Annotated in this window: 50 protein-coding genes and 2 tRNA genes (1 of these 52 running past the window's edge); 9 read left to right on the plus strand and 43 right to left on the minus strand. The window is 51.1% G+C overall.

The window, feature by feature from the left end:
* From BZG14_RS05670 to BZG14_RS05680, 3 genes are all read right to left on the minus strand, one after another.
* Positions 1–1,186 (minus strand): Ig-like domain-containing protein (locus tag BZG14_RS05670; RefSeq protein ID WP_131825166.1); only part of this gene is annotated, 1,186 nt, incomplete at its 3' end.
* A 243-nt stretch (positions 1,187–1,429) separates the two neighbouring features.
* Positions 1,430–1,846, minus strand: a complete 417-nt coding sequence (locus tag BZG14_RS05675; RefSeq protein WP_158011729.1) for a LysR substrate-binding domain-containing protein — start codon at positions 1,844–1,846, stop codon at positions 1,430–1,432.
* Entirely contained in the window at positions 1,839–2,525 is a 687-nt protein-coding gene (locus BZG14_RS05680) for a LysR substrate-binding domain-containing protein (RefSeq protein WP_108743523.1), read from the minus strand. The genes BZG14_RS05675 and BZG14_RS05680 overlap by 8 nt, the downstream gene beginning before the upstream one ends.
* 101 nt (positions 2,526–2,626) lie before the next feature.
* Between BZG14_RS05680 and metE the strand changes: the two genes are divergently transcribed.
* Entirely contained in the window at positions 2,627–4,897 is a 2,271-nt protein-coding gene (gene metE, locus BZG14_RS05685; RefSeq protein WP_077608207.1) for a 5-methyltetrahydropteroyltriglutamate--homocysteine S-methyltransferase, read from the plus strand.
* 138 nt (positions 4,898–5,035) lie between these two features.
* On the opposite strand, the gene rpsO is transcribed toward metE, so the two are convergent.
* The 13 genes from rpsO to rlmE form a co-directional block, all read right to left on the minus strand.
* On the minus strand, positions 5,036–5,305 hold the full coding sequence (rpsO, locus tag BZG14_RS05690) for a 30S ribosomal protein S15 (protein ID WP_046075122.1): 270 nt from the start codon (positions 5,303–5,305) through the stop codon (positions 5,036–5,038).
* Between the two features lie 154 nt (positions 5,306–5,459).
* Positions 5,460–6,416, minus strand: coding sequence for a tRNA pseudouridine(55) synthase TruB (gene truB / locus BZG14_RS05695; protein ID WP_077486709.1), 957 nt, complete (start codon positions 6,414–6,416; stop codon positions 5,460–5,462).
* A gap of 3 nt (positions 6,417–6,419) precedes the next feature.
* On the minus strand, positions 6,420–6,812 hold the full coding sequence (rbfA, locus tag BZG14_RS05700) for a 30S ribosome-binding factor RbfA (RefSeq protein WP_046075120.1): 393 nt from the start codon (positions 6,810–6,812) through the stop codon (positions 6,420–6,422).
* A gap of 86 nt (positions 6,813–6,898) precedes the next feature.
* Positions 6,899–9,616 carry a translation initiation factor IF-2 gene (gene infB, locus BZG14_RS05705; protein WP_077458689.1) on the minus strand — a complete coding sequence of 906 codons (2,718 nt, stop codon included), beginning with the start codon at positions 9,614–9,616 and terminating at the stop codon, positions 6,899–6,901.
* 21 nt (positions 9,617–9,637) lie between these two features.
* A complete protein-coding gene (gene nusA, locus BZG14_RS05710) occupies positions 9,638–11,125 on the minus strand; it encodes a transcription termination factor NusA (protein WP_069362135.1) in 1,488 nt (495 codons plus the stop codon).
* A 21-nt stretch (positions 11,126–11,146) separates the two neighbouring features.
* Positions 11,147–11,602 carry a ribosome maturation factor RimP gene (rimP, locus tag BZG14_RS05715; RefSeq protein WP_069362134.1) on the minus strand — a complete coding sequence of 152 codons (456 nt, stop codon included), beginning with the start codon at positions 11,600–11,602 and terminating at the stop codon, positions 11,147–11,149.
* A 476-nt stretch (positions 11,603–12,078) separates the two neighbouring features.
* Positions 12,079–12,155: transfer RNA gene (locus BZG14_RS05720), tRNA-Met, on the minus strand.
* A gap of 63 nt (positions 12,156–12,218) precedes the next feature.
* Positions 12,219–12,304 (minus strand) — tRNA-Leu (locus BZG14_RS05725).
* A 7-nt stretch (positions 12,305–12,311) separates the two neighbouring features.
* A complete protein-coding gene (gene secG / locus BZG14_RS05730) occupies positions 12,312–12,650 on the minus strand; it encodes a preprotein translocase subunit SecG (protein WP_077608208.1) in 339 nt (112 codons plus the stop codon).
* Between the two features lie 177 nt (positions 12,651–12,827).
* Entirely contained in the window at positions 12,828–14,165 is a 1,338-nt protein-coding gene (glmM, locus tag BZG14_RS05735; protein ID WP_077458691.1) for a phosphoglucosamine mutase, read from the minus strand.
* Complete coding sequence (gene folP / locus BZG14_RS05740) at positions 14,165–15,016, minus strand: dihydropteroate synthase (RefSeq protein WP_158011730.1); 852 nt, start codon at positions 15,014–15,016, stop codon at positions 14,165–14,167. Before folP ends, glmM begins: the two co-directional genes overlap by 1 nt.
* 60 nt (positions 15,017–15,076) lie before the next feature.
* Positions 15,077–17,026, minus strand: a complete 1,950-nt coding sequence (ftsH, locus tag BZG14_RS05745; protein WP_077608209.1) for an ATP-dependent zinc metalloprotease FtsH — start codon at positions 17,024–17,026, stop codon at positions 15,077–15,079.
* Positions 17,027–17,077: 51 nt separating this feature from the next.
* Entirely contained in the window at positions 17,078–17,707 is a 630-nt protein-coding gene (rlmE, locus tag BZG14_RS05750) for a 23S rRNA (uridine(2552)-2'-O)-methyltransferase RlmE (RefSeq protein ID WP_069362130.1), read from the minus strand.
* Positions 17,708–17,912: 205 nt separating this feature from the next.
* Between rlmE and yhbY the strand changes: the two genes are divergently transcribed.
* Positions 17,913–18,209 (plus strand): ribosome assembly RNA-binding protein YhbY, encoded by a 297-nt coding sequence (gene yhbY, locus BZG14_RS05755; protein WP_069362129.1) that lies wholly within the window; start codon positions 17,913–17,915, stop codon positions 18,207–18,209.
* Positions 18,210–18,311: 102 nt separating this feature from the next.
* On the opposite strand, the gene greA is transcribed toward yhbY, so the two are convergent.
* Positions 18,312–18,785 carry a transcription elongation factor GreA gene (greA, locus tag BZG14_RS05760; protein ID WP_069362161.1) on the minus strand — a complete coding sequence of 158 codons (474 nt, stop codon included), beginning with the start codon at positions 18,783–18,785 and terminating at the stop codon, positions 18,312–18,314.
* Between the two features lie 291 nt (positions 18,786–19,076).
* Here greA and dacB point away from each other — a divergent pair, with 291 nt between their 5' ends.
* Positions 19,077–20,519: a D-alanyl-D-alanine carboxypeptidase/D-alanyl-D-alanine endopeptidase gene (gene dacB, locus BZG14_RS05765; RefSeq protein WP_077608210.1), complete on the plus strand. Its 1,443-nt coding sequence runs from the start codon at positions 19,077–19,079 to the stop codon at positions 20,517–20,519.
* Positions 20,520–20,571: 52 nt separating this feature from the next.
* Here dacB and carB read toward each other — a convergent pair whose 3' ends face one another.
* The 9 genes from carB to murJ form a co-directional block, all read right to left on the minus strand.
* A complete protein-coding gene (carB, locus tag BZG14_RS05770) occupies positions 20,572–23,799 on the minus strand; it encodes a carbamoyl-phosphate synthase large subunit (protein WP_077522884.1) in 3,228 nt (1,075 codons plus the stop codon).
* Between the two features lie 15 nt (positions 23,800–23,814).
* Complete coding sequence (gene carA / locus BZG14_RS05775) at positions 23,815–24,954, minus strand: glutamine-hydrolyzing carbamoyl-phosphate synthase small subunit (RefSeq protein ID WP_069362127.1); 1,140 nt, start codon at positions 24,952–24,954, stop codon at positions 23,815–23,817.
* A gap of 466 nt (positions 24,955–25,420) precedes the next feature.
* A complete protein-coding gene (dapB, locus tag BZG14_RS05780) occupies positions 25,421–26,224 on the minus strand; it encodes a 4-hydroxy-tetrahydrodipicolinate reductase (protein WP_069362126.1) in 804 nt (267 codons plus the stop codon).
* Between the two features lie 134 nt (positions 26,225–26,358).
* A complete protein-coding gene (gene ispH / locus BZG14_RS05785; protein WP_077458694.1) occupies positions 26,359–27,303 on the minus strand; it encodes a 4-hydroxy-3-methylbut-2-enyl diphosphate reductase in 945 nt (314 codons plus the stop codon).
* A 10-nt stretch (positions 27,304–27,313) separates the two neighbouring features.
* Entirely contained in the window at positions 27,314–27,745 is a 432-nt protein-coding gene (fkpB, locus tag BZG14_RS05790; RefSeq protein WP_077486717.1) for an FKBP-type peptidyl-prolyl cis-trans isomerase, read from the minus strand.
* Positions 27,746–27,789: 44 nt separating this feature from the next.
* Positions 27,790–28,299: a signal peptidase II gene (gene lspA / locus BZG14_RS05795; RefSeq protein WP_077608211.1), complete on the minus strand. Its 510-nt coding sequence runs from the start codon at positions 28,297–28,299 to the stop codon at positions 27,790–27,792.
* Positions 28,299–31,124, minus strand: coding sequence for an isoleucine--tRNA ligase (gene ileS / locus BZG14_RS05800; protein ID WP_077608212.1), 2,826 nt, complete (start codon positions 31,122–31,124; stop codon positions 28,299–28,301). The genes lspA and ileS overlap by 1 nt, the downstream gene beginning before the upstream one ends.
* A gap of 30 nt (positions 31,125–31,154) precedes the next feature.
* Entirely contained in the window at positions 31,155–32,090 is a 936-nt protein-coding gene (gene ribF, locus BZG14_RS05805) for a bifunctional riboflavin kinase/FAD synthetase (RefSeq protein ID WP_069362121.1), read from the minus strand.
* A gap of 91 nt (positions 32,091–32,181) precedes the next feature.
* Positions 32,182–33,753: a murein biosynthesis integral membrane protein MurJ gene (murJ, locus tag BZG14_RS05810; protein ID WP_077608213.1), complete on the minus strand. Its 1,572-nt coding sequence runs from the start codon at positions 33,751–33,753 to the stop codon at positions 32,182–32,184.
* Positions 33,754–34,039: 286 nt separating this feature from the next.
* Here murJ and rpsT point away from each other — a divergent pair, with 286 nt between their 5' ends.
* Positions 34,040–34,300: a 30S ribosomal protein S20 gene (rpsT, locus tag BZG14_RS05815; protein WP_046075100.1), complete on the plus strand. Its 261-nt coding sequence runs from the start codon at positions 34,040–34,042 to the stop codon at positions 34,298–34,300.
* Between the two features lie 55 nt (positions 34,301–34,355).
* On the opposite strand, the gene BZG14_RS05820 is transcribed toward rpsT, so the two are convergent.
* The 4 genes from BZG14_RS05820 to nhaA all read right to left on the minus strand — a co-directional run bounded on the left by BZG14_RS05820 (position 34,356) and on the right by nhaA (position 37,155).
* Positions 34,356–34,673 carry an ArsR/SmtB family transcription factor gene (locus BZG14_RS05820; protein ID WP_069362119.1) on the minus strand — a complete coding sequence of 106 codons (318 nt, stop codon included), beginning with the start codon at positions 34,671–34,673 and terminating at the stop codon, positions 34,356–34,358.
* A 66-nt stretch (positions 34,674–34,739) separates the two neighbouring features.
* On the minus strand, positions 34,740–35,633 hold the full coding sequence (gene nhaR, locus BZG14_RS05825) for a transcriptional activator NhaR (RefSeq protein ID WP_046075098.1): 894 nt from the start codon (positions 35,631–35,633) through the stop codon (positions 34,740–34,742).
* 72 nt (positions 35,634–35,705) lie between these two features.
* Positions 35,706–35,981: a hypothetical protein gene (locus BZG14_RS05830; protein WP_077486721.1), complete on the minus strand. Its 276-nt coding sequence runs from the start codon at positions 35,979–35,981 to the stop codon at positions 35,706–35,708.
* Positions 35,950–37,155, minus strand: coding sequence for a Na+/H+ antiporter NhaA (nhaA, locus tag BZG14_RS05835; RefSeq protein ID WP_077486722.1), 1,206 nt, complete (start codon positions 37,153–37,155; stop codon positions 35,950–35,952). Before nhaA ends, BZG14_RS05830 begins: the two co-directional genes overlap by 32 nt.
* 419 nt (positions 37,156–37,574) lie before the next feature.
* On the opposite strand from nhaA, the gene BZG14_RS05840 reads away from it, so the two are divergent.
* Positions 37,575–38,723: a Na/Pi symporter gene (locus BZG14_RS05840; RefSeq protein WP_077486723.1), complete on the plus strand. Its 1,149-nt coding sequence runs from the start codon at positions 37,575–37,577 to the stop codon at positions 38,721–38,723.
* 109 nt (positions 38,724–38,832) lie between these two features.
* Here BZG14_RS05840 and BZG14_RS05845 read toward each other — a convergent pair whose 3' ends face one another.
* The 5 genes from BZG14_RS05845 to rppH form a co-directional block, all read right to left on the minus strand.
* Entirely contained in the window at positions 38,833–39,672 is an 840-nt protein-coding gene (locus tag BZG14_RS05845; protein ID WP_077458699.1) for a thymidylate synthase, read from the minus strand.
* Positions 39,673–39,760: 88 nt separating this feature from the next.
* Complete coding sequence (gene lgt, locus BZG14_RS05850; RefSeq protein ID WP_077608214.1) at positions 39,761–40,558, minus strand: prolipoprotein diacylglyceryl transferase; 798 nt, start codon at positions 40,556–40,558, stop codon at positions 39,761–39,763.
* Positions 40,559–40,570: 12 nt separating this feature from the next.
* The gene (locus BZG14_RS05855; protein WP_108743526.1) at positions 40,571–41,377 is read right to left on the minus strand and encodes a sulfite exporter TauE/SafE family protein; all 807 of its coding nucleotides are present in this window, start codon (positions 41,375–41,377) and stop codon (positions 40,571–40,573) included.
* Positions 41,377–43,635 (minus strand): phosphoenolpyruvate--protein phosphotransferase, encoded by a 2,259-nt coding sequence (gene ptsP, locus BZG14_RS05860; RefSeq protein ID WP_077608216.1) that lies wholly within the window; start codon positions 43,633–43,635, stop codon positions 41,377–41,379. Before ptsP ends, BZG14_RS05855 begins: the two co-directional genes overlap by 1 nt.
* A gap of 18 nt (positions 43,636–43,653) precedes the next feature.
* Entirely contained in the window at positions 43,654–44,166 is a 513-nt protein-coding gene (rppH, locus tag BZG14_RS05865) for an RNA pyrophosphohydrolase (protein WP_046075090.1), read from the minus strand.
* A 619-nt stretch (positions 44,167–44,785) separates the two neighbouring features.
* Here rppH and mutH point away from each other — a divergent pair.
* Positions 44,786–45,460, plus strand: coding sequence for a DNA mismatch repair endonuclease MutH (gene mutH, locus BZG14_RS05875; protein ID WP_077608218.1), 675 nt, complete (start codon positions 44,786–44,788; stop codon positions 45,458–45,460).
* Positions 45,461–45,511: 51 nt separating this feature from the next.
* Here mutH and BZG14_RS05880 read toward each other — a convergent pair whose 3' ends face one another.
* On the minus strand, positions 45,512–45,814 hold the full coding sequence (locus BZG14_RS05880) for a hypothetical protein (protein ID WP_077608219.1): 303 nt from the start codon (positions 45,812–45,814) through the stop codon (positions 45,512–45,514).
* 199 nt (positions 45,815–46,013) lie between these two features.
* Here BZG14_RS05880 and BZG14_RS05885 point away from each other — a divergent pair, with 199 nt between their 5' ends.
* Positions 46,014–47,048: an NADP(H)-dependent aldo-keto reductase gene (locus BZG14_RS05885; RefSeq protein WP_077608220.1), complete on the plus strand. Its 1,035-nt coding sequence runs from the start codon at positions 46,014–46,016 to the stop codon at positions 47,046–47,048.
* 55 nt (positions 47,049–47,103) lie between these two features.
* Here the strand turns inward: BZG14_RS05885 and BZG14_RS05890 are convergent, their stop codons facing one another.
* The gene (locus tag BZG14_RS05890; RefSeq protein WP_077608221.1) at positions 47,104–48,660 is read right to left on the minus strand and encodes an alpha-glucoside-specific PTS transporter subunit IIBC; all 1,557 of its coding nucleotides are present in this window, start codon (positions 48,658–48,660) and stop codon (positions 47,104–47,106) included.
* Between the two features lie 51 nt (positions 48,661–48,711).
* Positions 48,712–50,040, minus strand: coding sequence for a 6-phospho-alpha-glucosidase (locus BZG14_RS05895; protein ID WP_241824622.1), 1,329 nt, complete (start codon positions 50,038–50,040; stop codon positions 48,712–48,714).
* Between the two features lie 228 nt (positions 50,041–50,268).
* Here BZG14_RS05895 and BZG14_RS05900 point away from each other — a divergent pair, with 228 nt between their 5' ends.
* Both BZG14_RS05900 and BZG14_RS05905 read left to right on the plus strand, forming a co-directional pair.
* Positions 50,269–50,988: a GntR family transcriptional regulator gene (locus tag BZG14_RS05900; RefSeq protein WP_077459011.1), complete on the plus strand. Its 720-nt coding sequence runs from the start codon at positions 50,269–50,271 to the stop codon at positions 50,986–50,988.
* An 83-nt stretch (positions 50,989–51,071) separates the two neighbouring features.
* Positions 51,072–51,503 (plus strand): PACE efflux transporter, encoded by a 432-nt coding sequence (locus BZG14_RS05905; protein ID WP_077608222.1) that lies wholly within the window; start codon positions 51,072–51,074, stop codon positions 51,501–51,503.
* A gap of 34 nt (positions 51,504–51,537) precedes the next feature.
* Here BZG14_RS05905 and BZG14_RS05910 read toward each other — a convergent pair whose 3' ends face one another.
* The 5 genes from BZG14_RS05910 to xerD form a co-directional block, all read right to left on the minus strand.
* Complete coding sequence (locus BZG14_RS05910) at positions 51,538–52,875, minus strand: sigma-54-dependent transcriptional regulator (RefSeq protein ID WP_077608223.1); 1,338 nt, start codon at positions 52,873–52,875, stop codon at positions 51,538–51,540.
* Positions 52,876–53,110: 235 nt separating this feature from the next.
* Positions 53,111–54,619 carry a lysine--tRNA ligase gene (lysS, locus tag BZG14_RS05915; RefSeq protein WP_077486864.1) on the minus strand — a complete coding sequence of 503 codons (1,509 nt, stop codon included), beginning with the start codon at positions 54,617–54,619 and terminating at the stop codon, positions 53,111–53,113.
* A gap of 26 nt (positions 54,620–54,645) precedes the next feature.
* Positions 54,646–55,744, minus strand: a protein-coding gene (gene prfB / locus BZG14_RS05920; protein ID WP_100298016.1) for a peptide chain release factor 2 whose coding sequence is annotated in 2 segments (ribosomal slippage) — positions 54,646–55,668 and positions 55,670–55,744 — 1,098 coding nt in all. Because the reading frame shifts where the segments join, the coding sequence is not laid out codon by codon here.
* A gap of 94 nt (positions 55,745–55,838) precedes the next feature.
* Positions 55,839–57,569, minus strand: coding sequence for a single-stranded-DNA-specific exonuclease RecJ (gene recJ / locus BZG14_RS05925; protein WP_077608224.1), 1,731 nt, complete (start codon positions 57,567–57,569; stop codon positions 55,839–55,841).
* 21 nt (positions 57,570–57,590) lie between these two features.
* Positions 57,591–57,671, minus strand: the final stretch of a protein-coding gene (gene xerD, locus BZG14_RS05930) for a site-specific tyrosine recombinase XerD (RefSeq protein ID WP_077608225.1). The gene runs 810 nt beyond the window's last position; the window shows 81 of its 891 coding nt (coding positions 811–891); its start codon lies off the right edge, out of view; the stop codon is at positions 57,591–57,593.

A 57,671-nucleotide genomic window follows, 5' to 3' on the forward strand; every position in this document is an offset into this window, starting at 1 on the left:
GTTGTTCCCCAGTGATATCGGCAATGCTGATGCTACCAGCTTGGGTATTCACCGTATGCTCTGATGAGCCAGTGCTCTCTACCGTATTGCCCGCGTCATCCGACGAGCTCACGACCACCTCGAACTCGGTGTCCGCCGCCAGGTCGCTGCCGGCCACGTCCACGCTCCACTCGCCGTTTTCATCCACGGTGGTGGTGTAGTCTTCGCCGTTGATGGTCATCGCAACGGTATCGCCTTCGGCGATGTCGCCGCCGCTCGCGCTGCCGGTGACCGTGATGGTCTCGCCCGCTTCTTGCGCGTTGATCTCGTCATCGCTGGTGATGTTGTTCACGCTGACCGTGCCGGCCTCGGCGCTAGTATCAACCTCAGCTTGATCACTCCCCGGCGCGGAGGTGTTGCCGGAGGTGTCGGTAATGGTGGCGTCTACGGTGAGGGTTTCTCCGTCTGCGGGAGTATCAGGGAGGGTCAGGACGACAGAGCCGTCGGTAATATTGTCGTCTGTCAGGATGAAGGTTTGTCCATTCACGGTTAACACATCACCTGGATTAGCGTTGGTACCCGTTAAATCGATAGAGACACGAATACCGTCGCCAATTTCTTGGCTGCTAATCACACCGTCATTGTTTGCGTCATTGAGGATGGTCACACCTGGCGCGTTGGGTGCCGTTGCATCAACGAAGCGTCCAAAGCCGTCTTCTTGGTTAGTGCCAATCGCGCCTGCGTTGTTAGCAATCGAGTCAGAATCAAATCCAGAGCTTGAGATGGTCTCGCTTCCATCACGCGCAATGTTGACATAGCTCCACGAGCCACTTCCGGTCGCATCTTGCCCCGCAGCCGACGCCTGATCTTCTTGAATGGTGATCTCGCCTTCACCGTCAAGGATTTGTTGCTGAATCTCGGCTTCACCGTCAAGGATTTGTTGCTGAGTCTCGGCTATTTCATCTTGAACATCTTGCGGCAATCCATCGAGCACGGCGCCGGGCTGCTCTCCCTGAGCCTCAACGGCGAGTAACGTTCCGTCGCTGAGTACAATAACAGCCTCACTGTTATCTGGCAGAACCAGCTCGGTTCCAGACGGAAAGGACGTGCCTTCGGTCACTGTCATTGGCGTGCCATTGACAAGCAGTACACCATCTCCCTGGATACTTTCGACGTTTACATTGCGAGAGAGCGAGATTGATTTCATAACCGGGACTCTTTATCCATAAAAAATGTGAGGYGCATTCAAAGTCTATCACTTGCGTTATCTAAGGAATTAGACGTCTTCGAAAGCATTTTTACTCCGAAATGTGCACTTTGTACGGCTCAACATTGAGACAATACGTAATTATAGATCGGTGTTTGAAACGGCGCCAAACTACACCCATAGACCATGCACTTGAAGTATGCGCTTAAATGTCACTATTAACGGGATTGAGTGTTTTATCTCTTAGTCACATCGCTGCATGACGGTTGAACTGGCTTTTTCGATGAAGTCTTGGATGTAATCATCTCTTTGTCCCTCACGTACACCCAAATGGATCGACTTATGAATACCTTGTTGGCCTATACGAAGGATATGAAGGTTTAGTCGTTGTTGGTACTCTTTTGCCAGCCATTTGGGGAGTGCCGCGATCCCGCGCTCAGCGGCAACCATTTGCAGCATGATATCGGTTGTTTCTATGGTTTTGTGTTTGCGCGGTGCACAGTGCGCCGGCGCCAAAAACTGGGTAAAGACATCTAAACGCGATTGATCAACAGGGTAGGTAATCAGCACTTCCTGTGTTACTTGCTCAGGATCAACATGGTCAAACGCCGCGAGTGCACTTCGTCCGCTCACCACCAGCACCTGTTCGTAATCAAACACGGATACGTATTCTATGGTTTTGTGTTTGCGCGGTTGCACAGTGCGCCGGCGCCAAAAACTGGGTAAAGACATCTAAACGCGATTGATCAACAGGGTAGGTAATCAGCACTTCCTGTGTTACTTGCTCAGGATCAACATGGTCAAACGCCGCGAGTGCACTTCGTCCGCTCACCACCAGCACCTGTTCGTAATCAAACACGGATACGTATTCGATGCCTGGTTTAAGTAAGGGATCGGGCGTGACGAGCACATCAATCTCATGGCCAAACAATGCGCCCAAACCACCGAATTGGAACTTTTGTTTGACGTCAACATCCACATCCGGCCATTGATGTAAGAAAGGCTCAACCACCTTAAGCAACCACTGATAACAAGGGTGACACTCCATACCAATGCGCAGTGTGCCACGCTGGCCTTGTGCAAATTGTTTAAGTTGCTGTTCAGCGTGTTCGAACTGAGGAAGCATGCGCTCAGACAGCGTAAGCAAGTACTCACCCGCTCGCGTGAAATGAAGCTGCCGTCCGGATTTTTGCCACAAGCTAATCCCGAGCTGGCTTTCTAGCTTTTTCATCGCATGGCTAATGGCAGATTGGGTGAGATGAAGCGTCTCTGCCGCCGCGGTCAGTGATCCCTGCTCTTTTATTGCACGCAAAATATGAAGGTGGTGACGTTCTAACATGTCCATTCCATGACTAAAATTCATTGATTGATGAAATAATGCCATTTTAGTTCATAACGAGAAACCCCTATGCTGAACTCAACTCAAAGGAGGACGTATAGATGGCTAAAACTCATAATCTCGGCTTTCCACGTATCGGCGCCCAGCGCGAACTTAAATTTGCACTCGAGCGTTACTGGCGTGGCGAATCATCCCAACAAGACTTAACCGATCTTGCGAAAGATCTGCGCCGCAGTCACTGGCAACAACAAAGTGAACTCGACATCGCTCCCGTTGGCGACTTTTCATTTTATGACCATGTGCTCGACACCAGCTTTTTAGTCGGCAATGTCCCTGACCGTGTGGCTGATCATCAAGATAACACCCTGGATAACTACTTCCGCGTCGCTCGTGGCCGCTCGGCAAACGATAGTGCTTGCCAGTGCGTGCATGCCGGTGAGATGACCAAATGGTTCGATACCAATTATCACTACATCGTGCCAGAATTTACCGCGCAAACAACGTTTAGTCTTCATGCTGAAAATCTATTGACGCAAATAGAAGAAGCCAAAATAACCGGTATAAACACCAAGCCAGTTTTAGTCGGCCCCGTGACTTACCTTTGGCTGGGCAAAGAAAAAGATGCATCGAACAAACTGGATCTGCTCGATAGGCTCTTACCCGTGTATCAAACCTTACTGAGCAAGCTGGCAGAAAAAGGCGTTGAGTGGGTCCAAATCGATGAACCGATCTTGGTCACGGAGCTCGCGCCTGAATGGCAGACGGCGCTAAAAACCGCGTATCGTGCATTAAGCCAAACCAAGGTCAAGTTATTGCTGGCGAGCTACTTCGGCGAGCAAGCTGAAAATCGTCCATTGGCGCAATCGTTGCCCGTTGACGGCTGGCACCTAGATGCTATTCGTGGCCGAGGGGATGTGGATGCATACCGTGAAGCGCTTAGCGATCAACACGTCCTATCTCTGGGTATAATCAACGGTCGTAATGTTTGGAAAACTAACCTTGATGCCACGTTAGAATGGCTCGAACCGATTCATCAATCTTTGGGGGATCGCCTCTGGCTCGCGCCGTCTTGCTCTTTGCTTCATGTGCCGGTCGATTTGGCGAGCGAACAAAAGCTCGACCCTGAGGTAAAAAACTGGCTCGCCTTTGCGTATCAAAAACTCGAGGAGCTGGATGTACTCGCGCGCGCCCTTAATCACGGCCGTCAAACCGTTCAGCCCGCGCTGGACAATAACCGTGAGGCAATCGAAAGCCGTCAGCAATCACCACGTGTACACAACCCTAAGGTGCAAGCCGCATTAGCAGCAATTACACCACAATTAGGGACACGGCAGCGTCCGTTTGCAGAGCGCATTCGCTTGCAACACGAGCAGCTCCAATTACCGCGTTTCCCAACCACCACTATAGGATCATTCCCGCAGACCAGCACCATTCGCCAAACACGCTTGCAATACAAAAAAGGCGAGATTGATGCGGTGACCTATCAGGACATTATGCGCAAAGAGATTGCCCATGCGGTGGAAAAGCAAGAAGCGTTAGGGCTCGATGTGTTAGTGCATGGCGAGGCTGAGCGTAATGATATGGTGGAGTACTTTGGCGAACAGCTGGATGGGTATGTGTTCAGTCAGTTTGGCTGGGTGCAATCGTATGGCTCTCGCTGCGTGAAGCCGCCGATTTTGTTTGGTGATATTGAACGTCCAAAAGCGATGACGGTGGAATGGACCCAGTACGCGCAATCTCTGACTGATAAGCCGCTGAAAGGCATGCTTACCGGACCGGTCACCATTCTTAATTGGTCATTTGTGCGTGACGATCAGCCACGATCACAGACCTGTAACCAACTGGCGCTGGCGATCCGCCAAGAAGTGCAGGATCTTGAGAAAGCTGGCACTCAAATCATTCAAATAGATGAAGCGGCGCTGCGTGAAGGTTTACCTTTGCGTCGCAGTGAGTGGCAAAATTACCTCGATTGGGCAATCAACGCGTTTAAAATTGCCGCCAACGGTGTGAGTGACGAGACGCAAATCCATACCCATATGTGTTATTCCGAGTTTAACGATATCATCGCATCCATCGCGGATATGGACGCCGACGTGATCACCATAGAGACCTCGCGCTCGGATATGGAACTGTTGGACGCATTTGATCACTTTGACTATCCCAATGACATTGGCCCAGGCGTTTACGATATTCATTCTCCCAATACGCCAAGCCAAGCGCAAATTGTTGGGTTAATGGAAAAAGCCGCCGCCCGTATTCCGGAAGAAAGGTTGTGGGTAAACCCAGATTGCGGCCTAAAAACGCGCCAATGGGATGAAGTGATCCCGGCATTAGARAACATGGTTGCAGCGGCGAAAGCACTTCGTCAGTGACACTGCGTCAGTGACACTGCGTTATCAAAGCGAGTAGTCGACATACCGCCAAATAAAAAATGCGCCACGGACTCGTCCTGTGGCGCATTTTTTTAGCGCAAAAGAAAAGGGAGCCTGAGCTCCCTTCTCTCCAGAATCTTAGCGACGGATGCCTAGACGCTTGATAACGTCCAAGTAACGGTCAACGTTGTTCTTTTTCAGGTAGTCCAGCAGCTTACGACGACGTGAAACCATGCGTAGCAGGCCACGACGGCTGTGGTGGTCACCTTTGTGCTCAGCGAAGTGCGATTGCAGATCGTTGATTGATGCGGTCAAAAGGGCGATTTGAACTTCTGGTGAACCCGTATCGTTCTCAGTTTTACCAAAATCAGCAACGATTTGTGCTTTTGCTTCTGCAGTCAGAGACATAATGCTCTCCTAATAAGAGTGTGTGATTATCATGCACCAGCCAATCTCTGATTCAGCCGGTGCCCGAAGGCGCGTATTCTACTGACTTTCGTCTAAGGTAGCAATCTATCCACGCCGCTTTTCCTGTAAAAACACGCGCCGAAGCGTCGGTTTTTTAGCGCGCTTCAGGCTGGCGACTGGCCACCAAACGACGCGGGGCGACCAAACCATCGGCGTCGATTTCTCCCACACCAATGAAGTGACGCTCATCGCCGGCMGTTAAGCGAACAAAACCACTCGTRGGWGCATTGGGCACTTGAACCGCTTGCCCTTGCAATGCATAGCTGGCCATCACCGGCAGCAAGTTAATTTCACGTAGATCTTGCACCGCGGTATCGAGGGGCAGCAACAAAGGATCGAGCAGCTGCTTGGGCTGGATCTCTTGCTCTCTGGCTTCATTCAACAAGCTTTCCAGTTGCTCAAGCGTCACCATCTGGCGCGTTGGGTAGGCTGATACGCCAGTACGACGTAAGGCCGTCACATGCGCGCCACAGCCCAACATTTCACCCAGATCATCGACGATAGTGCGAATATAAGTGCCCTTAGAGCAATGCACTTCCATTTCAATCTCATCACCTTCAAAGCGCAGCAATTCAATCTGATACACCTTGATGGTACGCGCTTCACGTGGCACCTCGATACCTTGACGCGCATATTCATACAAAGGCTTACCTTGGTATTTCAGCGCCGAGAACATAGAAGGAATTTGCTGGGTTTCACCACGAAACTTAGCAATACAACGCTCGAGTAAGCCTAGGTTAACTTTCACGTCTCGGGTTTCTACCACGTCGCCATCGGCGTCAGAGGTGTTCGTGCGCTCACCCAGCTTTGCGACCACGCGATAACGCTTATCAGAATCGAGCAAAAACTGGGAGAATTTGGTGGCTTCGCCCAGGCAAATAGGCAGCATACCGGTTGCGAGCGGATCAAGCGCACCTGTATGGCCTGCTTTTTCGGCAAAAAAGATACGTTTTACTTTTTGTAAGGCATCATTAGAGGTCATGCCCGTGGGCTTATCGAGCAGGATAATCCCATCAACGGGGCGACCTCGACGACGTTGACGACGCGCCATCTGTTACTCCTCACCTTTGTCATCTTCACCACGGCGCTCATCATCGCTGCGCACCGCTTTGCTTACCAAGTTGGAAATTCGAATTCCCTCAGTGAGTGACTCATCAAAAACAAACGTCAGCTCAGGGGTCACACGCAAACGAATCGCCTTGCCAACCAATGAACGAATGTAGCCACTGGCTTCGTTCAGCGCCTTTAGGCTCTCGGTAGGGGCTTGCTCGTCAACGGTTAAAAACGTGACGAAAACCTTCGCGTACGCCAGATCACGTGAAATCTGAACGTCAGAGACAGTGACCATGCCAATGCGCGGATCCTTGATTTCGCGCTGCAGTATCAGTGCAATTTCTTTTTGCAGCTGATGGGCGACGCGGTCTGTGCGGCTAAAATCTTTACCCATTTTCTTTTCTCTCAATAAAATGGGGGTAAGCGCATGCGCCTCCCCCCACGGTGTATCCAAACAACCTGGTTGATTTATACGCTTAATCAGTCGATTGAGCGCTGAATTTCAACCGTTTCATAGACTTCGATTTGGTCTCCCACGCGAACGTCATTGTAGTTCTTCACGCCGATACCACATTCGTAGCCTTTCTTCACTTCGTTGACATCATCTTTGAAACGACGCAGTGATTCTAGCTCACCCTCGTAGATAACCACGTTTTCACGTAGTACACGGATTGGGTTGTTACGCTTAATCACACCTTCAGAAACCTGACACCCGGCAATGGCGCCCAGTTTCGGTGATTTGAAGACATCGCGTACTTCTGCCAGACCGATGATTTCTTGTTTGAACTCAGGCGCAAGCATACCGCTCATCGCTTGTTTCACTTCATCAATCATGGTGTAGATGACAGAGTAGTAGCGCAGATCCAAGCTTTCATTTTCAATGGTCTTACGCGCCGCCGCATCCGCACGGACGTTAAAGCCACAAATGATCGCATTAGACGCAGCGGCCAAGACGGCGTCAGTTTCAGTGATACCACCGACACCTGAGCCGACGATCTTCACTTTCACTTCGTCTGTTGACAGTTTCACCAGTGAATCTGCAATTGCTTCGACAGAGCCTTGAACGTCCGCTTTCAGCACGATATTCAGCTCAGCCACTTCACCTTCAGCCATGTTCGAGAACATGTTCTCCAGTTTGGCTTTTTGCTGACGTGCCAGTTTCACGTCACGGAACTTGCCTTGACGATAAAGCGCCACTTCACGGGCTTTCTTCTCGTCACGCACAACCGTGGCTTCGTCACCGGCTGCTGGCACACCAGACAGACCGAGGATCTCAACCGGAATTGACGGCCCCGCATGCTCTACGTCTTGGCCATTCTCATCACGCATCGCACGAACACGGCCATATTCCAAGCCACACAGAACGATATCACCTTTGTTCAAGGTACCTTCTTGAACCAGTACTGTCGCGACAGGACCGCGGCCTTTATCAAGACGTGATTCAACTACCACACCGCGCGCCATGCCTTGCTCAACCGCTTTCAGTTCAAGCACTTCTGATTGCAGCAAGATAGACTCAAGCAAGCCATCAATGTTCTGGCCTTGTTTCGCCGACACATGCACGAAGATGTTTTCACCACCCCATTCTTCTGGGATAACGTCATACTGTGCGAGTTCGTTTTTCACGCTGTCAGGGTTAGCGCCTTCTTTATCCATCTTGTTGACGGCCACAATCAAAGGCACACCGGCCGCTTTCGCGTGTTGAATCGCTTCTTTGGTTTGTGGCATCACGCCATCATCAGCGGCAACCACCAAGACAACGATATCCGTTGCACCCGCACCACGTGCACGCATCGCGGTAAACGCGGCGTGTCCAGGGGTATCTAAGAAGGTGATCATGCCATTGTCGGTTTGTACGTGATACGCACCGATATGCTGGGTAATACCGCCCGCTTCGCCCGTCGCAACGTGCGCTTTACGGATGTAGTCAAGCAGCGAGGTTTTACCGTGGTCAACGTGACCCATGATAGTTACCACCGGCGCACGTGGTGCGACGGGTGCATCGCTATCACGATCCGAGAGTACAGCCTCTTCCAGCTCGTTCTCTTTACGTAGGATAACCTTGTGGCCCATTTCTTCCGCCACTAGTTGCGCGGTTTCTTGGTCGATCACTTGGTTAATCGTCGCCATCGCACCCATTTTCATCATGGTTTTGATGACTTCGGCGCCTTTGACAGCCATCTTGTTGGCCAGCTCCGCTACGGTGATGGTTTCGCCGATTTCAACTTCACGGTTTACTTTCTGCGCTGGCTTTTTAAAGCCATGCTGCATCGATGATGGCTTAGCCATGCGGCCTTTGCCTTTCCCACCTTTGCCACGACGGCCACGAGTGGTTTTATCTTCGGCTGCATTGGCCTTTTTCTTTTTCTTACGACGTGGCGCCGCGCTTTCTTCGCGACGATCCGCCTCGTCTTCTGCCTCACGGGCGTACTCGGAAGTGACTGTATGGTGATCAGCCGCCTCCATGGTATTAAGTGCTTTGTCTTGATCTGACCAGCGTTCTTGGTTTGCTTCTGCCATTTTGCGTGCCTCTTCTAACTGCCGCTGACTTTCTTCTTCAGCTTTACGCTTGGCTTCCTCTTCCTGGCGACGCTTAAGTTCATCAGCTTCTTTCTTCGCTTGCGCATCAGCAGTTTGAGCTGCAGCAGTATCCGCTGCGTTTTCTGTAGACTGCTCAGTTTTCGGTTGCGCTTGCGGCTTGGCTTCACGCTTAGCTTTTTCTTCGGCTTCGCGTTTGGCTTTCTCTTCTGCTTCACGTTTGGCTTTTTCTTCCGCCTCACGCTTGGCTTTCTCTTCTGCTTCGCGTTTCGCTTGCTCTTCCGCTTCTAGACGCGCTTTTTCTTCGGCTTCGCGTTTCGCTTGCTCTTCCGCTTCTTGCGCTGTCTTTTGCTCTTCAAGCTCGCTACGCTTCACATAGGTACGCTTCTTACGCACCTCAACTTGGACATCTTTGTTCTTTCCGCCAGCCCCTGACACGCTCAGTGTGCTACGTTTCTTGCGCTGAAGCGTCAGACGCGTCGGAGCATTGCCGTTATCACCGTGCTCACGCTTTAAATGCGCGAGCAAAGCTTGTTTCTCATCTTGGCTTACCTGATCGTCAGCCGACTTTTGCATACCAGCTTCTTTAAACTGCTTCAGCAGACGATCGACTGGCGTATCAATTTCCTTCGCCAGCGTATGTACTGTAACCTCTGACATTCTGCTCCTCCTTTGCCGTCTTTACGCTTCGTCGCTGAACCAGCAGATATTACGTGCGGCCATAATTAGCTCGCCCGCACTGGTTTCGTCTAATCCGTCAATATCTAACAGATCGTCAGTGCCTTGATCAGCCAGATCTTCCAAGGTCTTCACGCCTTTAGCGGCGAGTTTAAAGGCCATTTCACGAGAAAGACCATCGAGAGCCAGTAAATCTTCGGCAGGTTCAACGTCTCCCAGCGACTCTTCTTGTGCCAGCGCTATGGTGGTCAACGCTTCTTTGGCACGTGCGCGCAAAATCTCGACGGTGTCTTCGTCTAGACCATCGATTTCGAGCATTTCGCTGGTTGGCACATAGGCCACTTCTTCAAGGGTGGTAAACCCTTCTTCTACCAAGGTTTCGGCAAAGTCTTCGTCAATATCGAGGTATTTCACAAACAACTCGACGGAGGCTTGCGCTTCTTCTTGGTGCTTTTTCTGTAGATCTTCAACTGTCATCACGTTCAGTTCCCAACCGGTTAGTTGAGACGCCAAACGAACGTTTTGACCATTACGACCAATGGCTTGCGCCAAGTTATCCGCCGCGACAGCGATATCCATGGAGTGCGTGTCTTCATCGACGATGATAGAGGCTACGTCGGCCGGTGCCATGGCATTGATCACAAATTGTGCAGGGTTATCGTCCCAAAGCACGATGTCAATGCGCTCGCCACCTAGCTCGGTCGATACGGCTTGCACACGTGCACCACGCATACCGACACAGGCGCCAACAGGGTCAATACGCTTGTCGTTGGTTTTAACCGCAATTTTCGCCCGCGACGCTGGATCACGCGCCGCGCCCATCAGCTCAATCATTTCTTCGCCAATTTCTGGCACTTCAATGCGGAATAGCTCGCTGAGCATTTCCGGCTTTGAGCGGGTCATAAACAGCTGGAAACCGCGCGCCTCTGGACGGACGGCATACAGCAAGCCACGTACACGGTCGCCTGGACGGAAGTTTTCACGAGGCAGCTGATCGTCGCGCTGGATAGCCGCTTCCGCGTTGTTACCCAAATCAACGATGATCACATCGCGGTTCACCTTCTTAACCACACCGGTTACCAGCTCACCTTCGTTGTCCATGAACTGCTCAACCACTTGTGCACGCTCAGCTTCACGGACTTTTTGTACGATCACTTGTTTAGCGGTTTGGGTGGTAATACGGTCAAAGGCAACAGATTCAATCTGATCTTCAACGTAACCGCCCAACTCTAGGGTCTCGTCTTCGTATTGTGCCGCTTCTAACGTAATTTCACGCGTCGGCTGGGTGACTTCATCAACCACGAGCCAACGGCGGAATGTATCGAATTCACCGGACTTGCGATCAATGGCGATACGTACATCAATGTCGGCTTCGTACTTCTTTTTAGTTGCCGTTGCCAGTGCGGTTTCTAGTGCCTCAAAAATACGCTCACGGGGAACGGCTTTTTCGTTTGAGACCGCTTCGACAACAGCCAAGATTTCTTTATTCATCTACTAATGCCTCATTTACTCTTAAAATGAAGGAACCAGGTTTGCTTTGGCGATATTACTCAAGGCAAACGCCTCATCTTGGCCGTCAACGCGAACCGTGATGGTATCGCCATCGACAGAAAGAATTTCTCCTTTCCACTTACGGCGGTTTTGCATAGCCATTTTCAGCACGATGTTCACTTCATGCCCGATGAATTGCTGATAATGATCAGCGGTGAACAGTGGACGGTCAACCCCAGGTGATGACACCTCAAGGTTATAAGCCACTGTGATTGGGTCTTCTACATCCAACACGGCACTGACCTGACGGCTCACGTCGGCACAATCGTCGACGGTAATGCCATTTTCATGGTCAATAAAAATACGCAATGTTGAATGCTGGCCAGCTCGAACAAATTCAAGCCCAACCAACTCATAGTCCAACGCCTCAACCGGCGCGGCCAAAAGTTCAGTCAGTTGTTTCTCTAATCCTGTCATTCCAAACCCCAGAAATAAAAAAAGGGCTTAAAAGCCCAGTTACTATCCGAATGGTCTTCTTCAGATAACAAAAAACCCCGAAGATCGGGGTTTAATGTAACTGGACCCTGATGCCATGCTATCAACATAAGTCGCTAGCATAGCCGTTATCGCTGGTGTCGGAATCATCTCAGCAATAACGAGAGAGTAACTCTCTACACAAAGGCTTATTGGTCCGCTTTGTGCTGCCCCCGAGGGCAAAAAGGCTAGCACATGGCTAGCCCGGTCAGCGTGGCTTTGACAAGAAACGCTGACGCGTTATTCAGTTTAGCCGTTATTTAAACAACAAACTTAAATTCGGTTGCGGAAGCGGACTTTATCGCTTCACCAACCTAAAATTGGTTGCGAGAAGCGGATTTTATCGTGCCATGCAACGGCGCCGACCGGAGGTCGTGTTGATTAACTCAACCTGATATGTCGCTTCACCAACCTAAAATTGGTTGCGGGAGACGGATTTGAACCGCCGACCTTCGGGTTATGAGCCCGACGAGCTACCAAACTGCTCCATCCCGCGTCCGATTGCGATTATTATATCGCTTTTTGCAACAAAGGTGCAAGCTGATGCCCTTTTTGAACTTGGTGCCGAGAGCGGGACTTGAACCCGCACGCCTATAAGGCACTACCCCCTCAAGATAGCGTGTCTACCAATTCCACCACCTCGGCTCAATTTTTACTGAGGGATCTCACTGTTATCAACAGGGATTTCGTCCTCTTCTGGCGTCGCTTGCTGTTGTGTAGCAGGCTCGCTTAAATCTTCAAAACTGCCTTTTGCTTCAGGTTTGTGTGCAGTGAGGTTACCCAGCACCAAACTTAACGCAAAGAATGCAATTGCAAAACCGGTTGTCATTCGGGTTAAAAAGTTTCCAGAGCCGCCAGAGCCAAATACTGTATTTGATGCTCCAGCCCCGAACGAGGCTCCCATATCTGCGCCTTTACCTTGCTGAACCAGAACCAGGCCAATTACACCGATTGCGGCCAACAGATAAATCACAAGTAGAATTTCGTACATGGTTCCACCTATGCTCCAGGTTGTTGAGCCGGCAGTGTTACTTCTCAGCCAGCGCAGCCCCCTTCGTTGGGAGCGGGTGAATACTAGCGAAAGCGCGGTGACGAAACAAGAGGAAATTGCAAAAAACCTTGATTTCGACGCCGTTTGCGCAATCTATGACCACCCGCTCGACGGTTATCAACAATTCGCCTTCACAGCCTCTGCGATTTCAAGCGCATAAGCGTGAACCTTGTCGGTATCCGGTCCCTCAACCATCACTCGAATCAAAGGTTCTGTCCCGGATTTACGTAACAGTACACGCCCTTGCTCGCCCAGCTTTTGCTCGACATTGGCTTTCGCTGCCAGCACCGGCTCGCTTTGTAACGGGTCAACCGTGCCACTAAAACGGACGTTCTCTAATACCTGAGGCAACAAGGTCATCCCGTCACTCAACGCTTTTAGATCCATGCCCGTCGCGGCGATGCTCGCCAACACTTGTAGTGCAGCGACAATGCCATCGCCGGTCGTGACTTTATCCAGCACAATGACGTGACCGGAGTTTTCGGCACCGATCCGCCACCCTTTCTCTTGCAGCAGCTCCATCACATAACGGTCGCCCACTTTGGCGCGTGCAAACGGAATACCGAGAGACTGAAGTGCAAGCTCCATCCCCATGTTGGTCATCAATGTACCAACCACGCCGCCTTTTAATTCACCACGACGAAGGCTCTCGCGGGCGATAATATATGCAATCTGGTCGCCGTCGACTTTATTGCCAAGGTGATCCACCATGATGACGCGGTCTCCATCCCCGTCAAAAGCAATGCCTAAATCGGCTTTTTGCTCGAGGACGTGTTTTTGTAACGCACGGACGTCCGTGGCTCCCACCTCATCGTTAATATTGGTGCCGTTAGGGGCACAGCCAATGGTGGTCACCTCCGCACCCAGCTCACGAAATACCGAAGGCGCAATGTGATAGGTGGCACCATGGGCGCAATCGAGCACAATTTTTAACCCACTCAGGCTCAACGCGCTGGGGAAGGTGCCTTTACAGAATTCGATGTAACGCCCGGCCGCGTCGTTAATGCGGCTGGCTTTACCTAACTCCGCCGACTCGACACAAGTCAGTGTTTTTTCTAGCTCAGCTTCAATCGCTAACTCAACCTCATCAGCCAGTTTCGTGCCCTCGGAGGAGAAAAACTTAATCCCGTTATCGTAATGCGGGTTATGCGAGGCCGAAATCACAATCCCGGCTTCCGCGCGGAACGTTTGGGTTAAGTAAGCAATCGCAGGTGTCGGCATAGGGCCGGTAAAGGCCGCTTCCAATCCCGCCGCAGACAGCCCTGACTCGAGCGCCGACTCTAACATATAACCAGAAATACGCGTGTCTTTACCAATCAGCACCTTACGCGTGCCTTGTTGCGACAATACGCGACCTGCGGCCCAGCCAAGCTTTAGCATAAATTCCGGCGTAATGGGAAATTCGCCCACCTTGCCGCGCACACCATCGGTGCCAAAATACTTACGCTCTGTCATTATTTTTCTTCTCCTAATTCATTTTTTACGCACGCTGTCATGGCGACCACCTTGAGCGCATCAGCGGTTTCTTTCACATCATGGACGCGAATGATCTGTGCGCCTTTCGCCGCGGCTAAGGTGGCACAGGCAAGGCTACCGCCCAGAATATCCTGCGGCGTTTTATCTAACATTCTATAAATCATTGACTTGCGTGACATGCCTGCTAATACAGGTAATCCAAAGTCATGAAAAGCATCGAGGTCAGCAAGAAGCTGATAGTTATGCGCCAACGTCTTACCAAAACCAAAGCCAGGATCCAGAATGATATTCTGTCGATGGATCCCCGCCTCAGTGCAGGCGTCGATACGTGCCGCTAAAAACGTTTTCACCTCACCAACGACATCTTGGTAGTCAGGGGCCGCTTGCATTGTTCGTGGCTGTCCTTGCATGTGCATGATGCACACAGGCACTTGCAGATCCGCTGCCGCTTCCAACGCCCCAGGCGCTTGTAATGCGCGCACATCATTAATGAGATTGGCACCCGCATTGACTGCGGCACGCATGACGGCTGCTTTACTGGTATCAATTGAAATCCAACAATCAGATTGCTCACGAATCGCTTCAATGACGGGAACAACACGATCAATCTCGTCTTGCTCATCGACATCGGCCGCACCTGGGCGCGTCGACTCGCCACCAATATCGAGAATGGTGGCGCCGTCTGCGAGCATCTGCATCGCACGTTCGACCGCTTTATCACAGTGCTGAAATTGGCCGCCATCGGAAAAGGAATCTGGCGTGACGTTTAAGACCCCCATGATGACGGGGCGGGTCAGAGAGAGTGTGAGGTTATTGTGTGTTATTTGCATGCGTTTTTCCGAGCACGATCAAAAAAACCCCGACGTATCGGGGTTTGTATTCATGGGTATTTACGCTTCAGACTGGTTTTCTGAATCAAGCGGTTTTTGCTTTTTGTCGTCAGATGATTCGTCAGACGCGCTCGCTTTCGAGGCATCCGGCTYGCTTGGAGTATCATCAGAAGATGACCCCCCATCGCCACCTTCCCAGCCAGCAGGCTCTCGTACATCACGGCGAGCCATCAAGTCATCGATCTGCGCCGCATCAATGGTTTCGTACTTCATCAAGGCATCTTTCATCGCGTGCATGATATCCAGGTTTTCTTCCAAGATTTGCTTGGCGCGATCGTAGTTGCGATCGATGATGCCACGGATCTCCGCGTCAATGAGTCGAGCCGTTTCATCGGAGATATGCTTGGTCTGTGCCATAGAGCGGCCTAGGAAGACTTCACCTTCTTCTTCGGCATAAAGCAGTGGACCCAGCTTCTCTGAGAAGCCCCATTGCGTCACCATCTTGCGGGCAATATCGGTCGCGCGCTCGATGTCGTTCGATGCCCCTGTCGAGACTTTTTCTTTGCCGTAGATCAGCTCTTCTGCCAAACGGCCGCCGTACAGGCTCGAAATCATCGAGTCGAGATGCTGGCGCGACATGCTGATCCTGTCTTGCTCAGGCAAGTACATGGTCACACCCAATGCACGCCCTCGCGGGATAATGGAGACCTTGTAAACCGGGTCATGTTCTGGCACCAAGCGACCAACAATGGCGTGACCCGCTTCGTGATACGCCGTTGACTCTTTGGTTTCTTCCGACATCACCATTGAACGGCGCTCTGCACCCATCATGATTTTGTCTTTCGCCAGTTCAAACTCGACCATCGACACTACACGCTTGTTACCACGCGCAGAGAACAATGCCGCTTCGTTAACAAGGTTAGCCAAGTCAGCGCCTGAGAAGCCTGGCGTACCACGCGCAATCAGTGAGGCATCGACATCATTACCGAGTGGCACTTTGCGCATATGCACTTTGAGAATATGCTCACGGCCACGCACATCTGGCAAGCTCACCACCACTTGACGGTCAAAACGACCAGGACGCAATAGCGCAGGGTCCAATACGTCTGGACGGTTGGTCGCCGCAATGACGATAACGCCTTCATTGCCCTCAAAGCCATCCATTTCGACCAACATCTGGTTCAAGGTCTGCTCACGCTCGTCGTGACCACCACCAAGCCCAGCGCCACGCTGACGACCGACGGCGTCGATTTCATCGATAAAGATGATACACGGCGAGGCTTTCTTTGCCTGTTCGAACATGTCACGGACACGTGATGCGCCCACACCCACGAACATTTCCACAAAGTCAGAGCCAGAAATGGTAAAGAACGGCACTTTCGCTTCGCCTGCAATGGCCTTCGCCAGCAAGGTTTTACCGGTACCTGGAGGGCCGACCATCAATACGCCGGTTGGGATTTTGCCGCCTAGTTTTTGGAAACGGCTTGGATCGCGCAGGTAATCCACCAGCTCTTTCACGTCTTCTTTCGCTTCATCGCAGCCTGCGACGTCAGTGAAGGTGGTCTTAACCTGCTCTTCACTCATCATTTTGGCTTTCGATTTACCAAACGACATGGCACCTTTGCCGCCACCGCCTTGCATCTGGCGCATGAAGAAAATCCACACCCCGATAAGCAGTAGCATTGGGAACCAAGAAATGAAGATCGATGCCAACATGCTTGGCTCTTCAGGTGGCGTCCCTTTCACGCGAACGTTTTTATTAAGCAAATCATCCAACAACTTTGGATCATTCATCACAGGCATAAAGGTGACATAGCGTGAGCCGTCACGTCGGGTGACACTCAGCTCACGATCGTCAAATTTTACTTCCTGTATTTGATCGTTGCCGATTTCGCGTACGAAAGAGGTATAGTCGACTTGACGACCGGCGCTGTCTCCTGGTCCAAAGCTTTGGAACACAGACATTAAGACAACGGCGATAACCAGCCACAGAATCAAGTTTTTTGCCATGTCACTCAAGGTGTTAGCCTCGCATAACTGAGATAGATAAATGTAAGGGTACTACAGTTTATAACCTGTAGCCACAATGTAGACTTCTCGCGACCTTGCACGGGATGAGTCGGGTTTTCGAATTTTGACCGCTGTAAACATTTTACGCACCTCGGCCAAATACTGATCAAAGCCTTCGCCCTGAAAAACTTTTACCACGAAGCTGCCTTTCGGTCCCAGCACTTCACGGCACATTTCTAATGCCAATTCTACCAAATACATCGCTTTGGGTTGATCGGCCGCCTGATTACCGCTCATGTTTGGCGCCATGTCAGACATCACCACATCAACTTGGTTGGGTTGAATGCGCTCGAGCAAGGTATCGAGTACCGCTTGTTCGCGAAAGTCCCCTTGCAGAAAGCTAACACCTGGCATGGAATCCATCGGTAAGATATCGCAAGCAATCACTTGCCCGTCATCGCCGACTTGTGTTGCGGCATATTGTGACCAACCTCCGGGGGCAGCGCCCAGATCCACTACCGTCATTCCCGGTTTCAAGATGCGATCTTTGTGCTGAATCTCTTCTAGCTTAAAAATCGCCCGAGACCGATACCCTTTCTTCTGCGCTTCATGAACGTATTTGTCGTCGAAGTGTTCTTTCAACCAGCGTCCTGAGCTGGCAGAGTGTTTTTTATTCGCCATGTTGTTCCTACTACGCCCACCCATCGCACCACATTCATATAAAATTCAGACAATTGTGTGCGTTAGCTTATTCTCAAAGACAGACTTACTCTCACCCAGCAGACCAAGTGCTTGCCATCCGCCCACTTTCTAGTGTTTCAGTTTGTGGTGAGATGGCGTTAGAATGGCATGTTTTCAACCCCTAGCAAATAGAAATCGAGCCAACATGAAACTCAGCACCAAACAAAAACAGTATCTCAAAGGACTGGCTCACCCCCTTAAGCCTGTCGTCTTAATGGGCGCCAATGGTTTAACTGAAGCCGTGGTCGCTGAAATTGAGCTTGCACTTGACCACCACGAGCTGATTAAAGTGAAAGTCGCTTCAGAAGACCGTGAGACCAAAAACCTGATTGTCGACGCTATTCTTCGGGAAACCGGCGCCGAAAAAGTGCAGGTGATCGGTAAAACCTTGGTGATTTATCGCCAAAGCGAAGATCGCAAAATTGAATTACCACGCAAATAGTCACGTGCGTGATCAGTCTGTGCTATCGCATAACAAAAAGGCCGCATTGCGGCCTTTTTACTGTGTCAGCATCGGAGAAGGGTTACATTCAGTAACACTTTTCTATACGTAATCGACGCTATCGAGTTCGAACTCTTTGACGCCACCCGGGGTAGTGATGCTCACTTCTTCCCCTTCTTCTTTTCCAATCAGGCCACGGGCGATGGGAGAATTCACCGAAATTAAATTCGCTTTGATGTCGGCTTCATCATCACCCACGATCCGATAGGTCACTTCTTCGTCCGTATTCACGTCAATCAAGGTGACCGTCGCGCCAAAAATCACTTTGCCATTATTCGGCATTTTAGTGACATCAATCACCTGTGCCACCGACAGCTTGTACTCGATGTCACGGATTTGCGCCTCACAAATACCCTGCTCTTCACGAGCCGCATGATATTCTGCATTTTCTTTTAAGTCACCGAGTTCACGCGCCTCTGCAATGGCGTTGGAGATCTCAGGGCGACGCTTGATCAACTTGTCCAGCTCTTCTCGTAGCAGCTGCTCACCGCGTACGGTCATTGGCACTTTATCCATAAATGACATTACCTCTTTCAATCCACAGCAAAGGGATTTTGGCAAAACAAAGCCACGCCCAAATAAAATATCTGGGCGCGGCGGAATTCAACGCTTTTTTTAGATTGTAAACAAGAATTCGCGCAAAATCATCTCTTATCCGGCGATAGCGTGAGCCATCCATCTGCGATCCACTTTGCGGCGATCCACTTTATCATCAGCCCAACGAGTGGGTTGTCCGCCCCGAACCGCTTGTCTTCAAGGCTAGACAGGGTAGGATGGCATGCATGCGCAAATAAAAAGGCTTTTATCATGCTTTCCGCTCTTTTTCGCCATCTCGCTCTGATGACGATTTTCCTGGTGCCGTTTGCGTCGGCCTCGGCGGCGTCGTTAACGCTGGCACAACTGACACCGTTGCTGCCTAAAGGCAGCCAAGTCGCGCTATGGGTGAGTGATGCGGAGCAAAATCACTCCCAGATCAGTGAGCAAGCCGATGCGCTGCTACCCCCAGCCAGTACACAAAAGCTTCTCACCGGACTCGCCGCCCGGCTTTATTTACCCAGCACCTTCCGTTTTTCCACCCGATTGGTGCAAAGCGGTGATGACATCGCCCTTATTTTTAATGGTGATCCGTTACTGACTCGAAAAGATATTCGTCAACTGCTGAGTCAATTACCGCGTCGCGGTCTCGATACCATTAACAATCTCTATCTGGATGGACACGCGTTTGCTGGTCGCACCCGTGCGCCTGGCTGGCCATGGGATATTTTAGCGGTCTGCTACAGTGCGCCTTCCACGGCAATCACCCTCAATCACAACTGCGTGCAAGGGGCGATTTATAGCCAGCCTGATAGCAGGTTGACACGCGTACATGTCCCTGACCATCAGCCCGTTTCAATAGAGAACCAAGCGCGAGCGGTAAGCGAGGACGAACAAGCTACCCGCCATTGCGGGCTCGATCTCACCGCGACAGCAAAAAACACCTATTATTTTTCCGGTTGCCTCCCGCATCGATCGCGTCCGCTGCCACTCAACTTTGCCGTACAAACGCCTTCGATTTACGTCAAAGCCATTGTGGCCGATGAGCTCGCGCGCCTGAATGTGCGCGTGAAAGGCGATATTCGCGTGGCGCGGGCACCCAGTCAGTCACGCGAGCTGGCTCGTCACCAGTCAGCCCCCCTTACCTCCCTGCTCACCACGATGCTGCGCGACTCTGACAACCTCATTGCCGACAATCTTCTCAAAGCCTTGGGACGCCGCTACTTTCAGCAGCCTGGCTCGTATCGCAATGGCGTTGCAGCGGTGAAGGCGATATTACAGGAGGCTGGGATTGACCTATCACAGGCCGTGCTGGTCGATGGTTCCGGGCTGTCTCGTAATAACCGTCTCAGTGCCCGCCAACTGGCGCAGGTGATGCATTATATCACCACGCATCCGACACTGGGCATGACTCAAATGCTCCCCACTGCCGGTGTGGACGGTACCCTCAAGTATCGCCAGAGCATTCGTAATGCGCCCATAAAAGGACGTTTAAAGGCCAAAAGTGGCTCGCTGTATGGCAGCTTTAATTTAGCTGGGATGCTAGAAGATGATTCAGGAAAACAGCACATCGTAGTGCAACTTGTCAGTCATTATCATCCCGAGGAAAACGCGCAGCCGGAGAATGTTCCCTCGCCGATCACTCAGTTTGAGCGTGAGTTTTATATGGCGCTGATCCGCGGTCAGTTACGGCCGACACTGGCCCAATCTCACTGAATAAAAAAAGCCCGCCAAGGTGGCGGGCTGATACGCGTTGACAGTCGTACCGTTATGATTTGGTCTGCACCCGTGCATGCAAAGATTGCACAGGGTTGACCTTGCTCATGTCCGCCGCTGTTAACGCCATGCAAGTAGCGAAGGCGGCGTTCAGCGTAGTGGTGTAATTCACCTTGGCTGCGAGCGCGCCGCGACGCAAGACTTTTGAATCTTCAATCGCTTGGCGTCCTTCCGTGGTGTTGACAATGTAGCTGTACTCACCATTTTTGATGCGATCAAGAATGTGTGGTCGTCCTTCATGCACCTTATTGACCAAACGCGGATTGATACCCGCCTCACCAAGGATCACCGCGGTGCCATGGGTCGCGTCGAGCTCAAAGCCAAGCTTGAGTAACTTCGCTGCTAAATCCACCACGCGCTGTTTGTCATTATTGCGCACCGATAACAAGGCCCGTCCGCCCTCGCTGTACGCTTTACCGCAGGCGAGGTCTGCTTTTGCAAAGGCTTCGGCAAAGGTATCCCCCACGCCCATCACCTCACCGGTCGAACGCATTTCAGGGCCCAGCAATGGATCAACCCCTGGGAATTTGTTGAACGGTAGCACCACCTCTTTCACCGAGTAATAAGGCGGGATCACCTCTTTGACAAACCCTTGCTCAGCCAGGGAGCGGCCTGCCATGACGCGCGCGGCGATTTTCGCCAGAGGAACACCTGTCGCTTTAGAGACAAATGGCACCGTTCGAGCAGCGCGCGGGTTCACCTCGATGAGATAGATTTCATCATCCTTCACCGCAAATTGCGTATTGACCAATCCATTCACGCCTAACTCCAACGCCAGCTTGCGCACCTGTTCACGCATGCGATCTTGGATATCGTCACTTAACGTATACGCGGGCAGTGAGCATGCAGAGTCACCAGAGTGCACGCCAGCTTGCTCGATGTGCTCCATGATGCCGCCAATCACTGCCGTTTCACCATCGCACACCGCATCAATGTCCACTTCCGTCGCATCATCCAAGAAATGATCTAGCAACACGGGAGATTCGTGCGAGACACTCACCGCCTCATTAAAGTAGCGGCGCAGGTCGGTCTCATCATAGACAATTTCCATCGCCCGTCCGCCCAATACGTAAGACGGACGCACCACCAGCGGGTAGCCAATCTCTTTGGCTTTCTCCACCGCTTGTTCCAGTGCAGTGACTGTCGCGTTGGCAGGTTGTTTGAGGCCAAGGCGCTGTACGGCATCTTGGAAACGCTCACGGTCTTCGGCACGGTCAATCGCATCTGGGCTGGTACCGATAATCGGCACACCCGCCGCTTCTAAGTCACGGGCCAGTTTAAGTGGCGTTTGCCCACCGTACTGAACTATCACGCCCTCTGGCTTTTCAACGTTCACTATCGCCAGCACATCTTCTAGAGTGATGGGTTCAAAGTACAAACGGTCAGAGGTGTCATAGTCGGTAGAAACGGTTTCTGGGTTACAGTTAACCATGATGGTTTCAAAACCGTCTTCACGCAGGGCCAATGACGCGTGGACACAGCAGTAATCGAACTCGATCCCTTGCCCAATGCGGTTTGGCCCACCGCCAATAACCATGATTTTCTTCTTATCTGTCGGCTGTGACTCACACTCTTCATCGTAGGTGGAATACATATAGGCCGTATCCGACGAGAACTCAGCAGCACAGGTGTCGACACGCTTATAGACAGGATGAATCTGAAATTTGTCCCGCAGCTTGCGCACTTCGATTTCTGAAACGCCCAACAAGGCAGCCAAACGCGCATCGGAAAAGCCTTTACGCTTTAACTGACGCAATGCGGCTTTATTAAGCCCCGCGAAGCCCTGCTCACGCACTTGCTGCTCATGCTTGACGATGTCTTCGATTTGCACCAAGAACCAACGGTCGATATTGGTCAGGTTAAATACCCCATCGACCGACATCCCCGCACGGAAGGCATCGGCAATATACCAAATCCGCTCTGCGCCTGGCTCTTTGAGTTCATGGCGGATTTCGGTTAATGCCGTATCGTCATCCAGGTTTACCATTTCGTCAAAGCCCGCCGCACCGACTTCTAGGCCGCGCAGTGCTTTTTGCAATGATTCTTGCTGGTTACGTCCAATCGCCATCACCTCACCCACTGACTTCATCTGGGTGGTTAAGCGATCGTTGGCACCGGCAAATTTTTCAAAGTTAAAGCGTGGGATTTTAGTGACCACATAATCAATGGTCGGCTCAAACGACGCTGGCGTGGCGCCACCAGTAATATCGTTCATCAGCTCATCAAGGGTAAAACCCACCGCCAGTTTGGCCGCCACTTTGGCAATCGGGAAGCCGGTTGCTTTTGACGCGAGCGCCGAAGAGCGTGATACCCGCGGGTTCATCTCGATGATCACCATACGGCCATTTTTGGGGTTAATACCAAATTGTACGTTCGAGCCGCCGGTCTCAACGCCTATTTCGCGCAGCACTGCCAAGGATGCGTTACGCATTAATTGGTATTCTTTATCCGTCAGGGTTTGTGCTGGCGCAACCGTGATAGAGTCGCCCGTGTGGACCCCCATGGCGTCGAAGTTTTCAATCGAGCAGACAATGATGCAGTTGTCGTTTTTATCCCGCACCACTTCCATTTCGTACTCTTTCCAGCCAATGAGGGACTCATCGATAAGCAGCTCATTGGTGGGAGATAAATCGAGACCGCGCTCGCAAATATCTTTAAACTCTTCTTGGTTGTAGGCGATGCCCCCGCCAGTGCCGCCCATGGTAAAGGAGGGGCGGATAATACAAGGAAAGCCCACTTCGTCGAGCACCTTGTGCGCCTCATCCATGCTGTGGGCGATACCCGCGCGTGGACACTCCAAACCAATGCTTTGCATCGCCTCATCGAAGCGATGACGGTCTTCGGCTTTATCAATCGCATCAGCAGTAGCGCCAATCATTTCCACGCCAAATTCGGCCAACACGCCATGGCGTTCAAGATCCAGGGCGCAGTTCAAACCTGTCTGACCACCCATGGTTGGCAGTACGGCGTCAGGGCGTTCTTTTTCGATGATGTGTTTCACCACCTGCCACTGGATAGGTTCAATGTAAGTGGCATCGGCCATCTCTGGGTCGGTCATGATAGTGGCTGGGTTGGAGTTCACCAGAATGACACGATACCCCTCTTCGCGCAGGGCTTTACACGCTTGCGCCCCGGAGTAGTCAAATTCGCAGGCTTGGCCAATGATGATAGGGCCTGCGCCCAGGATAAGAATGCTTTTTATGTCTGTGCGTTTTGGCATGCTCAACGACTCCAATTAGGCGCGATGTTGTTTGATAAGATCGATAAAATGATCAAAAAGTGGCGCGGCATCATGCGGCCCCGGACTTGCCTCGGGGTGCCCTTGGAAGCTAAATGCGGGCTTATCAGTGCGATGAATACCTTGCAAACTTCCATCAAATAGAGACACATGGGTGGCTCTTAATGTGTCTGGCAGACTGTCTTTATCGGCGGCAAAGCCATGGTTCTGGCTGGTGATCATCACCACGCCACGGTCTAGGTCTTTCACCGGATGGTTAGCGCCATGGTGGCCAAATTTCATTTTCACTGTCTTCGCGCCGCTCGCCAGCGCCAATATCTGATGGCCCAAGCAAATACCAAAGACAGGCACGCCTGCTTCTAAAAACGCTTGTGTAGCCTCAATCGCGTAATCACATGGCGCGGGATCGCCGGGGCCATTGGATAAGAAGACACCATCGGGGTTCATCGCCAACACCTCATCAGCCGGTGTCGTCGCCGGCACTACAGTCAAGCGACAGCCTCGGTCAACCAACATACGCAAGATATTGCGTTTGGCTCCAAAGTCATAGGCGACCACGTGATAGGGCAGCTCACCTTCTACGGCAGCCTCGGGCAAGCCTTGATGAAGCTGCCAAGAGCCTTGCGTCCAGCGGTAACTTTCTTTGGTGGTCACTTCTTTGGCGAGATCCATTCCCTTTAAGCCAGGAAAGTCCTGCGCCTTCGCCAGCGCCAATGCCTCATCTACACTATCGCCGGCCACAATACAGCCGTTCTGCGCGCCCTTTTCTCGCAATAATCGCGTGAGTTTGCGCGTATCAATATCGGCAATGCCGAGAATGTTGTGATGTTTGAGGTAATCAGAAAGGGACTGTTGATTGCGGAAGTTGCTGGCTAACAGGGGGAGATCACGAATGACGAGGCCTTGGGCGTGGACTTGGCTAGATTCTTCGTCTTCGGTGTTGGTGCCGGTGTTGCCAATGTGGGGATAGGTGAGTGTCACGATCTGACGGGAATAAGAGGGGTCGGTGAGTATTTCTTGATATCCCGTCATCGAGGTATTGAAAACCACTTCTCCCACCGCGGTGCCATCAGCGCCGATCGGGGTACCGTGGAACACTGTCCCATCTTCTAGGACTAAGAGCGCAGACTTGCTCAAGACAACCTCCAGTTATATAGAAATGCACTTTTTACGACTAACGTTGCATTCACGTATTCCATCTAAGATCAAAACCCGCGTCAAGCTGAATTTTGACAAATTGCGCGCATTCTAGGGACGAGGCGGCTAGCTGTCAATCAAAGCACAGTATTTTTCTTTATTTTATTAGTCACTCACTAACAAAGCGCCATCAAAGCACYATAAAAACAAACCTAAACCGCGATTTACGGACAAAAAACACCCAAATCGAGCACTGAGATTCTTTTATTGCTCGTGTTTTCTCTCTTTAAAATGAAATCAAACTCGCAAACGTTTACCTTGCATGACTAAATGCTGATGAAGGCGACTTTGTCACTTAAAGTTCACGGAAGGCGCATAAAGAATAAGAAATAAGGAAATGGAAAGAAAACAGGGCAAAGCAAACAAGAGGGGATAAAAAAACATCGCGCCGAAGCGCGATGAATAATTATTTAAGATTGAGGACATCTTGCATTGTGTATAAACCGCGTTGATGCTGATTGAGCCATACCGCGGCACGTACCGCCCCTTTAGCAAAGGTATTACGATTAGAGGCCTTGTGTGTGATTTCGACACGCTCGCCAATATCGGCAAACATCGCTGTGTGTTCGCCGACAATGTCCCCAGCTCGAATGGTCGCGAAGCCAATTTCGTCTTTACTCCGCTCGCCAGTGATCCCCTCACGGGCATAAACCGCCACGTCACTAAGCTGGTTCCCCATCGCCCCCGCGATCGCTTCACCCATACCGAGTGCGGTACCTGATGGTGCGTCCACTTTATGGCGATGGTGCGCTTCAACAATTTCAATGTCGCACTCGTCTCCCATCACTTTCGCCGCCTGCTCAAGCAACTTGAAGACAAGGTTCACACCCACACTGTAGTTGGGCGCCATCACCATCGCTGTCGAGGATGCCGCCTCTTCAATGGTTTGTTTTTGCGCCTCATCAAAGCCGGTGGTACCGATAACCAGTTGCTTACCGACCTCTTGGCACAGCGTTAAATTGGCCAAGGTTGCAGCGGGAGCGGTAAAATCAATCACCACGTCAAAGTCGTCACTGACTTTGCGCAAATCGTCCACCACATTGACGCCCAAGCGGCCGATCCCTGCCAGCTCGCCTGCATCGGTGCCGACTAAGCTAGATTCCGGCCTTTCGCTCGCCGCCCCTAACACGGCACCTGGATACTGTGAAACCGCTTGGATAAGGTTGCGCCCCATGCGCCCAGCCGCACCGGCTATGGCAATACGTACCATGATTTTCCCCTTTGTCACTTTGCCAGTTCACTGGCTCCTTCTCGGTAACCCACCACTCTAGCGCGTTCCTTGGCACTTGTATATTGGCGAAAAAAAGGGAAGCACTTGCTCCCCTCATCGTCTTGCTCATCACCCTAAGTGACTTCACGAATTTGTAGCTCTTTAGGCACTTCAAAAAACATGTTTTCTTCACGCCCAGCAAGGTTATCAACATGGGTCGCACCCAGCTGCTTGATACGCTCGATAATTTGATCCACTAGCTCTTCTGGTGCCGACGCACCGGCCGTGATCCCCACCGTATGCTTGCCTTCAAACCAAGCCGGATCAATATCTTCTGCCGTGTCAGTTAAATAACCTGGCGTTCCCAGTTTTTCGGATAACTCACGCAGACGGTTTGAGTTAGAGCTATTTTTTGAGCCGACAACCACCATCACGTCACAGCTTTGCGCTAAATCGCGCACCGCATCTTGGCGGTTCTGGGTGGCGTAACAAATGTCGTCTTTGCGTGGTCCTTGGATGTTAGGAAACACCTTACGCAGAGTATCAATCACATCCGCGGTTTCGTCGACCGACAGGGTGGTTTGACTGACATAATGCAGGTTATCCGGATCGCTCACCTCCAAGGTATACACATCCTCTGGGGTTTCGACCAAATACATCCCACCGGTTTCACTGGCGTATTGTCCCATGGTGCCTTCCACTTCAGGGTGGCCGGCATGGCCTATCAGTACCACTTCCATGTTCTTACGGCTGGCACGCGCGACTTCCATATGCACCTTGGTCACTAGCGGGCAGGTCGCATCAAACACGGTTAACTGACGCGACTTGGCCTCATTGCGTACGGCCTGAGACACGCCGTGGGCGGAGAAAATCACAATACTGTCATCAGGCACTTCGCTGATCTGCTCAACAAAAATCGCCCCACGCTGCTTTAAGCCTTCCACCACAAAACGGTTATGCACCACTTCATGACGGACATAAATGGGAGGCTGATAGATTTCTAGCGCGCGCTCAACAATACTGATGGCACGGTCAACCCCTGCGCAAAAACCACGGGGATTGGCAAGTAAGATCTTCATGTGTCCGCCTTTATTGCACACTTATAATTTCAACATAAAAAATGACGGTTTTCCCAGCCAGCGGGTGGTTAAAATCAACCGTGACGGAATCGCCCGTCACTGCCGTCACAATCCCCGGGATCTCCTGTCCTTGCGGCCCACTAAAGGCAATGATCGCCCCTTCTTCTGCGGGCGTTTCTCCACCAAAGTGACGGCGATCCATGTGATGGATGTTATCCGGGTTAGGTTGGCCGAATGCATCCTCTGGTGCCAAGGTGAAGCTGCTCGACTCCCCTTCTTTTAAGCCAAGAAGGCAAGTTTCAAAGTTTTCCGTCAAACTCCCGTCGCCCATTACCAGCTTCGCCGGTTTACCCGCATTGTGGGTGGTATCGGCGACCGAGCCATCTTCAAGCTTGATGGTAAAGTGCATAATGACTTCGCTAGACGCTGTGATTGCTGTCATGATTCATCCTTTTAGAACGTCGCGGTAACGGGGATAGATACGCATCACTCATGTTTGGTCGATGACTGGCCTTGACGAAAACTATCCAAAATAATCAACGCCGCGCCCACGCAAATCGCCGAATCGGCGAGATTAAACGCTGGCCAGTGCGACTGACCGAGATAGAAATCTAGAAAGTCAATCACATAGCCATGCACAAGACGATCAAACAGATTACCCAGGGCCCCGCCAATGATCATTGCATAAGCAATATTGACCATGCGTTTATCGGCCGGGGTATGCCGCATCCAATACGCCAATAACCCGCTCACCCCCAGTGCAATAACACTGAAAAGCCAACGTTGCCAGCCACCCGCATCACTTAAAAAACTGAACGCCGCGCCATGATTGTGCACGTACGTCAGGTTAAAGAAAGGCAATACTTCAATCCGATTCGCAAACCCGTATTCCATGGTTTGCATCACCAGCCACTTGCTGCCGATATCAAGTGCAAAGACCAGTGGCGCCAGCCAAAGCCAGCGCCATCCTGATTGTGAGAGGGAAAGAGTCTGCATCACACAAATTGGCGAGTTTCGCCTTCTCCTGCAATATTGGTCACGCATCGGCCACAGATCTCTTCATGACCTGCAATGGTGCCGACATCAGCAACGTGGTGCCAACAGCGCTCACACTTGGCCGCGCTTGATGCCGCCACTTCTACGGCCAATCCGTCGAGTTCCGTCTGCGTGGCAGACGCTGGCGCGTCACCGGCGACCACAGTTGCTTTCGAGGTCAGCAATACAAAGCGAAGCTCATCACCCATCAAGCGCAGCTTCTCGGCAAAATCAGCGGGGGCATAGAGGGTGACTTCCGCTTCTAATGAGCCACCAATGACTTTTTCATTCCGCGCTTGCTCAAGGGTTTTGTTCACTGCATCACGCACATCGAGCAATTTCGCCCAGAAAGCCTGATTCAGCACAGCCTGCTGCTCTAGGTCAAACAAGCCGTCATACCAGACTTCGGTGAACACAAACGGGTTACGCTCACCCGGCATTTCATTCCAGATCTCATCGGCGGTAAATGACATAATCGGTGCCATCCAGCGTACCAGTGCTTCTACGATGTGGAAAAGCGCCGTTTGACAACTGCGGTGCGCGTGGCTGCCTGCTTTGGCGGTGTACTGACGATCCTTGATGATATCGAGGTAGAACGAGCCCATCTCAATCGAGCAGAACTGCATTAAGCGCTGGGTTACTTGGTGGAAGTTACACGCATCATACGCGGCAGTGATCTCTTGTTGCGCCTCGAGGGCGCGGCTCACTGCCCAGCGATCGACCGCCACCAAATCGTCTGGTGCAACCAAGTCAGTTTTAGGATCAAAACCGTGTAGGTTAGCGAGCAAGAAGCGCGAGGTATTACGGATACGACGATAAGCATCAGCACTGCGCTTGAGAATTTCATCCGACACACTGATCTCACCCGTGTAATCGGTTGATGCCACCCACAAACGAAGAATGTCAGCGCCCAGCTTATTCATCACATCTTGCGGCATGATGGTGTTACCCAGCGACTTCGACATTTTGCGACCGTTACCATCAACGGTGAAGCCATGCGTCAGTACGCGGCGGTAAGGCGCTTGGCCTTTAATTGCCACTGACGTCATCAGCGATGACTGGAACCAGCCACGATGTTGATCCGAGCCTTCCARGTACATATCGGCTTCTTGACCGTTAAACTCATCACGCTGATTGACCACGGCATAGTGCGTCGCACCAGAATCAAACCACACATCTAGGGTATCCAAAACTTTCTCATACTGGTCAGCGTCATCGCCTAGCAGTTCGTTTAGATCGAGATCCCACCACGCTTGAATACCGGCTTTTTCTACACGCTGAGCCACCTGCTCAATCAGGTTGAGCGTATCCGGGTGTAGCTCGGAGGTTTCTTTATGCACGAACAGGGCAATGGGTACGCCCCAAGTACGCTGGCGCGAAATACACCAGTCTGGACGCCCTTCTACCATCGACTCAATGCGGCTTTGTCCCCAGTCCGGGATCCACTCAACGTTCTTGATCTCTTGCAACGCGTTGTCACGCAGGCCTGCTTTGTCCATGGCAATAAACCATTGCGGCGTCGCGCGGAAAATAATCGGTGTTTTGTGGCGCCAGCAATGCGGGTAGCTGTGCTCATACGCGTGATGATGCAGCAACGCCCCGTGCGTTTTCAGCGCTTCAATCACATTATCGTTGGCTTTGAACACGTGTTGACCAGCAAACAGTGGCGTATCCGGCAGATAAACACCATTGCTGCCAACCGGGTTAGCGACTTCGAGATCGTATTTTTGTCCTACCACAAAGTCTTCTTGACCATGACCCGGCGCCGTGTGAACCACACCCGTACCAGACTCGGTGGTAACATGATCACCCAGGATCACTGGCACATCAAAATCGTAAAAAGGATGCTGCACACGTTGCAGCTCTAGCGCTTCACCTTTACAAAAACCAAGGTTGTGATAGTGCTCAATGCCCGCGCGATCCATCACATCTTTTGCCAGCTCTGCGGCAAGGATCAAGCGCTGTGGCTGGTCACCTTCGACTTGGACTAAGACATATTCCAAGTCCGCCGCGACCGCGACCGCACGGTTAGCCGGCAAGGTCCAAGGGGTGGTGGTCCAGATCACCGCTGACACTGGGCCTTCACCTTGGTGATCGCCTGCTAGGGTAAATACGTTAACCAATGCTTGCTCATCCACCGCGCGGAAAGTCACGTCAATCGACGGTGATGTCTTATCTTGGTACTCAACTTCGGCTTCCGCGAGCGCTGAGCCACAGTCTGTACACCAGTGCACAGGCTTGAAGCCTTTGTGTAGATGGCCATTACCGGCAATTTTACCCAATGCACGGATAATATTGGCTTCGGTATTAAAATCCATGGTCAGGTAAGGCTTATCCCACTCACCTAACACGCCAAGGCGTTTAAAGTCCGCTTTTTGGCCTTCCACTTGTTTGGCGGCATATTCACGGCACTTTTCGCGGAACTCGGCGGTAGAAACTTTCTGACCTGGCTTGCCAACTTTTTTCTCTACCATCAACTCGATAGGCAGACCGTGGCAGTCCCAGCCAGGGACGTACGGTGCGTCATAGTCCGCCAGCGTTTTCGATTTAATAATAATGTCTTTGAGAATTTTATTAACAGAGTGACCAATATGAATGTTGCCGTTCGCGTACGGAGGACCGTCGTGCAAAATAAATGTTTTTTTGCCTTTCTTCGCTTGACGGATTGCACCGTAAAGATCTTCATCGTACCAACGCTTGAGCATATCAGGCTCACGCTTAGCAAGATTACCTCGCATCGGAAACGCGGTTTCCGGCAGGTTTAAGGTATCTTTGTAGTCACTCATTGATTATTGATTCCGTATGGAGGTTACACTCTAGACATTATTGGCATCAGCCAGCCACGCACGCGCGGCTGATGCATCTCGTTGAATTTGCATTTTTAACGCGTCTACTGACGCAAATTTGGTCTCGTCACGCAACTTATGTAACAAGCTCACTTCAAGCTGTTTGCCATATAAGTCGAGCGTGTGATCAAAAAGGTGTACTTCGAGTTGCTGGTGCGTGCCGTTGACCGTCGGGCGATGTCCTACATTTGCCACTCCAGGTAATGATTGCCCGTCGATGGCCACCGTTACCGCATAAACACCAGACACAGGTGAAACGCGACGTTTAAGCAACACATTCGCCGTAGGAAAACCAATCGTTCGCCCCAGCTTGCGCCCGTGGGCAACCCGGCCACAAATACTATAAGGACGCCCCAGCATATCGGCCGCGGCTTTCATTTCACCCGCGGAAAGCGCATCACGAATCGCGGTGCTACTCACGCGACGATCACTGACACAAAAGCTTTCAGTGCTGACAACCGCAAAGTCATGCTCTTGTCCGGCTTGCGCTAAACGGGAAAAATCGCCCGCTCGCTTCAGGCCAAAGCGAAAGTCGTCACCCACAACCAGAAACTTAACACCCAATTGATTGACCAACAAGCGGTCCACAAAGGCATCTGGACTCATGGCGGCGAAGGCCGGGGTAAAACTGACGCACAACAACCTATCGACGCCCAGTTTGGCAAGCTGGGTGTATTTATCCCGCAATCGCGATAATCGCGCAGGCGCTTGCTCACCAAGGAATAACTCGAGCGGTTGCGGCTCGAACAGCATCACAGTCGCAGGCAAGTCAAGGGCTCTGGCCTTCTCAACCACTTGACGCAAAACAGCCTGGTGACCTAGGTGGACACCATCAAAATTCCCGATGGTCAGTACACAGCCTCGGTGTTGCGCCCGGATGTTGTGGATGCCTCGAATTAATTCCATCGCCTGCTGACTATTTGAACTATTAAAACTGGCGGATTATATACTAGTCAGCGCCGGCAATCAGCCCTGGATTGATAATCCGCGCTTTCTATCATCCACGGTGTCGAATATCACTCAACCGCACACCGACCAACAAGGCGGTGATAAGATAAAGCGCACCGCCCCCCACAATAAGCCCGCCTAACGTTACGCTTCGCGATAGCAAGGACATAGACACCCATTGAGACAACGCAGGCATCACCAGGTACAACCCGCCGATCATCACGCTCACCGCCAACACGAGTTTGCTAATAAAGCCGAGGGTCGCCCGCGATAACTGATAAATACCTTGTCGGTGCAACCCGTGATAGAGCAGGCCGGCGTTAATCAACGCAGAAAGTGCGGTCGCCATGGCCAGCCCGACATAACTAAACAAGTAAGCAAAAATGGCGTTAAAAACCATGTTACTCACCATGGCAATGACCCCGTACTTAACAGGCGTTTTAGTATCTTGGCGGGCGTAGTAGCCAGGCGCAAGGACCTTAATCACCATAAAGTTGACCAAACCACACGCATAGGCCATCAAGGATAAACTCGCCGCCTCTACGTCGGGGACACCAAATTCACCCCGCATAAAGAGCACCATCAACATCGGTTTGGCCAGCACGATCAACCCTGCCATCGCTGGGATCCCAAGGAGCAACACCATACGCACCCCCCAGTCCATGGTGGCGGAAAATTGCTGAGGCGATTGATCCACATGCTTTTTCGATAACGCAGGGAGAATAACGGTGGCGATGGCGATGCCAAACAAACCGAGCGGAAACTCAAGCAAGCGATCAGAGTAATACAGCCAACTGATCGATCCTGTCATCAAGAAACTGGCGATAAAGGTATCGAATAATAGGTTAATTTGGCTCACCGAGACCCCGAAAAGCGCCGGAATCATTAGCTGACGTATTTTCACTACCCCAGGATGACGCCATCCCCATTTAGGTTTGACCAACATGCCTTCTTGAGCGAGAAAAGGCAGTTGAAATAAAAGCTGAACCGCCCCCCCAACAAAGACACCAATCGCCAGTCCAATTTCAGGTTGGGCAAGATGCGGGGAGAGCCCTATCGCCGCCGCGATAATCGCGATATTCAAAAAAACAGGGGTAAAGCTCGACACAGCAAACTTGTTTAGCGTGTTGAGTATTGCCCCGGATAAAGCCACAAAGGTAATAAACCACAAATAAGGGAAGGTAATTTTGAGCATCAAGCTGGCAAGCTCGAATTTAGCCCCATCAGGTCGCCCTTCTAACCAATCAACAAACCAACCGGTCCCAAATAACGCCGCTAACACTGGCGAGCCAACCACCCCGAGCAAGGTGACAAGGGTGACCAAGCCACCCAAGGTGCCCACCACATTCGCCACCAGCTCACGCGATTGTGCGCGCGTGTCATCTTCTTTGTCGAGCGCTTGATATTCGGTTAATACGGGCACAAACGCTTGTGAGAAGGCCCCTTCCGCGAACAAACGGCGCAGAAAATTCGGAATTTTGTTGGCGAAAAAGAACACATCGGCGGCCGCTCCTGCCCCCATCAAATTCGCGATCACCACATCACGAACCAACCCTAAAACACGGGACACCAAAGTCATGGTGCTCACGATGAGCCCAGAGCGTAAAAGTCGCTTACTCACGGTTACCTCTTGAAAACACGTGCCCAATGCGCGTCACTGTCGCGCCTTTATTGTTTCTTTCCGCTGTCGCGCCATCGCTGACATCGATAAGAAATGGAAATATAGGTGACGTCGGGGCTGAAATGCTGATAGAATCAGCCGCCATATTAACTGTGATAACCCCGCAGCGCCAACACATCGTTGGAGCGGCGGATCTTTGCACAAATGAATTGACAATAGAGGTAAAAAGAGGCATAGTCCTCCGCCTTGAAATGTCACCGAACAAAAAGATTTGGGAGTTAGACCCTTGGCGAATATCAAATCTGCTAAGAAGCGTGCGATCCAGTCTGAGAAGCGTCGCCAGCACAACGCAAGCCGTCGCTCTATGATGCGCACCTATATGAAGAAAACTGCTTCAGCTATCGCTGCAGGCGACAAAGAAGCAGCAACCGCTGCTTTTGCACAAGTTCAGCCTATTCTTGATCGTTCAGCCACCAAAGGCCTGATCCACAAGAACAAAGCCGCTCGTTACAAAGCAGCATTTGCAGCACAAATTAAAGCGCTGTAATCTTGCTCTTTGCAAAGAGATAAAAAAAACCGGCCTCGGCCGGTTTTTTTATGGCTTAAGGATTGGGTGAATCCACGGTTTCCTTACAATACAGATCATGTAGTAACTGGATAACCGCCTCGACTTCATCACTTTTTAGCGAGTAATACACGGTTTGCGCTTCTTTACGCGTGGCCACCAGGCCATCTTTACGAAGCCAAGCAAGGTGTTGAGACAGCGCCGACTGGCTTAGAGGCACGCGATCTACGAGCTGCCCCACCGACAACTCTCCTTGCAATAAATAACACAGAATGAATAGGCGTTTCTCGTTAGCCATGGCCTTGAGCAAGTTTACCGCCTTCGGCCCATTCTGCTGCATACGGGCTAAATCCATTCAACTTCCATCATTGATTAATACTCATTGCCGTGAGTCTAGCACGATCTTTATGTCAGCTTGTAACTAAACAAATAAGCGACTGTAATCTGCCTCACAAATCCGCTTGACCGCTGGGTGCTGGATCATCCGCTCAGCGAATATCACATAGTATTCTTCTTTAACCGCGCTCAGCTCAACAATTTGCACCGCCTGTCCCAACCGGGTCACTTCTTCAGCATACGTGGTGGGCGCAATGAATAGTGCCTGATGACTAATGCCAAAAGCTTTCATCAGTGCAGAGTCATCAAACTCACCCAGTATATTGGGTACTATCCCTTGTTGATCAAACCATTGGGTGAGTTTTCGCCCCATGGCGGTAGCTTTACTCGGCATCAATATCTTTTGCGTAGCCAGACGGATAGGTAACGGCACATCGGGGGGCTCAGCAGGATTAGAGGAATACAAACTCATGCTACTCTCACCAAGCTTGACGCTAAATAACCCGGCCTGTTGCGTGGAATCGACTGGGCAGTCGGACAGGATCATATCCAATTTATGCTGAGAGAGCTGTTCGAGTAGCATCTCGTGCGTCGATTCAAAACAACGTAGGTGGATGGCATTATCGTTCGGGATAGCATGAAGCAAGATTTGACTGATCAAACGCTTAGATAAGGCATCAGCCACCCCTACATCAAATAAGATGTTTTCTTGTTGGCTATAGTTAACAATATCCAGCATCTCATAACTCAAGCCAAACATACGGTCCGCATATTGAAAAACGAGCTGACCCAGTTCGGTGGGCTCAACATAACGGCCATTGCGTTTAGTCAGCTTGCCATTTAAGCGCTGTTCCAGCGCTCGGATTTGCCCTGTCACGGTTTGTGGTGTTAAACAAAGTTTGTCCGCCCCTTGGGTGATAGAACCTTGCTTGCAGACCATCCAAAAATAGTAAAGGTGGTTGTAGTTTAGGTGAGCCATGCTGATTGATAAAAAAACGCCAGACGAGCAGCTTACGCTGCCCCTCTGGCGCCTTCAAGTTCCATGCACGTTTTAGTCTTTCACATCATCTTTATCGAGCGGCTTTCTCACCCGCTCTCCGGCTCGATGCTCTAACGCTCGCTCTGAAAAGCTCGACCCATTGTCGACATTGTCTTTGTCGTTTAATGAGGCTGTCATTGCTTTTCCATCTGCCACGCCCGCTAGGTAGGCTTGGCACACGTCGCTGTTATCCTTTTCTCCGTGGCAGTACATCTCTTGGTTCGCCGCCATGGCAGCGCCAGAGACGGCAACCAGGCTAGTAATCAATGCTAGTGTCGCCTTCTTCATACTCGTCTCCTCGTTCATCAGCAAGCGCGCTGGCTGGCGGCAATGCAAAGTGCAAGACCGCATAACCAATCACCGCGGCCAAGGTTGATCCTATCAAGATCCCCAGACGAGAGAGTGTGACGAACTCGCCATTCACACCGACAAAGGCCAGTGACGAGATAAAAATCGACATGGTAAAACCAATACCACAAAGCACTGACACCGCGAAGATGTGGGTGAAATTCACACGTGCTGGTAATTTGGCAATGCCTAGTTTCACCGCTGCCCAGCTAAAGCTAAAGATACCCAAAGGCTTACCAATCAGCAGACCTAGAGCGATACCTAGCGGCAACATTTCAGTTAAGTTGGCCAAAGAGACGCCATCCAAAGACACCCCGGCATTGGCAAAGGCGAAGATAGGCAGGATCAAATACGACACATAAGGATGGAGGGCGTGCTCCATTTTTTTCAACGGTGATGGGTCATCATCCGTTTTCCCCTTAAGTGGGATAGCAAAACCAAGCACCACACCGGCAAGGGTCGCGTGAACACCTGACTGCAGAACACTGAACCACAGCAGCAAGCCGACCACCACATAGGCAGTGATACTGGTGACTTTGCGCATATTCATCGCCACCAAGACCAAGGTAGCCGCAAATGCGCCCGCTAAAGCAACCACAGACAAATCACTGCTGTAGAACAGTGCAATGATCACTATTACGCCAAGATCGTCAATAATCGCTAACGCGAGCAAGAAGACCTTTAACGCCAAAGGGACACGATTACCCAGCAATGCCAACACACCCAACGCAAAGGCAATATCGGTCGCGGCCGGGATCGCCCACCCCGATACCGCGAGTGGATCGCCCCAGTTAAAGGCGAGGTAGACCAATGCGGGTGCAAGCATCCCCCCAATGGCGGCGACCGCCGGGAAGGTCGCTTTATCTTTCGAGTTTAAGGCACCTTGCACCAACTCACGCTTCACTTCCAAACCAATCAGCAGGAAAAAAATCACCATTAAGCCATCGTTGATCCAATGACCAACCGATAAACCGGCTATATAGGTATGAAGGGTGCCGTCATATAAGGGCTGTAGATCCGAGTTCGCTACGAACATCGCCAATACCGCCGCAATAATCAGCACAATACCTCCTGCGGATTCCATTTTCAGAAACTGACGAATGACATCAGTCATTTAAGCACTCCATACAAAAAAAGTGGATTTCCGTAGTCTAGTCAGCCAGACCACTTTTAGAAAAATCGTTTGTTCTGATAGTAAACATCGGGAAAACCGATATGAAAACTAACTTACCATTGATTTATTCGCAGTCTAATCTTTTTTTACCTTGTTACCCGCCCTGCTTCTAGCATAGTGCCATCGAGCGCGCGCCTGTTACATTTTTTACGCGGATTTTTTTACGGCACCGAACGGGCACAAATAATACTTAAAATCAGCAAGCTAACTGACGCGAATTCCACTGATAACCTCGTCCAGATCGGATTTTCAAACCACTGCAGTATTTGTGTCATATTTCTGAAATATTACCTTCTTACTATCGCCGCAGATTTTTGCTTTGACACTAAACTGACATCGAACTGTCACGGAGATATCTTATGACTCCCCATGCTACAGCGGTAGAGGCAACCCAGAGCTCCTCAAATTGGTTCCGTTGGACCAAGCTTGCCGTCATGCTTTACCTCCTACTTGTGGCCGTTGCCATGGTAGGAAGCGGCTTTAAATGGGCCGTCGGCGACGAAGCTAAGACGCTCTTTGCGTTTGCCTCTCATCCCGTAGCTAGCTTAATGATTGGTATTGTTGCTACCGCAYTGATCCAATCGTCAAGTACAGTCACCTCAATTATAGTGGGCTTAGTCGCGGGTGGCCTCCCCGTTGAAGCGGCCATTCCGATGGTCATGGGGGCGAACGTAGGCACCTCGGTGACCAACACTATCGTCAGCCTTGGTCATGCCCGCTGTAAGGTGGAGTTCAGTCGCGCATTTAGCTGCGCCACCGTTCATGATTTCTTCAACCTGTTCGCCGTTGCTATCTTCCTGCCATTAGAGATGGCGTTCGGTTTGCTGAACAAGATTTCCGAGTGGTTGGTTTCACCGCTGACGCAAGCCAGTGACATGAGCATTAAAGGGTTGAACTTTGTTAAGCCGCTGACAAAACCCGTGGTTAACGCGGTGCAATCACCGCTTGAAGCCGCCCTGCCTGGTAACATTGGTGGCGCTATCATGATTGTCATGGGGATTGCTGCCATCGTGATTGCGATTACCATCATGGGCAAAGTGATGAAAAAGCTGATGGTCGGTCGTGCCAAAGACATGCTGAAAAACGCGATTGGTCGTGGTCCACTGCACGGTATTTTCTCAGGCTCTGTGGTCACTGTTTTGGTGCAGTCTTCATCGACAACCACCAGTTTAATGGTGCCGCTGGTCGGCTCAGGGGTGCTGAAAGTCCGTGACATCTACCCCTTCACCTTAGGGGCCAACATTGGGACTTGTATTACTGCCCTACTCGCCGCCACGGCGGTTACCGGTGAGTTCGCGGTCTTTGCCCTCCAAATCGCGTTAGTGCACTTAAGCTTCAACATCTTGGCGACGGCACTTATCTTCGGTATTCCGTTCTTGCGTGAATTGCCGCTCAAAGGGGCCGACTGGTTAGGCCAATTAGCAGCCAAATCAAAAGCGGCGGTACTGGCTTACATCGGCCTCGTCTTTGTGATTGTGCCAGGAAGCATTGTGCTGTTGTCACAGTGATGGGTTGACCTCCCGCCCAAGCACAAACAAACCACCGCCCGTGCGGTGGTTTTTTATTGGAGATAAAACGTTAGGTCGCGATATAGCGCGTGAATCCGATACGACGTGGCTAAATGGCGATCGGTGCTTTAATCGTTGGGTGCGGCTCGTACCCTTCAATCTCAAAATCATCAATTTGATAATCGAAAATAGACGCCGGTTTACGCTTGATCACCAAGCGAGGCAGCGCACGTGGTTCACGTTTAAGTTGCTCGTAAACAATCTCGTCGGTTAAATGGTTGTGATAAAGATGCACGTCACCAAAGGTATGGACAAAATCACCCACCGCTAAATCGCATTGTTGCGCAATCATGTGAGTGAAAAGCGCATAGCTGGCAATGTTAAACGGCACTCCCAAGAAGTAATCGGCGCTGCGCTGATATAACTGGCAGGAAAGCTTGCCATCGGCCACATAGAACTGGAACAAACAATGACAAGGCGCTAAGGCCATCTTGCCTTGTTCGGCGTTCTCTGTTGGGCTTATCGACTCATCAGGCAAGTCAGCAGGGTTCCAAGCGGTAATGATATGACGACGTGAATTAGGTTTCGTTTTAATTTGCTCGATCAGTTGTTCGATTTGATCCACGGTCGAGCCATCAGGACACGCCCAAGACCGCCACTGCGCACCATACACAGGCCCCAGATCACCGCTTTCGGTTGCCCACTCATCCCAGATACGCACTTTATTATCTTGCAAATACTGCACGTTAGTATCGCCGTTAAGAAACCATAAAAGCTCGTGGATAATGGCGCGCGTGTAGAGTTTCTTGGTAGTCAGTAGCGGAAAACCAGCAGCAAGATCAAAGCGCAACTGTCGACCAAACACAGATCGTGTTCCCACGCCGGTGCGGTCCCCTCTATCCGTCCCGTTATCGAGAATATCCTGCATCAAAGCCTGATACTGCTTCATAGTGTTTCCTATCATTGGCCAAACGAACAAAAGGCACCGCTGAGGTGCCTTGGTGGTTTACTTACTATAACCGATTCGCGCTATTCGGTCACTTGGCGGGTTGGCGACGGTACGCCCATCCCACCATCACAGCCCCCGCAATGATCATCGGTAATGACAACAGTTGCCCCATGCTGAAAATGCCGGCAAACAAGCCTAGGTGCGCATCAGGCTCACGGAAATACTCCACAATAAAGCGGAACGTCCCGTAGCCTGTCAAGAAAAGCCCTGATACTGCGCCCATCGGGCGCGGCTTTTTGATATAGAGGTTGAGAATGATAAACAGGACGACACCTTCTAGCGCAAACTCATAAAGCTGTGAGGGGTGCCGCGGCCAAGGGCCACCACTTGGGAATACCATCGCCCATGGGACATCGGTCACCCGTCCCCAAAGTTCACCATTGATAAAATTCCCTAGGCGACCTGCGCCCAGTCCAAACGGCACCAAGGGAGCGATAAAATCGGCGAMGGTAAAAAAGTGACGCTGCGTTTTACGCGCGTACCACGCCATAGCGGTGATTACACCCAGCAAGCCCCCGTGGAAGGACATGCCACCTGTCCACACTTTGAATAAAAACAGCGGATCAGCAACAAATGCATCAAATTGATAAAATAGGACGTAGCCAATGCGTCCCCCGAGCACGACCCCCAAAAAGCCAGCAAAAAGCAGATCACTGACCTCTTCTTTACTCCAACCGCTATTCGGTTTGGCCGCCCGATGATTCGCAAGCCATAAGGCGAACACAAAGCCAAGCAAATACATTAAGCCGTACCAGCGCACGGCTAACGGACCCAGTTCAACTAAGATGGGGTCGATTGATGGAAAGATGATGTAGCCTTCGGCCATGAATGGGATCCTTTATTTCAACAACATGCTGACGCCGACGATAACAAGAAAGACGGCAAAAATACGTTTTATTTGTGCTGTGGGTAGCCTCACCGCCAGTTGAGCACCGACCCGTGTCATCAACACCGACGTTGACACGACGCCAAGTAACGCAGGCAAATACAAATATCCGACACTGAGCGCGGGCAAGGGTTCCGTTTGACGCCAGCCCAACCACACAAAACTCATCATGCCACCCAGCGCCAACACCGCGCCCCCCGCCGAGGCACTGCCGATGGCTTGGTGCATACTGACGCCGCGCCAATGCAGGTATGGGACAGTAAAAGAGCCGCCCCCAATGCCCGCTAAGCTGGAGAGTGTCCCGATCAGTGTGCCCGCAAAGGACAACCGCCACCAATGCGGTAAAGGGCGCGCGCGATAGGGACGCCGATTGAGCAACATTTGTAGCGCCATGGCAAGCACTATCACGCCAAACAGGCGAGGCAACCAGTCGTGTGGTAGCCGATCCGCCAGCCCAGCCCCCAGGATGCCGCCCAGCATCATACCAGGGACGAGCGCTTTAACCGCTTCAAGGTGAACATTCCCCAGACGAAAATGGCGCCACGCAGAGGCGCTTGAGGTCAGTACAATGGTGGCAAGTGAGGTGGCGAGCGCGATAGGCATCACCACAGTAGGGGCAATACCGAACACGGGAAGCAAGAAGGTCAGGGCGGGCACCACGACTAAGCCCCCACCAATACCCAGCAGGCCAGATAAGGTCCCCACACAGGCCCCTAGCAACATACACACCACAAACAGCAGCACGGTTAGGCTGGTGATCATCGCATTTGTCCGATTTTGACCAACGCCTCTAACCCTTGCGCAGCGAGAAAGGCCTCAGTAGCGGCGCGGATTTCGCTTGGGTGATCCAGCGTCAACATCTGATTGGCCTGCATGACCAAGCGCTCATGGGGTAAGCGGCTTAGCAAGTATTTAATTTTGGCCACATTGCGGGTGTTCATACTCAGTTGGTGGTACCCCAAGCCCACCAATAGTGAGGCCCCCACTGGATCGCCGGCTAGCTCACCACACACACTGACAGGTAATTGATGACGCGTTCCCACCGCGGCAATCGACGCTAATGCGTGTAATACCGAGGGATGCAAAGCATCAAAAATATCAGCCACGCGCGCATTGTTGCGATCAACCGCTAATAGATATTGAGTGAGATCATTGGTGCCGACCGAGAGAAAATCCACATCTCGGGCAATGCTATCAAGCAGATATAAAATAGAAGGCACCTCAACCATGATCCCCAATAAAGGAATGTTGAGACTCTGCCCGGCGTGCTGGGCCTCTTGGCTGACCTCTTGATAAGCTCGGCTAATGAGCGCTTTTGCCTCCAGTAGCTCGTTACGTCCCGAGATCATGGGTAACAATAGCTTTAAATTATTGAGGCCGATACTGGCACGTAACATCGCACGTACCTGAATTAAAAAGATATCTGGATGATCGAGGGTAAAGCGGATCCCCCGCCAGCCTAAAAACGGATTGTCCTCTTCAACACTTAAATACGGTAATGGTTTATCGCCGCCAATATCCAAGGTGCGCATCACCACAGGTTTATCGGGATAACTGGCAAGAATCGCACGGTATTGTTTGACCTGCTCGTCTTCAGAGGGAAAACGGCGCTGCATTAGAAACGGGACTTCCGTACGAAAGAGCCCAACCCCATCAACCCCTTGATTGATCGCAATTTGGCTATCCGCGCTTAAGCCGGCATTCAAATGCACTTCAACACGTGTGCCATCCTGAGTTTGTCCCGGGGCCGCCAGTGCGGTCTCAAAGGTAGATTGCAGGCTCGCTTCTTCTTGCACCAGGTGCTGATATTCGTTGATCAATGCCTCAGCGGGCTCGATCATCAACATCCCTTTGTGGCCATCGAGGATCACGGTTTTTTGATGAAGCTTGGCGGGAGAAAAGCTGACGCCCATTACCGCCGGGATCCCCAACGCACGTGCCAAGATAGCCGCGTGTGAGTTCGCCGCCCCTTCTTCGGCGACCACACCCGTCAGTAATGCGCGGGGAATTGACGCTAACATGCCCGCCGTTAACTCTCGCGCCAACAGCACAATGGGCGTCGAAACCGGTGGTGGACTCCCCGCCGGTGCGATTAAAAAGTAAAGCAGCCGCTGTCCTAACTCTTTCACATCGCCGGCACGGGCTTTTAGGTAAGGATCATCCATCGCGGCGAAACGGGCAGAAAAGGCTTCAACCGTTTGTCTTACCGCCCATGTGGCGGCATCCCCCTGCTGGATCCGCACCGTCATATCTTCACGCAGCATAGGATCGTTAAGCAGATGAACAAACAAATCAAAAATCGCCAGCGCGTCTTTTTGTAGCTCTTTATCAAAGCGTTTACGCAGACGACGAAACTCGGTACTGGCATCGTCAATCGCCGCATCCAGTCTATCGAGTTCAACTTGTGTATCTAGGTGGCAAGCGGGCGCCACCTCTTCAAGCCGCGGTTGAGAGTCATCACACCAAGCTTGTGCGATGCCAATGCCCGGCGACGCAGGCATTCCCTCCAGTAACACCGGTGACGGGGCTCCCTGCCAGCCACCTTGCGCATCRGCATGGGCAAACACCACCGCCAGCTGTGCGGCTAAGGTCACGAGAAAGGACTCTTCGCTCTCATCAAACTGGCGGGGTTGGTGTTGCTGCACCACCAGCACACCCAACACCTTTTTGCGATAAATGATGGGCGTGCCAAGAAAGGATTGAAACGCATCCTCGCCGGTAGAGGGGAAAGGTTTGAACGCAGGATGCTCACGCGCATACGCCAAATTTAAAGGCTCAGCGCGCTCACCTACCACACCGACCAACCCCTCGCCAAATGCCATCGACACTTGTGCACAAGGGTCGAGGCCTTGTGTTGCCATCAGCTCGAACTGTTGGTGTTCGGCATTGGCAAGATAAACGGAGCAGCACTCGGTACGCATCGCCACGCAAGTTTGTTGCACTAAAGTGTGTAACGCCTGCTCAAGATCTGAAGACGCCGCTACACTTTGCACAATATGTCGTAACTGCGTGAGCACCCGATTTCTCCTCTACACTTATCCTCGCTTATGTCGACGTCGAGGTTTGCGTTCTTTAAACGGCATCGCAAGTGGCGCAAACTCTTTCATCGCGCGCCGATACACCTCGCGCTTAAACGCCACCACTTGCCGCACTGGATACCAATAACTCACCCAGCGCCAACCATCAAATTCAGGCGTGCCTCCGCGCGAGACATTGACGCGTGACTCGTCACATTCAAGTTTTAGCAAAAACCACTTCTGCTTTTGCCCAATACACACGGGCTTAGAATCCCAGCGCACCAAGCGTTTGGGTAACTTATAGCGCAGCCAATGTCGACTGGTCCCTAAGATGCGTACATCTTTCTTGGTCAGACCTACCTCTTCGTACAACTCCCGGTACATCGCTTGTTCAGGGCTTTCCCCTTCATCGATGCCACCTTGTGGAAACTGCCACGAATGCTGACCATATCGACGAGCCCAGAGAACTTGACCGTGGCCGTTACAAATTACTATCCCCACATTGGGACGATAGCCATCGCCATCAATCACTGGACGACCTCAATGGTAAATCTCTACTGAACCTGATTTTTTCACAAAAAGCGGTAAAGGGTAAACAAACATTGTGGATTGAGCGTTGTTTTTGCGCACTCGTCGTCATCTGAGGATAACTTAACCCCTAACAGGAAGTTATAAACATAGCAATGAGAGTTTGCGCACATTTATTCACGCTTTCTGTGGATAGATTTGTGAAGAAGCCAAGAAAAAGTGTACTTATCGAACGATTCAGGATCTTGCAATGGTGTTTAAAATAACCAAATCAAGATAAAAAATATTAAAAATCATTAATTTAAAACAAAACCGAAACAACAAGATCCTTTTCGGGATCGAATGATCATCAAATAAACACAGATCGCTCAAAGATCCACCAACAAGAAAATTATCCACACCGATAGCGCAAAAAAGCGCCAAGTTCGCCATTTTTCCCATTTTTACCGCGATTTATGTACTGTATATTTGATCATGAGAGTGAGCTATCCCATCAATCATCCCTCCTCTGTGGATAACCAGAGGAGAAAGAGTAGGATCATCGAAATGGGATCCACTTGCAGCCGATACGGCAGTTCTTGATAATGCACGCTCATCCGTTAACGAGCAGGATCCCAACACAGTGACACCGCCCCCCGCATCCGAGCAGATATTGATGGAACGCGCGCTTGCCCTTGCTGGTTTGACCCTTGGCGAAGTCAGCGAGACACTGTCGATCCCTTGTCCAGCGTCACTCACACGGGAGAAAGGCTGGATTGGCATGCTACTCGAAACCTGCTTGGGTGCCAACGCGGGCAGCAAACCCGAACAAGACTTCGCACACTTAGGTATTGAGCTAAAAACCATTCCCGTTAACCGTGAGGGAAAACCACTGGAAACCACCTTTGTGTGTGTGGCGCCACTCACTGGGATCGCGGGGATACGCTGGGAAAATAGTCATGTGCGGCAAAAGCTATCACGGGTTTTGTGGGTGCCGGTTGAAGGCGAACGCGATATACCGGTATCACAGCGCTGCATTGGCACGCCATTATTATGGTCTCCTAGCCAAGAGGAAGAAGCGCAACTGCGCGCCGATTGGGAAGAGTTAATGGATTGGGTGGCTCTCGGTCGCGTGACGGAAATCACCGCCCGCCAAGGTGAGTCGCTCCAACTACGGCCCAAAGCGGCCAACGGTAAAGCCCTGACCGACGCTTTCGGGCCCAGTGGTGAGCCGATCCGTGCCTTGCCGCGCGGCTTCTATTTACGCACCCAGTTTACCCACCAGATCTTGCGTCGTTACTTTGTGGATCCGAAATAAGCGTCGATCCGCACGCGTGATACCCCCATCGCTTCGCTTTAAGGGTAACCATCAAAAACGAATGGGCATGTCTTCTCGACAGCCTGGCTCTCCGCCCGTGGCAAACTCATCGTAAGGATCCATCAAGCGCAGTACGCCCTCTTCAATCCCTAACGCTTTAAGTTTTTCTCCCACTTGTCCGACATGATCAAACTGCATCACTTCACCGGTTTGGTCCGAGCGTAAAGGCTCTAATTCATGCTTCACTTCGACTTYGACCGAGTATTTCGCGCCGCCTGCGTGTGCCATCACATAACATTGTGGGCATGAGCGAGGATCCGCGCGCATCCATGCTTTGAGCTGTGAATAGTTCATCTGATTTTCCTCTAGATTACACTTTCTCGTGTCCATCATGCCTAGCAATAACACCGCGCTCAGACCGATACGATCGGACAATCCATTTAGTAATGGTCAATATTTAACCAACTGTCAAGCCACCGCTAAACCGCTTTCGATCATTTTTAAAATTCTCTACTATGGACTGCCATAGGTCGATTGCAGACAAGGAGAAAGGATGCAATACCACCGTTTGCCCCATTCCTCGCTAGAGGTGAGTAAAGTGTGCTTAGGCACCATGACATTTGGTGAGCAAAATAGTGAAGCTGACGCTCATGCGCAGCTCGATCTTGCCTTTGAACGGGGCGTTAATTTTATTGATACCGCAGAAATGTATCCCGTTCCCCCCAGCCAATCCACGCAAGGGTTAACCGAACAGTACATCGGCAGCTGGTTAGAAAAGTCCGGGAAGCGCGATCGTGTTATCCTCGCAACCAAAGTGGCGGGGCCACGCAATGTTCCTTACATCCGTGACAACATGTCGCTTAACCGACGCCATATTCATCAAGCCGTTGAAGATAGCCTGACACGACTAAAAACCGACTATATCGATTTGTATCAAGTGCACTGGCCACAGCGGCACAATAACTGTTTTGGTAAGCTCAATTATCCGTATCAAGATGAACACTCTGGGGTCACCATCCTCGATACCCTGGATGCACTGAATGAACTCGTCCAAGCAGGAAAAATTCGTTATATCGGCGTTTCAAACGAAACGCCTTGGGGCGTGATGCGCTATTTGCATCTGGCAGAGAAGCATGGCCTCACGCGTATCGTTTCTATTCAGAACCCTTATAATTTGCTTAACCGCACCTTTGAAGTCGGCCTGTCGGAAATCAGTCATCATGAAGGGGTGGAATTGCTCGCCTACTCGCCGCTGGCGTTTGGCGCGTTGAGCGGTAAATATTTGCAAGGCGCACGCCCGAAAGGGGCCCGTTGTACACTGCACCAACGCTTCGCACGCTACTTTACCGAGTCAGGGCAAAAGGCCACGCAAGAGTATGTCGATCTCGCCCAACGCCATGGTCTTGATCCGGCACAAATGGCACTCGCGTTCGTCAATAGTCGTCCTTTTGTCGCCTCTAACATCATTGGCGCCACGACGCTAAAACAGCTAGAGAGTAATCTCGATAGCTTGGAGCTGACGCTGAGTGACGATGTGCTTGCTGGTATTGATGAGATCGCTAACCGCTACCCTAACCCCTGCCCTTAGATCGCAAACGGCAGCCCCTTGGGGTTGCCGTCCTGTGTTTTACTCCATACGCCTATTACGCCCGTGTCAATTGCGTCATTTCTTCGCGGACTTGCGGTACGGTTAAGCCGACAATAATTTGAAAGCTATCACCATTACGTACCATGTTTACTGCACCATGCTCTTGAAAATATTGTGTTTCTGCCACTTTTTCTGGCTCATGTACCTTGATACGTAACCGCGTGGCACAATTGGTCAGCAAGGCTATGTTGTCTTTGCCACCTAGCCCTTCAATAAACGCACTCGCTTGTCCACTATCAATCACTCCGCTCGATGAATCACTCTGGTGCGCGCCCTTATAGTCGGCTTTGGTATAAAGCTTCGCCTCTGCGCTACCTCGACCCGGAGTGGGAATATCAAACTTCAAAATCAGCGCGCGGAACACCACAAAGTAGATAGCGGTGAAACTCAAGCCGATGAGCACTTGCACAATATAGGTGTCGCCATGCAAGCTGCCTAGCGGTAGCCAATTTTGAAAAATAAAGTCGATAAGCCCAGTCTGAAAGTTACCTGAAACACCAAACCAATAGGCAATGGTTGCCATGGTTGCCGCCAATACCGCGTGGAGAGCAAACAATGCCGGCGCGATAAACAAGAAGGTAAACTCAATCGGCTCGGTGATCCCAGTAAGAATGGCCGTCAATGCCGCACCAAGCACCAAGCCAAGCACCATTTTCTTGTTTTCTGGCTTCGCGGTTGCGTAAAGCGCCATAGCAATACCCGTACAACCAAAGACTTTCCCCATGCCAGTCAGCATCAAGCCACCTTGCGGGAATTGCTCAGTTAAGGGGGCAGGATTGCTGGCAAAGTTTTGGATATTTTGAATCCAATGGGCCACTGTGCCGCCATCCACCGCGACGGGTCCATAGAATACGGGGCCATAGACAAAGTGATGCAGACCTGTTGGGATCATAATCCGCTCAAGGAAGGTGAACATCCATACCCCGAATGACCCCGCACCGACTAAAAAGGTTTGTAGATTATTAATGCCGTGCTGAATACTTGGCCAGGTAAAACAGGTGATGATCGCCATGAGTACCATGATGGGGAAACTCACAATAACCACCAAGGGTGTGCCACCAAACACTGCCGCCCAGTTTGGTAGTTTTTTGTCGAAGAAACGGTTGTGAACCCAAACGGAGAGGCTAGCAATTACGATGGCGCCCAATAGGTTAGTATCCAAAGTAAGTATACCGCCCACATCAGTAAGCCCACGCTCACCCTCCACATAGTTCACCCCAAGCTCAGGTCCCCAGAACTGTAAAATGCCACCAATCACATAATTAAAGGTGATGTATGACACCAGTGTGGCAAGCACTGCACGCCCGGATGCAGATTTTGCTAGTGCTATCGGTAACCCTACGGCAAACACCAGGGCCATATTTTTAAACACCGCCAACGAGGCTTGGAGAAGGATCGTTGACACTTTTACCCATGCACTGCCTTCCACCGCCCAAGGAAAGAGATCTTGGTTGAGCAGCATCACCGATAAGCCTAATAACATACCGGCTGCAGGAAAGAGGAGCACAGGGACAAACATTGCTGCGCCAAAGCGCTGGATCATATCTTTCATGATGATCGCTCCCAGATGTTGGCCCCAGATGGTCTCTGGGGCATCGTATTATTAATGAAATTGAGGTAGATAGTCGCCGTTCACACGTAAAAGCTCATCGACGATTTGTTGCGCTTTTGGCACATCCACAACGGTTCGGTTGAGCGTGAGCGCATTGACCAGTGTTTGTCGATCCCCGCTAAACCATGCATCCACGACCAGCTTTTCGTAGCCGAGTTGGCCTTCGATCAGTGCTTTTTGGAACGTCGGGATGGTGCCAACGGCAAAACGTTTCGGGCCGTCATTGGTTAACGCGGCCGGCACTTCAACCATGGCATCATTCTGAATATTTGGAATCGCGCCATCGTTTGGCACGATAACCAGATACGTCTCGCCACGGTTATATGCCAAGGAGGCCGCTACACGCACCATATAGCGCCCATGGATATCTGCATGAAGATGCTCATTAGCGGTAGTGCCCGCGGCAATGATGCGCTCATTCAGGCTAAACACGCGCTTTTCTCGCCCATTGATTACTTGGCGCGCACGCGTATTAGCAATATCTTCTTTTTCCACCATTTTTTCCGGATACAAGTAGTACTGCAGATAAGTATTGGGTAAGTACTCAGGATTGTCTTTCAACATGGTCTGCATGTTTTTAAACGTTGCCTGCCATGAAGGGTCATCGGCAATTTCTGGGTCAACAGCACTGATCCCCTCTTCCAAAATGATGCGTTTAATCTCATCGGTCAGGTCGACCCCATCTCGGTTTCGTACCTTGGTAAACCATCCAAAGTGATTCAGCCCAAAGTATTCCGGCACCAAATCCCAGATCTCGCAACCAAGTAATTGCGCATAACTCACCATAATGGCAGCGGGCATGTCGCAGATGTTTAGAATGCGGTTGTCATGAGGAAACTCACGCTGTAAGGCTTCAGCGACAATGGCGGCTGGGTTGGTATAGTTTAAAATCCAGGCATCCGGGGCAAAGTGACGGATATCATTCACGAGAGTGATCATGTCACCTATCGAGCGTAGTCCATACGCCATGCCGCCCGCGCCACACGTTTCTTGACCGACACAGCCATAAGAGAGTGGAACCTGCTCATCACGCTCACGCATCGGTAACCCACCCGTGCGGATCTGAATAAAGAAGAAATCGGCATCAGAAAATGCGGTTTCTTTATCCGTGGTATAAACAAACTCTTCGACCTCAGGATAAGCCTCGCGCAGCAAGATCTCCGTCGCTTTAGCATTTGAGGCTTGTCTTTGTTCATCAATATCATAGAAGGTGATCTTGCTGAGCGGAAATGCTTCTTTTTCAGCAATCAAGCTATTGATCATCCCCAGTGTATAGGTGCTTCCACCCCCGACGATAGTAAGCTTTTGTGGTTTCATCATCGTGTCTCCTCTTAATATGGGTCCACCCCCGACGATAGTAAGCTCTTGTGGTTTCATCATCGTGTCTCCTCTTAATATGTATCTTAAATGTATTACAAAAATAACACTTTAAGAATACACAAGAGGGTATTTATTGATCTACAACACAGTGAAAGCCTACTTATGTACTTTAAATGTATTATCGATCACAGTTTGTTATGATGGTGCATGCAGCTAAAAGGAGCCGACATGTTGAAACCTCGCTACATGCAAATAGCCGATTTACTCACTGAGCAGATTAAAGATGGCACCCTGACACCAGGCGCGATGATGCCAACTGAGGCCACGCTWCAAGCCACCTATGACGTCAGCCGCGTCACCATACGTAAGGCGATGAAGGTGTTGGTTGATAACGATCTGCTCTACCGCGTCCGAGGTAGTGGCAGTTATGTAAAAGCCCCTAAAGCACAGCACAACGCCTTTCAACTGATGGGGTTTATCGAAGAAGTCTCAGCGCAAGGCAAAACACCCAGCTCAAAAGTGATCGCATTTGAAACGTCACCTTGTAGCCACACCATTGCCAGTAAATTGAACTTGGAGGAAGGGACGTTGATTTATGAAATCCAACGTCTTCGTTTGATTGATGGCGAGCCAGAAATCCTTGAGTGCACCTACCTGCCGGTGGCCATGTTTACCGATCTCAGTATCGAAGTGATGCAAACATCAAAATACGACTATATCGAGCGACATAAGGGGATGCAGATCGCGAAAAGTCGCCAATGTGTCTGGCCAGATAGTACGTCAACCTCACTCGCCGCGCGCCTCAATACCCGGGAAAATACGCCCATATTGCGGGTCGAATCCGTCAGTGAGCTTGTCGACGGGACACCGTTTGAATATACCGTGAACTACTTTCGCTTGCATCAGTACAGCTTTGAATTCATCGCCCACCGCCAAACGCCACAATAATTCGTTGCCTGGAGACGTCTCGGTTGCGTTGTTGGTCATTACGTGTAATCTTGCCGCATTATCCAATCGCAACCGGAAATCTGATGCGAACAAAAGCAGATAGATGGCGCCATGCTATCGGTTTTGAACTAACGGGCTTGATCTTGGTGGTCTTGGGGCTCAATTGGATCCTCGGGGCGGACATCGGTCACCTTGGGATCATGGGCGCGATTTTTTCGGTGCTCGCCACCCTTTGGAATTATGTCTACAACATTGGCTTTGATAAAGCGATGCTGGCATGGCGGGGCTCAGTGCTTAAAACCTTACCGCTGCGTCTGCTGCATGCGGTGATCTTTGAAGCCGGACTGCTGATTGCGACCATTCCCTTTATCATGTGGTGGCTGTCGATGAACTTTTGGCAAGCACTCAGTATGGATATCGGGCTAGTCCTATTTTATCTTGTGTATGCATTTGTTTATAACTGGCTTTACGACTACCTGTTTCCAATCCCAAATGCGCAATCCCAGCAGGGCTGAGTTTTCAGCCCTCAACATCATGGGGACAAGTGATTTACTGACGGAAGGTACGCGGCGAGGGGATCAAGTTGTGTTTGTTCAATAGCCGATACATAGTCGCACGTGACACACCAAGCTCTTTAGCCGCCGCCGACACTTGTCCTTTATTCTCTTCAAGGACGGCGATCAGGGCGTCTCGTTCAGACTCTTCACGGATTTTGCGTAAGCTTTGTTTATAATCTCCCTGACGAGGAAGATCTAAGTGCTCCGCTTCAATCACCAGATGATCGGCCAACAGTACTGCCCGTTTCACCTGATTAATCAGCTCGCGCACATTACCCGGCCACGAGTAACTGCTCAACACACGCTTGGCTTCGTCGGAAAACGTCCTCGCTTGTGTGTTGTATTGACGTGCAAACTTAAGCAAAAAGTATTCTGCCAAATCAGGCACATCAGACTGACGGTCTTTTAATGAAGGCATATTAATGCGCAGCACATTTAGCCGGTAATACAGATCTTCACGAAAAAGCCCCTCAGCCACACGTTTCTCCAAATCCATATGGGTCGAGGCAATCACCCGCACATCCAGGTCGTGTCCGTATTTGTCATGGCTGATATCTAAGGTGCCCTCTTGCAGCAAGTGCAATAAGTGCCCTTGTAAATGCAGCGGCAGGTCACCAATCTCGTCAAAAAAGAGGGTGCCTTTATGGYATTGGCGGATTTTTCCACGCGAATACTCGTCGCCCAATAGCGCTTGCTGCATTTGCTCGTCGGCAAGCGCCGAGCATTTAATCGACTCAAATCGCGCCTTTGCACGGATTGAGGCATGGTGAACCGCTTGCGCTACCAGCTCCTTGCCTGTACCGCTCTCGCCGGCTATCAATACAGACACATCAGTGGGCGCGACACGCCTGACCTGATCACGCAACTTTTTCATCGCTGGGCTGGCGCCTTCCAACCCCATATCGCTATGATCGCCCAGTTGCGGCCATACTTGTCGTTCAAGGCGCAACATACCCAATTGGTGACCAATGGTGCTCATCAACTGCGAGTTAGGAACGGGCGAGGTGAAGTAATCAATACAAAAACTAACAATAAACTGGCAAATGGCTTCGTTCGTCAGTTGGTTTTCTCTAACTAAAGCTAGCCAGCGCACCTGTTTATTGCGGTTAACCAGTGATGCCACACCATTAAGGCTAAAGTCATCATGACTTAAATCGACAATACCTATACAAGGGCCGATATCTTGTAGCAATGACTGCGCGGCTCGCAAATCATAACAGCGATGACAATGCCAACCAGCTTGCTCAAGGGTCGCTAACCAAGGCTCATAGGTCCCGCCGACAACGACGAGTGAGCTCAAGGTTTTGTCAGTCCCCGAATCGAATCCCATAACACCTGCCTTACATCCAGTCTGTCTTTTTCGCCAGCGAATCAAGCCCCTATTATAAAGAAGGGCAAGTTCTAATCTGTCTCAATAAAGAGACATACGATGGGTTGTAATACGGATAATTGTAGCCAGATATCTGAAAAATCCAGATAAAATATCGCAGGTTTTTGAGAAAACAACGACGCAAGGCGCAAAAAAAGCGGCTCATTGAGCCGCTTGTGCTGTGGTCTGTCCAGTATTAACTGCCTTGCTGTGGGCGCATGGCTGGGAACAAGATCACATCACGAATCGTATGCGTGTTGGTGAATAACATCACCAATCGGTCGATACCAATTCCTTGTCCCGCCGTCGGTGGCAAGCCATGCTCGAGTGCGTTGATGTAATCCGCATCGTAGTACATCGCCTCATCATCACCGGCATCTTTGGCATCTACCTGGGCTTTGAAGCGTGCATCTTGGTCTTCTGCGTCGTTAAGCTCGGAGAAGCCATTTGCCACTTCACGCCCACCGACGAAGAATTCAAAACGGTCGGTCACAAACGGGTTATCATCATTGCGACGCGCCAGCGGTGAAATATCGGCCGGATATTCGGTGATAAAGGTTGGCTGAATCAACTGCGGTTCAGCTGTCTCACCAAAGATCTCTTCCAGCAACTGTCCAGCCGTCCAGAATGACTCAACACTGATTTTGAGTGATTTCGCTATCGAGGCAAGGTGATCACGATCTTGTACCGTCTCATACGTCAGCGCCTGAATATCAGCATGATCAGGGTTATATTGCTTGATAGCATCGAGCATGGTCATTCGCGGATAAGGCCCTGCGAAATTAATCTCATGCTCACCATAAGGCAATACAGACTGTCCCATCACGTCCAGCGCCACGCGAGAGAGCATGTCTTCCGTAAGATCCATCAGATCATTGTAATCGGCATACGCCATATAGAATTCCATCATGGTGAATTCAGGATTATGACGCGGTGAAAGCCCTTCATTACGGAAGTTACGGTTCACTTCAAACACACGCTCAAAGCCGCCGACAACCAAACGCTTTAAATAAAGCTCGGGCGCCACACGTAAGTACATGTCGATATCAAGTGCATTATGGTGGGTGGTAAAGGGACGCGCGGTAGCACCGCCTGGGATGACGTGCATCATCGGCGTTTCCACTTCCATAAAGTGTTTTTCCACCATGTAATTACGGATGGCGGTGACCACACTTGAACGCACTTGGAATGCGTGACGCGATTCTTCGTTGACAATCAGGTCCACGTAGCGTTGGCGATAGCGCAGCTCCTGGTCAGCTAGCCCATGGAATTTTTCCGGTAGCGGACGCAAGGCTTTCGTCAGCAGTTGGTAGCGCTCCATGTTGACATACAGATCGCCTTTWCCAGATTTATGTAGCGCACCGTGCACRCCAATRATGTCACCGATATCTAARCCTTGGTACTCGGCTTTCAGCGCTTTTTGCACGTCTTTTGACGCATAGGCTTGAATACGGCCCGAGACATCTTGTACCACCATAAATGGACCGCGTTTAGCCATGATGCGGCCCGCAATGGTCACTTTGTGGTCCAGTGTTTCGAGTTCCGCTTTTTCTTTCTCGCCAAATTCAGCTTGCAAGTCAGCCGCTAAGTGCTCACGACGGAAATCATTAGGATGGCCGTTTGCCTTACAATTTTCACGAATGTGAGTGAGCTTGGCACGACGCTCGGCAATCAGCTTATTTTCATCTGGTAACTGGTCAGTCATAGAAAACCCTTTACATTAATTCGTCATTACAGGCCAGATTTGAGGCTGGCTTCAATAAATTTGTCCAAGTCGCCGTCGAGAACGGCCTGCGTATTGCGGTTTTCAATACCGGTACGCAAGTCTTTGATACGCGAATCATCTAATACGTAGGAGCGGATCTGGCTGCCCCAACCGATATCAGATTTGGCGTCTTCGTTGGCTTGTTTTTCCGCGTTTTGCTTTTGTAGCTCAAGCTCAAACAGCTTCGCACGCAGCTGTTTCATCGCCTGATCTTTGTTTTTATGCTGTGAGCGATCGTTTTGGCACTGCACCACGGTGTTGGTCGGCACGTGGGTGATCCGCACTGCTGACTCGGTGGTGTTAACGTGCTGCCCACCCGCACCAGAAGCTCGGTAGACATCAATCCGTAAATCTGATGGGTTAATATCGATATCAATGTTGTCATCGATTTCCGGGTACACAAACGCCGAGGCAAACGAGGTATGACGACGGCCCCCCGAGTCGAAAGGCGATTTACGCACCAGACGATGAACGCCCGTTTCCGTGCGTAGCCAGCCGTAGGCGTATTCACCGGTGATGCGTACCGTGGCAGATTTTAATCCAGCCACATCCCCCTCAGACACTTCAATCACTTCAGCTTTGAAGCCTTTCGCATCCGCCCAGCGCAAGTACATGCGGAGCATCATGTTGGTCCAATCTTGCGCTTCAGTACCGCCTGACCCGGCTTGCAGGTCAATATAGCAATCAGACGCATCGTGCTCACCAGAAAACATGCGGCGGAATTCTAGCTTGGTTAGCTTGGCTTCGAGCTCCACCAGCTCCGGCTCCACCTCGTCAAAGGTTTCTTGATCGTCTTCCTCGACGGCCAGCATCAGCAGTTCGTTGACGTCTTCGCCGCCTTGAGTAAGTTGCTCGATGGTTTCCACCACTGCTTCAAGGGAAGCACGCTCTTTACCCAGCGCTTGTGCACGTTGTGGTTCATTCCACACGTCCGGTTGTTCTAACTCGGCATTAACTTCTTCTAGACGCTCTTTTTTAGCATCATAGTCAAAGATACCCCCGGAGGACATCGGTACGTTCGGCGATATCGGCGAGGCGATTTTTGATTGGATTAATCTCAAACATGGTCAAGCATCTTCATTATTAGCGGAAATTTAACCGCCGAATTTTAGCGAATTGTCGCGCCAATAAACAGGGCGTGATGGAAAAAGCCGCATATTTAAGCGGCTTCAAGGTGAGAGATGATCAACTGGGCGCTACGATTACCGCGAAACTCATTGATATCCAGGCGGTAAACGAGTCGTAACGTCTTGGTACTGGGATCGGGCCAGCGACGCAAATCAACGTTAAAGGCAATGGCATCAATCATGGTGCCGCCGCCTTCCGGCTCGACCATCAATTTTAAGTGTTTGCCGCCCACCAGTTTTTGCTGCAACACCTTAAAAAGGCCATCGAACTGTGGCTCCGGGAAGCCTTGCCCCCAAGGGCCGCCTGATTGAATGGTTTCGGCTGTCTCTAATCCCAGCTCGTGACTTTGTAAGGGACCATCACTTAACAAGATACCTTTTAAATCGTCCTCACTGACCTGCTCACGCACCTGCGCATCAAACTGCTTGGCGAAGGCATCAAACTGTGCTTCGTCGATGGTCAGTCCAGCCGCCATGGCATGGCCGCCAAACTTTTTAATTAATCCGGGATTTAAGGTATCAATCCGATCCAATGTATCGCGCATATGCAAACCCGGAATCGAACGCGCTGAACCTTTTATCAGTCCATCGCCGCCATCGGCAAACGCAATCACAGGGCGGTGAAATTGATCTTTTAAGCGCGAGGCGAGGATCCCAATCACGCCTTGGTGCCAGTCACGCTGAAACAGCGCCAACCCTACCGGCAATTCTTGCTCGGACTGTTCGGCAATCAAGCGCTCACACCAAGCCACGGCTTCTTGCTTCATGCCTTGCTCTATATCTTTGCGGGTTTGATTGAGCGCATCCAACTCAGACGCCATGCGTCTGGCAGCATGAATGTTGTCACACAGTAAAAGCTCGACCCCAAACGCCATATCATCTAAACGCCCCGCGGCATTGATCCTTGGCCCCAATGCAAAGCCGAAATCACTGGCGACAAGCGTGGCCATGTTGCGATTGGCCACCTCGATAAGCGCCTGGATCCCAGGGCGGCAACGCCCAGCGCGGATCCGCTGCAACCCCTGATGTACAAGAATACGGTTATTACCATCTAACGCTACCACGTCGGCGACCGTGCCCAGCGCGACCAAATCCAGCAACTCGGCTAAGTTAGGGATGGCCAGTCCCTGCTGCTCAAACCACCCTTGGTCGCGCAAATGCGCACGCAGCGCCAGCATCAAATAAAAGGCGACCCCCACACCGGCAAGCGCCTTCGAGGGAAAACCACAGTCATCCAGATTCGGGTTCACCATGGCGTCGGCCTCAGGCRGTGTCTCACCCGGTAGATGGTGGTCGGTCACCAGCACCTGCATACCGAGCGCTTTGGCGTGCGCCACCCCCGCCAATGAGGACACCCCGTTGTCCACAGTCATGATAAGCTCTGCTCCCCGCTCCGCGGCTTGGTCAACCACCTCAGGGCTTAAGCCGTAGCCATCGTCAAAGCGGTTTGGCACCAGGTAATCGACACGGGAGGCACCCATCATGCGTAAGGCTTTGACGGAGAGCGCTGACGATGTTGCGCCATCGGCGTCAAAGTCACCCACAATCAAGATCGATTGATGGGTCTTAAGCGCCTCAGCGAGCAAGTTAACGGCAGCATCAATCCCGGTTAACGCTTGGTATTGATGCAAGCCAGCCACGCTGCGGTTGAGCTCGCTGTCTTCCTTTAAACCACGGTTAGCGTATAAGCGTTGCAATAGCGGCGGAATGGCATCGCTGAATGCCGGTGTCACTGACGGCGTACGTCTTTTTATTTCTATCATGAAGTTGTCACCAGTTATCGGTTAGCCGCGTGGGTGGTGTGTTTGATGCAGCTGCTTCAAACGCTCGGTGGCCACATGGGTATAGATTTGCGTCGTCGATAG

The organism is Salinivibrio sp. IB282 (assembly GCF_001995685.1).
Lineage (GTDB): Bacteria > Pseudomonadota > Gammaproteobacteria > Enterobacterales > Vibrionaceae > Salinivibrio > Salinivibrio kushneri.

Excerpts from the sequence above, each read along its gene's own strand:
- BZG14_RS05680 (WP_108743523.1), bottom strand. The coding sequence starts at position 2,525 with ATGTTAGAACGTCACCACCTTCATATTTTGCGTGCAATAAAAGAGCAG.
- rpsO (WP_046075122.1), bottom strand. The coding sequence starts at position 5,305 with ATGTCTCTGACTGCAGAAGCAAAAGCACAAATCGTTGCTGATTTTGGT.
- rbfA (WP_046075120.1), bottom strand. The coding sequence starts at position 6,812 with ATGGGTAAAGATTTTAGCCGCACAGACCGCGTCGCCCATCAGCTGCAA.
- infB (WP_077458689.1), bottom strand. The coding sequence starts at position 9,616 with ATGTCAGAGGTTACAGTACATACGCTGGCGAAGGAAATTGATACGCCA.
- nusA (WP_069362135.1), bottom strand. The coding sequence starts at position 11,125 with ATGAATAAAGAAATCTTGGCTGTTGTCGAAGCGGTCTCAAACGAAAAA.
- rimP (WP_069362134.1), bottom strand. The coding sequence starts at position 11,602 with ATGACAGGATTAGAGAAACAACTGACTGAACTTTTGGCCGCGCCGGTT.
- secG (WP_077608208.1), bottom strand. The coding sequence starts at position 12,650 with ATGTACGAAATTCTACTTGTGATTTATCTGTTGGCCGCAATCGGTGTA.
- glmM (WP_077458691.1), bottom strand. The coding sequence starts at position 14,165 with ATGACAGAGCGTAAGTATTTTGGCACCGATGGTGTGCGCGGCAAGGTG.
- folP (WP_158011730.1), bottom strand. The coding sequence starts at position 15,016 with ATGCAAATAACACACAATAACCTCACACTCTCTCTGACCCGCCCCGTC.
- rlmE (WP_069362130.1), bottom strand. The coding sequence starts at position 17,707 with ATGGCGAATAAAAAACACTCTGCCAGCTCAGGACGCTGGTTGAAAGAA.
- yhbY (WP_069362129.1), top strand. The coding sequence starts at position 17,913 with ATGAAACTCAGCACCAAACAAAAACAGTATCTCAAAGGACTGGCTCAC.
- greA (WP_069362161.1), bottom strand. The coding sequence starts at position 18,785 with ATGGATAAAGTGCCAATGACCGTACGCGGTGAGCAGCTGCTACGAGAA.
- dacB (WP_077608210.1), top strand. The coding sequence starts at position 19,077 with ATGCTTTCCGCTCTTTTTCGCCATCTCGCTCTGATGACGATTTTCCTG.
- carB (WP_077522884.1), bottom strand. The coding sequence starts at position 23,799 with ATGCCAAAACGCACAGACATAAAAAGCATTCTTATCCTGGGCGCAGGC.
- dapB (WP_069362126.1), bottom strand. The coding sequence starts at position 26,224 with ATGGTACGTATTGCCATAGCCGGTGCGGCTGGGCGCATGGGGCGCAAC.
- ispH (WP_077458694.1), bottom strand. The coding sequence starts at position 27,303 with ATGAAGATCTTACTTGCCAATCCCCGTGGTTTTTGCGCAGGGGTTGAC.
- fkpB (WP_077486717.1), bottom strand. The coding sequence starts at position 27,745 with ATGACAGCAATCACAGCGTCTAGCGAAGTCATTATGCACTTTACCATC.
- lspA (WP_077608211.1), bottom strand. The coding sequence starts at position 28,299 with ATGCAGACTCTTTCCCTCTCACAATCAGGATGGCGCTGGCTTTGGCTG.
- ribF (WP_069362121.1), bottom strand. The coding sequence starts at position 32,090 with ATGGAATTAATTCGAGGCATCCACAACATCCGGGCGCAACACCGAGGC.
- BZG14_RS05820 (WP_069362119.1), bottom strand. The coding sequence starts at position 34,673 with ATGGATTTAGCCCGTATGCAGCAGAATGGGCCGAAGGCGGTAAACTTG.
- nhaR (WP_046075098.1), bottom strand. The coding sequence starts at position 35,633 with ATGGCTCACCTAAACTACAACCACCTTTACTATTTTTGGATGGTCTGC.
- BZG14_RS05830 (WP_077486721.1), bottom strand. The coding sequence starts at position 35,981 with ATGAAGAAGGCGACACTAGCATTGATTACTAGCCTGGTTGCCGTCTCT.
- nhaA (WP_077486722.1), bottom strand. The coding sequence starts at position 37,155 with ATGACTGATGTCATTCGTCAGTTTCTGAAAATGGAATCCGCAGGAGGT.
- BZG14_RS05845 (WP_077458699.1), bottom strand. The coding sequence starts at position 39,672 with ATGAAGCAGTATCAGGCTTTGATGCAGGATATTCTCGATAACGGGACG.
- BZG14_RS05885 (WP_077608220.1), top strand. The coding sequence starts at position 46,014 with ATGCAATACCACCGTTTGCCCCATTCCTCGCTAGAGGTGAGTAAAGTG.
- BZG14_RS05890 (WP_077608221.1), bottom strand. The coding sequence starts at position 48,660 with ATGAAAGATATGATCCAGCGCTTTGGCGCAGCAATGTTTGTCCCTGTG.
- BZG14_RS05895 (WP_241824622.1), bottom strand. The coding sequence starts at position 50,040 with ATGATGAAACCACAAAAGCTTACTATCGTCGGGGGTGGAAGCACCTAT.
- BZG14_RS05905 (WP_077608222.1), top strand. The coding sequence starts at position 51,072 with ATGCGAACAAAAGCAGATAGATGGCGCCATGCTATCGGTTTTGAACTA.